The organism is Microcoleus sp. BROC3 (assembly GCF_036702515.1).
Classification (GTDB): domain Bacteria; phylum Cyanobacteriota; class Cyanobacteriia; order Cyanobacteriales; family Microcoleaceae; genus Microcoleus.
In genome coordinates, this window is sequence record NZ_JAUBTQ010000052.1 from 1 (window position 1) to 50,874 (window position 50,874).

Genomic DNA, 50,874 nt, shown 5'->3' on the forward strand with positions numbered 1-50,874 from the left:
GGATTTTAAAATCCCAAAAGCCTTTCGACCCCAATTATTTGACTGCTACCCCTTGACAGGTCAAGACAGTATCTACGAGACATTGCTAAATTGTGGAACATTCGCAGACAACCATTCGGCGCGCAACTTTTCAATAGCTAATTCTTTAAATTTAGCTTCTACTTCAATCCAAGGAGCCTGATAATAGCAATTAGGCATTTCTGTAATTAAATCGCTGTGGCGCGGATCGGCAAAAAAATCTTTTCCATTCGATATGTGTACTAATTGCAATTCAGGAACAGACCAAGTTGTGCGGGCTGCTGCGAGCATTTCGGCAACGCTGGGATCGTCGTAAGTTTCTAAATGTTCGTGAATGACGTGGTGGTGGGCGTCAAAAACCATTGGTACGCCGGTATCGAGACAAACTTCTAAAATTTCCGAGGAACTGTAAGCGTATTCGTCATTTTCAAAGGTTAAGCGCGATCGAATGGATTCTGGCAAGTCGCGGATGACTGATTTGAGCTGCGAAGTGCGATCGCTCTTGCCGCCGTGAATGTTCATCAGTGCCTGGGGCGATCGGGGCTGTCCCAATATATCTAAAATTAAAGCATGAGTGGCGAGAATTTTAATGCTGTTTTCAACCACAGAAAGCTTGTCGGAACTGAGGACGACAAATTGATCCGGGTGGAGTACCAAGCGGATGCCCAAAGAAAGAGCGCGATCGCCCGTATTCCGCAATTCCTCAGTCATTGAGTGCAGCACTGCTTCCCCCAAATCTGTATCTGCAAAAGGGAACAGTGCAGAAGTCATGCGGTAGAGCTTAATCTGATTAGCTGCACAGAAGTCGATCGCTTTGTCAAGTCGTTTTAAGTTGTCTGTATAAAGCTCGCGCAATACTGTTTCTTGTTCAGCTTCCGAAAGCTGTAAAAGTCGCTTCCGGGTGACAGTGCGAAAGCGCACTGCATCGGATGTTGTAATGCAGACTAACCCGAATTCCGGCAATTTGTCCTTTTGAAATAGTTGGTTAATCTCGCTCATTTATCAATAATTCCTAAGTTAAATTTTAGGTTAAATAGTTTTGTAGTAAGGACTTTAGTCCTTTGTTCTGAAGCTGTGAGGTACTACTGAACCTGCCCAAATAGTCCACCAGAGATTGAACTCGCTGGCGGACTCTGGGGACAGGTGCAAGATGTAATTAGTACAAACCTAATTTTTATCAAACCTCTAATCAACCGCGCCGCAGATAGCATATCGATGACAATTTAATCGATATAACTATTGCTGTTCTTCGCCAGACTCAGCCTCTTCGTCGGGCCGGGCGGTGGCTACAGGATTTTCCATTGCTTCATTATGGAACGGATAACCGGATGTTTCTTGATTTAGCGGGTCAGCGGGTTGGTCGGCAGGGGATGTAATTTGACCGTTAGTGTTGGTATTGGGTTTTGTGGAAGAGCCTTTATGGCTGGCGTGACCGCTACTCATCTTTTTTTCCTCAATTAGGTTTATGGAACAATTTCTAGCTTAGACTTAGCTGCTGCGGGCGATCGCCTATCTTAAGTCAGAGATCTGCTATACAAGTCTTGCAGCAGGTTTGACCAATTCCCTCTAACTAATGCCGATTCGCGGCTGAACCATAGGCAGGTACAGGACAGCGATTTTGGTCAAATATCGGCTCAGCATTAACGTCAATCCAGGTATATTGTGCTCATTTTTTGACTTTAACAGATTCTATGTTAATACCGAGGTTGCTTAGAATTTGGCGAGCATCTTTCTCTGTGATTTCTTGATGCTTTCCCTTGGCTACAAAGCAAGTTTTGGGCATATCAGCGGCTTTTTGGGCTTTGGCTCCCTGCGGCCTCTGAATTTTTGCGATACTTTTCCCTTTGGAAATGTTTGTAATTAACTCTTGCTTTTTTTGTGGATGCTCAAGCACATTTTCGATCGCAGCGTACTTATTCTCAAAGAAGTCTTTAAAGGCATCTTTCTTCTCCTCTGGTTCAGGAAGCGATTGCCCCTGAACCAGCATATTTATATTTTCCTTAGCCGTCAGGATATCGCCTATTGGCCCCGTAGCCTCGTGATTTCCGACAGCTATAGCAGGTAAATCTGGTATTGCTTCCGCCTGAATAATAAATTTTCCTCTCACTGCTGCCATCGCCAGAGTTTTTCCAAATGATTCGGCTACCGCATCGTGTAAGGAAGCCAAACGCTCTTCATCTGCTTCTTCCAATTCTGCAATTAGTGTTAGCAGTTTGGAGAAAGGATGATTGCCGTCAGCCAAGAGTTGGGTGTCGGGATGCAAGTCAGACTCCTGCGATTCGGAGATAGCGCGTTGAAGTTCGCGGGCTTTTTCCTGACATTCCAACAATGACTGAAAATTGCTCTCTACTCGATGGGCGATCGCTAAAATTCGTTCCAGAACCCTCAAAGCAGAGTCGCGGACAAGAGCGATCGCACTTTTTTGCTTCTCTGCCAAATCAACACGCTCAAGTACAGACTTGAGATCTGCTAAAGAACCCATTTCCTCAACTTTCAGCGTTGTCGATACTGCCAAATATTCAGCCAGTTCTAGCACCTTGTCGCGAAGCTGAATAAATTTTTCCCGGGACTCGTCAAGTTCTTGAATCAGCTTTTGAGATATAGGTATACCAGGGTAAAGCAACTTTCCACTCGCCTCTGACAGCCGTGCTTCCAGTTGGGAAAAAACATCTTCTAGTGCGGTGAGTTGTTTCAGTAAGTCTGCTGAATTGTGTTCCATCGGTTTAATCACTCCATTCAAGTTATTTTCTCTCAGTTCGGCAATGTGGAAATTATGCTCATTCAAATTTGCATAATTCAGATTTTTTTCACTTCCCTCGGCCCTCGACAGATAAGTCTCAGCCAATATTGTTTGTTGTATATTTGATTCTTCTATGAAATTGTTAGAAGGAATTAATGGTTCGGGCATATTAGCTATCTCAACTATTTTCTCACCTACAGGCTCTTGTAAGAAAGTGTCGCAATGGCTGCGAGACAAGTTTTCTGAAATGTTGAACAGTCTGGGCTGCATCGGTTGGGCGATCAATCTTTTTGTGTGAGTTTGGTCAATTGCTGTCGGCCGAATATAATCTTCTAGCAATGTGCTGCGACGCTGCGATCGCAACTTTTTCAAAGCCTCACCCTCAATTTGCCGAATCCGTTCGCGGGTAACATCAAATATATTGCCGATTTCCTGTAGACTTTTCTCACAGCCGTCATCCAAGCCGAATCGCATCCGCATAACCTCACGTTCGCGCGAACTGAGGGTGTTTAAAACTCTTTCTATGTCTCGCAGCCTGTTAATGTTGAAAATGTAATCTTCTGGTGTTTCCCCATCGAATTCAATCAACTCTCCCAATGTACAATCTTCGTCCTCACCCATTGGAGTATCTAAGGAAATGATCGGTTTATCCGATTGAATAACCAAGGGCAACTTTTTAGTAATTTTGCCCCACAAGTGAACAGGTAGTCGGATGGTACGGGAATGGTTGTAAATCGCCCGCGTAATTTCCTGACGAATCCACCAATATGCGTAGGTGGAAAACCTGTAGCCCTTCGTGCAATCAAACTTTTCTACAGCCCTGATTAAACCGAGATTTCCCTCCTGAATCAAGTCTAAGAAATCCAGCCCTCTATTTTGATATTTTTTAGCAATTGAGACTACCAGCCGCAAGTTAGACTCTACCATTTTGTCTTTCGCTTTTCGGCTGCCCTCTAATTCTAACTCAGCAATTTTTCGAGCTAATTCAATCTCTTCGTCAGCTTTGAGCATGGGAATTCGACCGATTTCTTGCAGGTAAACCCGAAGCGAATCGGACGGTATACGGTCTTCTTTAAATTTTATGCTGTCAGGAATGGTTTTATGCCAAGCTTCATGAAATTCGTCAAAGTTGCTAAAGCCGTGATTTTTATGCAACTGTGCTAAGAAAATCTCGAAGAGCATTTTTAAATGAGAGTTGGTCGGACTGGCGAATGGGATATCTTTAAGATGTTTGACTTTTCCTAATACATCTTCAGATTCATTGCGTTTGTGTTGGCGGCGGTTGATCAGGGATAAAGTCAGAGTTTCTCCATGCTGAAAAAGAACGATCGCGGGCATCCGTAAAATTTTATTAATCTCGCGGATAATGCCGTCAAGTTGTTCTATAGTTTACGCGCTCCTCCGCAGTGCGATCGCGAAAAACAAGTACGAAGTAAAAAAGGCACTCTCACCACTGCTAGTATCAAATTCGACAAACTGGTCATTATCGGCAATTTCTGTCCCCGTAAACTGGAAGAGAAAATCAACCGACAGCCATTCCTCTAAGAGAGCTTTTTGGGAATTTAGCTTGTGATCTATGTCAAAACTCGCAATAAAGTTATCCGAAGTATTGGGAGAAAATTGACTCGTTCTGTCACTTCGGTAGCCAAGAGTAAAGAATAAATTACGGGCATTATCCGCTAGTTTTCCCTTGGCAAAACTACTTAAAGCTTCATTAATAGATGCTTTGGCTTGTTGTTCGCTGACGCTCATTTAATCACCAGCCAGGTAATCAGTTCAAAATCCGTTGTTGATTTAACCTGATGTGCTTGTTCAACCAACACAGCACGGCGGCTAGACAGCAAATTTCCGATGAGCCGCTTGTTGTAAATACCTGCAATTGAATCAACCGCCCGCTTAAGCAAATCGTTATACAAACTCATATCAAATCCGTTATTAGTTTGTCTATCGAACAAGTTGCACAACTGTTCATAGGGAACAGTACGCCCCGCACACAGCAACTGGTATATTTCAAGTATTTGTTTGGGTTGAGCAAAAGTTAATCGCACTTCCTTATTTTCTCGGACGTAAACTAAAAAGTATGGTTGCAGCGGGTTGACGGTTTTATTATCAAGACAATCGCCTTTTTGTTTGAGGCAAAAAATGACGCCGGGAGCAATTATTGGGTACTCCGAGTTAGTTGGAACTACTGCATAGAGTCCTAAAGGGGCATCTTGGAGTAGTTTGCGGTTGCTCTCAATGTATTTGGCTAGTTCCATTCGGAAATCATCGAGAGTGAATTCCGTTAGGGCTACACTCTCCGTGAAATCTTCGAGATCCAGCACCTCATCTTTCAATCGCAGCAACTGCTTGTCGCGGTATTTCAAATCACTCTCAATCAGTTCTTGAATTTCCTTTGCCTCCAGCAGGTTATCTTCAAATGTACCAGCCATGTCCGCTAAAGCCATCCGTGCTTCTACTCGATTTTTCAGATTGATGTATTGATCCAAATCCTCTGTCGGCCAAAAATTGATTAATTGTACCGTGTGGTTGGGGCTGCCAATGCGATCGCACCTACCGAACCGCTGGATAATTCGGACTGGGTTCCAGTGTATGTCGTAGTTAATCAGATAATCACAATCTTGTAAATTTTGGCCTTCGGAAATACAATCTGTGGCAATTAATAAATCAATCTCGCCGTCTTGCTGCATAGATGGAATTTGAGCGCGTTTCTTGGCGAAAGGCGAAAAGTTTGTCAGGACGTGATTGAAGTCGTTTTTGCCAAAAGTAGTCTTATTGGCCGCCGATCCGCCAGTCACCAAAGCTAAGTTAATTTTCAATTCTACTGTTGCCCATTCCCGCAATCCTTCGTAGAGATAGACTGCCGTATCTGCAAAGGCAGTAAAGACTAAAACCTTGCGATTTGGTTTGCCATGCTTGTTAGTTGTAGGATGCTTAACTTTCTCCGCGATCAGTTCTTTTAACTCAGCCAGCTTGGCATCGCGTTCAACAGAAATGCTTTGGGCAGAATTGTAAATTTTTTTAAGCTGTTCCTTGTCGTTTTTCAGGTCTTTTAACCAGGTTTCGACATCGAGGTGCGCCATTTGAAATATCAACTTCTGACCTACTTGCATGGCATCTTGCAACTCTTCATCGTCCCAGTCTTCAATCATCCAATCGCTGAAAGTTACTGTCTGGTTAGCGTGAGATTGCTGCAACTGCTTAAAATTTTTAATTTTTTTCTCTAGCTCTTCAATTTTGGTAATTGTGCGCTCCATTGTCAGCGCAAACGAATGGATGGAACTTTCTAAGCGTTTAAGGAAATTGACTTTCATCATGCCGATCAAACAGCGTTCGCGATCGCTCTGTTTGAAATTTCGCACTCCTTTATTTTCATACACAGAACGGTATGGCGACAGGACATATTTTGAAGGGTTGAACAGGGAGAGTTGATACTTAGAAATTTCGCTGTTAAGCTGTTCGTAGGACATGAACTCACCCTCTCGGTCAATCTCAGGAAATACCGAGATGGGTTTGAGCCGTTCTGGAAAGCCGCCTAATTGGGCGATCGCATCTTTATAGTATTTTTGAATGTGCTTGCGCGATCGTGCGATCGTCAATTCGTCAAGCAGTTTGAAAAAAGCAGAACTAAGTTCTTCCAGCAATTCGCTAGTTTTGCGATCGCGACTTTTCTTTGCCCACTTGGTAAATTTCCCCTGAGCATCAGCTAGTGTATCGCGCAGACTGGCAATTCCCAGCGATTCGCTAAAGGCAGCGTCCCCACCTTCTGTGATAAAATAAAGTTGATTCCGCAAATCCTTTAAATCATTGTTAACCGGAGTTGCTGATAAGAGTAGCACCTGAGTCTTGACACCGCTCTTGATAATATCATCCATCAACCTTTCGTAACGACTCTTTCTAATTAGATTGCCAAATTCGTCCCGTTTACTCTTGATGTTGTTGCGGAAATTGTGGGATTCGTCAATAACTACCAAGTCATAGTTACCCCAATTAATGGTTTCTAAATTAATGTCTCCAGACCAACCGGAATCGCGACTCAAGTCGGTGTGAGATAGGACTGTATAGCTAAAGCGGTCTTTAACCAAAGGATTGATATCGCTATTGTTCTGTGCTAGATATACAGTCCAATTCTCGCGGAGTTTTTTGGGACACAGAACCAAAACTTTTTCATTGCGAAGTTCAAAATATTTAATAACCGCTAGAGCTTCAAATGTTTTACCTAAACCAACGCTGTCAGCAATAATACACCCGTTATATCGTCGGATTTTATTGATGGCTGCCTTAACTCCGTCTTTTTGAAATTCAAATAGAGCTTTCCAGATTTCTGTATCAAATAGGTGTAGCTGTTCGCTGAGAATATCGCTTTTTTCTAGGTCATCTAGAAAAGTCTCGAAGATATGAAACAGAGTTTTGTAGTAGATAAACTCAGGAGTATTATTCTGGTAAAGTTGCTCTAGGTACAGCAGCACATCTTGTTTGACATCTTCGATGAGTTCGGCATCATTCCAGAGTTCATCAAACCAGGCTTTAAGGTCGCGGGTATCGCGTTTACTATCTACTTCTAGATTGAGTTCAATATTGTTATATTTTGTACCTAATCCCAGTCCCCGCACGGTAAAATTAGAACTGCCCATAATAGCATTTTCAGTTCCCTTATGAGCAATGTGATACATTTTGCCGTGCAGTAAATTAGATTGCTTTACCGACCGTATCTGTACTTTTTTTTCAATCCATTCTGCACATTCTTTTGCAACCCGCTTTTGCTCCAACCGATTTTGTAGCTGCAAGCCCTCATCCTCTATTTGGAAAGCCTTTTTATCCGTTTTACTGGGGTCAAGGGACTTGATGAAGCGCGGTTCGCCAAAGAGAAATTTCAAGCTTTTAATACTTAGAAGTTGTTCCTTTAAAGCATCAAAAGCATAAATTGTAAAGTAAGCAGAAACAATTGACAAGGTTGAGTTTTCCTCAACCTTGGCTTTCAAAAAATCGCCCACAGTGCCGCGGTGGCGGTTGTCTCTAATTGCCGACTTTGGGAGAGAAGAATCATGCTGTGACATAGCCTACCTTTATGCGGTTGTTGCACTTGTTGGCTATATTCTACATCCTCCACCATTCTCAAGAAGAGGCTTCCCGGCCCGTTCTACAACACATAGCGATATTGTACAATTAACTCCGCAAACGGCCGGATCGCATAATGCTAATAACTAACCACAAACCCAAAAAACTCGCCGCCCCAAACAAACCAGTGCTCAGAAAAGATAGCTGAGGAGTTTGTGCGTTAGAAGAAATAATTGCCGCCCCCACAATCAGCGAACCCACGACAATACTAAAAGAAAGTCGGTTCGCAGAATCCCCTAGAGTGCGGCGTAGCGGATCGAGTTCTTTTAGTGTCAAGTTCCACTTCAAAGTTTCCGAAGTAACCCGGTCTAAAAGCACTTCCACCTGTCGCGGAGATTGCAAAGATAAGCTTTTCAGATCCAGGGCAGTTCTCAACAGAGCTTGGATTGGATCATCTCCTAATAACTGACGCCGAAACATATCGGTCATCAGCGGTTTGACCTGCTCTACAATATTAAATCGGGGATTAAAAGAGCGCGCCAGTCCTTCCAAATTAGCTAGAGTTTTTGCATACAAACCGAGATTGCTGGGCAGTCGAATTTTATTTTTGCGGGTGATTTCCAGCACCTCATAAAAAATTTCCGACAAGTTCATTTGCGACAAGCTCACATTGTAATACTTACGCAGCATTCGAGCTAAATCGTTCTCTAGATTAACTAAACTTGTCGGCTGAGCAAATTCTGCCATTTCCAAAGTTAATTGAGCGCAGCGCTGAGCATCTAAATCGACAATTGCCAGCAACATTTCTGTCAAATTTTGCTGAGTTCGCGGGTCTAATCTGCCGACCATGCCGCAGTCTAGCAGGGCTATCCGGCCATCTTTGAGATAAAATAAATTGCCGGGATGCGGGTCTGCGTGAAAGAATCCGTCGATGTACAACTGCTGGAAGAAAACGCGGCAAAGCAGCGTTGTAATTTCTTCGCGTTCGGCATTTATATCTCCTTGGTGGCGAATTCCTTGCAAATCGCCTAACAAAATCGGGACTCCGTTCAGCCACTCCATTACTAAGAGTTTTTTTGTGGTCAACTCCCAGTTAATTTCTGGTAAGACAACTTGTGTGGGGTCAAACCATTTACTTTTAGATAAATTGCGGCGCAGTTCGTCTGTGTAGCTGGCTTCTTGAATGAAGTCTAGTTCTGCACGCAGGGCGATCGCAAATTCTTCTGCTAAGGCGACAATATCGTATTGTTGACCGAAGTCTGTGAGCATGACAAGTTCTGCTAAACCTCGGAGCACGGCGATGTCTTGTTCGATGACAATCTCAATACCGGGGCGCTGAACTTTGAGGGCGACTTCGCGGCCGTCTTTTAAAGTAGCTTTGTGGGTTTGGGCGATCGAACCTGCGGCGATGGCTTCGGTGTTAAATTTGGCGAAGGTATTTTCGAGAGATTGTGTGAGTTCCTGGCGGACGATTGCTTCTACTTGCGACCACGGTACAGGCGGCACTTCCGCTTGTAGCGTGGAGAGGATTTCGATGTAGGTGGCCGGTAAAAGGTCGGGACGGGTACTCAGCAATTGTCCCAATTTGACAAATACTGGGCCTAATTCGACGAGGATGTTGCGGAGAACTGCTGGAGTTGGGAGACTGGGTGCGTCGGTTTTGCGGCCGGTTAGGAGGCTTTTCATGTAGTCCCAACCGTTGCGGAAGACGACCTCTAGAATTTCTCCTTTGCGAGAAGTGTTTTGAACTAGGCTGAACAAGGGGCCTCCGGGTCGATCGGGTTTAAGGGCTATATAACTACTAGGATAGCGCTGTTGACCGGGCTGACCAGTGTCTTGGGGAATAACTTGGGCGAAAGGGTGCGATTCCCTACGGGATAGCTTCGCTTCACGAATTTTGGGGTGTGGGGGCGGTTTTTGGCTTTGGCGTTACTCCTCATCGTAATATACACAGGAATTACGCACGCACACTACATATACTGTGCCGAAAAAGAGCGATCGCGTTTTCTCTCCGACAAGCGCGATCGTCCGTACAATAAAAAATTTACAGAATCAAAAAATTCCCCGATTTCCTCTTAAACAACTGCTCAACTTATCACTGGATATTTAACTTCATTTTTGAGGTATTCGGACAGTAATTAACTCTTTAAATGGTAGATATTTTTTCCCATTAAATGCGCTGTTTTTATGAAAATTTAGACTAAAATTACACAGGCGATGTGACTTGTTTGAATCCTGGCTTTACGACGACAAGGTTCAATACCTGGTAATTGTTTGAGTTTGCGAGGAGTGTTTTGGATTTTCCAACGTTGACTACAAACTTTTCTTACATCAGTTGTTTCACTTTGATTTAAGTCATCAGTTGCCATCTATTCCGGCAAAGTTGGTATAAGCAGTAACGCGGAAAAATTATCACTTTTTTATCACCCGGGAAATTATAAACTTTGAGGATTTTCCCTGATTTCAGTTATGATTTTGTCTACTGTAATTTTTCAATCCGTTTATATTTTTATGCTTTTTTTGTATCATCTACCAGCAGATTTTTTTTAATTATAATAATAAATTTTTCCCAAATTATCAATCATTGCCCTTAGTTTTTGGCTCGCCTACCAGCTATCCACGTCTGACTTTCTGGAGCGTCGCTGCCAATTTCCGATGAGATGTTCATCCGAATAGCAAACTTATTTAGCTTGTAGCTGCGCTGTCTTCGCTCTCTTTCCCCAAGACAGTGCAACCACAAACCTTAGTTAAATCGGTCAGCTATTGTCAATCCTGAGTACATAGGATCTGTGTTTGCCTTTAGCGATCGCTAATGCTGCCAACTAATCCTCTACCCAATTGAGTAACCCAAGAGAAGTAACCGCGCCAAAAAAGTGAGCCCCAATCAGATTGACGTTTGCCATTGTCACAAAAATATCTAGGGAACGAATCACATTTTCTGGCGCATAAGCTGCCATCGCTTGCGGTTGACTGAGAGTTTTTGCTAGGACTACAGCAACTGTTTCTTCAGAAGCGACAAACGCAATTAATACCCCCACCAAACTCGAAATTAATCCAATCCGTAAGGTGTGAGTAATATGTTCTTTGCTGGGATATACCTGGGAATTTTCGGCGTGCAAAAGTCTACCTAAAAGCCTATAGCGAAAATCCCAAAAAATCCTAAAGCACAGCAATAAAAGGCCGAGTATCGCTAAAAACACCCCGAAACCAATACCTGCATTATTATTGGTTTGTTCGCTCATGTTGCGACCCAACATAGCAAATACTAAAACAATGCCGGAAACAGCACCTAAGAATAACTGTATCCAGAAGCTAACTCGACTGAACAAGCGAAAAGTTGCGACGAATTCGGTATTCGTCAGCGGTTGCGACAAGGATTCTGGTTGATTCATTATATACACCTTATTGCTGAATGGATCGTCAAAACAAACGAGGCAAGAAAGAGATTCTGCTTGTCTTCCTGGCGCAAGCGGCCACCTTGTGGTTAGCTATTAGACTTCTCCTGAAAACTCAGTTCAGCACAGGCAGGATGCCTGATGTTTTGGAACTGATTTGGGGAATTTCCGGTAAATAAAAGGTTGAACTCAACACAGCCACTGCCGTTGTGGTTGATTCCATTTTCCTAATATCCTCCAGGTTCTGAACCATCAACTTCTTGCGACAATGGCAATTGAGAATCTTAAAAATAGACTTAGGTAAAAGGTATATTGTCCTTGTTCAACATTTCACAATCTTGCTTCTATCTCTATTTAATCTAACTAGCCAAACTTTGCCATCTGTCTAATGCCATAAAAAAATATCCACCTGATGGAAGATGGTTGAGGAAAAACTTATGATATTGCTTTGAGTTAAGTGCGATCGCTCGGACGATTGGCGATAGATGCTTGATTCCCAACTGCCGCACGGGGGCGCATCCATTCTTACAAAGTCTTGAAGGGAATTTTCTCACAGCTATCATTATGAAAAAGCAGGTATCTTTGCTTCCCGCTTACACCTTAGCTCTATTGACAGCATTCGGATTTTTATTTGGTTTTTTGGGAGTATTTTTAGCGCTGCCAATTCTAATTGTTATTCAACTTGGGTTAAAGAAGTTTTAATTAAAGATATACTAGACCGCTGGCATACTGCTGCATCAGCGAAGCTATTTTAGCCTAGTCCATAAAGCTATATTTGTCAAGCCCAAAAAAGGGGAAACTTATCAATCAATCAACCGTTGACACTCCCGCTCAAGACAGATTTTAAAATTTTCTAAACAAGCTAATCTTTAAGTTAATAAATAATAACATAAATTATTGTTTAACAACTCAGTTAACTGGAAAAGAATGCACTATTGCCTGTGGCAGCAGTCGTTAACAACTAAATTCTCAAAAAGTATGAAACCGCGCAACTCACCCACCGACAGCATTGAACAGTCAATTCGACGGACAGCTTCTCATCCCTGGTTTGAGCGACTGGCAAGATTGGGATATGCTTCCAAAGGCATAGTTTACTTTATTGTCGGTTTTCTGGCAGCACAAGCAGTCTTTAGTACGGGCGGCAGAACAACCGATACTAGCGGTGCATTATCAGCAATTGTTAACCAACCGTTCGGTAAATTTCTGCTATTTCTTGTAACGATTGGCATTATTGGTTATTTCCTTTGGCGTATGGTTCAGACAATTCTCGACCCAGAACACCAAGGACAAAAAATGGATGCCAAGCGAATTGCCCAACGCATTGGCTACGCCTTCAGTGCTTTAGCTTACGCAGGTTTGGCTTTAACGGCTGTAAAACTGATAATGGGTTCGGGCGGTGGCAAAAAGGATACAACCGAAGATTTGACAGCCCAACTTTTAGCGCAACCATTTGGACAATGGCTGGTAGGATTGGCGGGATCAATTGTTATTGGTGTAGGTTTTTCTTATTTCTACCAAGCATATAAAGCAAAATTTCGCCGCCATTTCAAGCTAGATGAAATGAGCCAAAACGAGCTAACTTGGGCGACACGGTTGGGTCGATTTGGCATTGCTGCCCGCGGGATTGTTTTCGTTATAATCGGTATTTTCTTTATTCAAGCAGCAAGGCTATCAGATGCCAGTCAAGCGAAGGGATTGGGCGATGTGTTGGCAATTCTGGGACAACAGCCTTTTAGTCCAGTGATTTTGGGTATAGTACCTTTGGGTTTAATTGCCTATGGCATCTACTCGGTAATTGAAGCTCGCTATCGGAAAATTTTGCGCTCATAAGCTGGCCCGTTATACAGAGAGTTATGAATTTTGAGTACAACAATTTTTTTGAATTACAGGACTTCCTCCGGCACACTACATATAGTGTGCCAAAAAAGGGTGATGGGGTTGGGCCCTCGCCCGCGATCGCGTTTTTTCTGCGACAAGCACGCGTTTCAGGTAGTCCCAACCGTTGCGGAAGACGACCTCTAGAATTTCTCCTTTGCCAGAAGTGTTTTGAACTAGCCTAAACAAGGGGCCTCCGGGTCGATCGGGTTTAAGGGCAATATAACTACTAGGATAGGGCTGTTAACCAAGCTGACCAGTATCTTGAGGAATAACTTGGGGGAAACGGTGCGATTCCCTACGGGATAGCTTCGCTTCACGAATTTTGGGATGTTGGCTTTGGCATTACTCCTCATAGTCATATACATTTTAAGCAGACATAATATTTTTATAATTAAAATTTTTACGTCAATAATTTTAATTATATAAATAAAGTAAATATTCAGATTTAGGAAAGAATCAAAAAGATTAGTGCAGTTGATGTAACATTTACAATTCCTGACTGGACTAATCAAGGTTTAGAAAGTGGGAAGTATGTACGAGTTGGCGGTGTGATTCGGGATGCACAGAAGCAGCCGCCTGAAATAGTTGCTATGTTGCGTGAAGTAAACTCTAATCTTTCTCAAGTATCAACCCTACTACCTCTGTGTGGTTCAGTTGCCAGTATCCTCACTTTAGCTGTCTCATGTATAGGATTTATTGTCGTACTAAAGCGGTTATAAGAAATTTAACAACGCTTGAAGGGAATTGAGCATAAAATAGACCTGAGTTTGTATGCTGATTTCCGTGCGGCTCTCAAATCTGCACAAAATGCCTTTACAATCAAAAATTATGATAACCGCAGAGCGTTTGCAATCCAGTCCAGGCTGTTTTGGGGTTTAACAAAGGTCAAGAGATTTACAAAGATTGCACTCTTACAGCATTTGATAATCTGATACAGGTTGCTGATGAATATCTTTCTTCTTTGTTTTTAGCTTATGTAGCTGAAATCCTTTGCCACTTAAACTTAGAAGAAATCGAAGTAGCCCAGGATTGTCTACAGAACTGAAGGCAAAAAAAATTTTGCATCCCCTAGTGATAAAATATTTTGAAAAGATGTTGCCCTATGTCTATTCCGCAGAGTCGAATAAGTTTATTGAGACACAGCCTAAAGTATTTTTACCAGAAAAGGACTGGCGATTAAATAAAATCCCAATCAAATGGGAACAATTGCGATCTCCCATTTAGGCAGGATGGAGGAGCGAGGCCAGAAGCGGAGGTACTGTTCTAGTTCCTGAGATGGAACCTTAATCCCCTTTTCATAGGTCGTTTCTAGCAAATGTACAATTGGTTTGAGTCCCTTCCACGTCATATTTGCAGCCGAGTTGACCGCTTGCGACTTCCCGTTAAGTTTTGGGCTGCATCAAGGAATGCCGCGAATGATTGCATCACTGAGCATCTTCTGGCTTTTTTCTGAGCTTTAGAGGATAGGCAATGCAACCATTGGCGATTGCCTATCCTCTATTAGGCCTGGGACTTTATTTTTTCCCAAGTCCTTAACTATTAACCGTTCCTAAAGAAGCATTAATCAATCAGTTGCGGCGTAGGAACTTGTGCATTAATCTGGGCCTGAGAAAACGAGGGCAGGGCCCAAGTTGTCTCACCCGCTTTAAAAACTTTAGCAGGGGCAACATTCAATTGAATACCACCCGTTGCGGCACTCGTTGTAGCAACTAGCTGCGTACCATCTACAACCTTAATAGCAACCGGTTCAGCCAAAGAAAGTGGCTGAGTCGCCGGGCCTAAAGTAGCTTGAGCCCCTGCTGGCAAGTAAATACCATCGCAATCCCAATCATCATCTGTAATCTCACCGGCTGCCAGGAAATAAAGTTGCGTCGGCGATTTTTTCGGCTTATTCGCATAAACTGCCAGCGTTTGTCCGGTTTCATTACGACACTGAGCCCGCTTTTTAGCAGTTTCGATCACGTACTTCTGCATTTGCAATTCTGCCAATCGCTGTTGGTACTGTTCAGGCGTATAACCCGCAGTCGAAGGATCGCTCTGAGCTGACAAAAGTTGATTCAATTCCTGTGTGACTTCCGCATAGTCAGCCCCTTTTGTGAAATCCTTGCCGGCCCAAGAAGGCTGAGCTACAGCTAAGTTTACGAAAAGCACTAAAGCCACTAGAATTACTTTGAAAAACTTGCTCATTTTTGTTGTCCTTTGTGTAATAAATCAGAGTTTGTTCTTAGAAAACCCCTCCACTTTGCTGAAATTATAAATTATTTTCCAACTTCAGCAAAGTGGAGGAAACTTGAACCCTAGCTTGCCTAAAATTTTTCGACTTTAGGTGCAGTCTCTAACGATTGATAACTGTCTTTAAGCAATATCAGCAGCCACAAGCAACTGATAGCTAAAGTAACTACCGTTAAACTGCGATTCTCTAGAGTATGGCTATCGAGCAGGATCAGCGTACCCAGACCCATTAGAACGAAGGGAACAAGGGAATTGCCGTAGCGGACAAGTAGGGTCGCGATCGCGCTCGTGCGAGTTAGTTGATAGGCCGCATAACACCAGACACCCACTAGCAAGAAAAAGACGCTCAGAATCACTAGCAGGCTATCCCAAGTGCAGTTGGCAAACAACGGGACATAAATCCCCACATTATCACCTCCATTAGCAAATGTCACCGCAGCTACGCTATAAGTTTGTGGCGATAAAAGACTAGCAAAAATAGGGAATTGAGGTGAATCTGTAGCTGTATTTTCATCATCTGCCTCTGTATCTCGATTTAGCAGGCGGCTGACTCCAATGGCAATTGGTACTAACCCCAACATCCCTACCCAAGGGCGCGGCACCATCATACAGCCAAAGAAGCTAGGAAGACTAAGCAGCACCAGTGCTGCGAACCCAAGATATTGTCCTGTAACAATGTGTTGCCGTCGAAAAACAGCATTGACTTGGGAGAAAAACAGCAGCAAGATGACAATATCATCTAAATTTGTGGCGGTGAAAGCTGTTATACCTGTTGAAATAGCGGTAATGGATGGGTTCATATCTAACTGCCTAAATTGTGATGCTAGTATGGCTGGAATAGTGCCGGAGATTAATTGATGTTGAGCTTTGTTTGGTTAAAAATGTTACTGAACAGATTGGCTAGACTGACGATCTCATTCACTGATTAGTAACGTCGATTGTCACAGCTTGAAATAGGTTAACGCCGATACCGAATGTGTTGATGGCTTTTGAGTGGGAAGTAAAATTGGTATCACTTCTGCATATTTAGATGAGTCAAATTTTGAGTTAAATACTTGGGGAAGTAGTATGGAAAACTCTGGCTTCTGCTTCCGATCGGAAGCAGACGGCTTAGCTGCTTCATTACCTTCGGTAATTGCCTTAACGGGGGCTGGCATCACCATCACTTTGATGGGACTGACAGATGGCTGTTGCTGATTGAGCTTTTCCATTAAGTCAGGAATGTGGTCGCTTAATCGATCGATCTTTTCGTGCAGTAGTACCACATCGTGAGCGGCTTTGAGATTAACTTGGTGATTGTAGAGATTTTGTTCGCGTTCGGCATCCGACTGGCGGTTTTGACTCATTAATACAATCGGTGCAGTGTAAGCAGAGGCAAAGGAGAATACTAAGTTGAGCAGGATGAAGGGCTGCTGATCCCAGTGAGGAAGGCCCGGTGTCAGGTTCGCGCCCACCCACCCGGCGAGGACTACTGTCTGTCCAATCAAAAATGGCCACGAACCCACTTTCGCTGCTAGGGTATCTGCTAAATGCTGTCCGCGAGTTAAGGCTTTTTGCTCTGGTTTTTGAGGGGTAAGCTGTAAAGGCATTTGATGGCTGGCGGTTTTCATTTTTGCGTTAACGCTTTTGGATTGAGTGGATTTCATGGCAAACCTCACGGGTGAATGTCTAGTTGAAGCTGACTGGTTAATGTTCGCTGGCGTTTTTCTTTGATGGCTTTACTTTACTCAAGCTCCACTCATAAGAGCAAATGTTCTTTTTTATGAAATCAATCACTTCAATTTATAGACTTGTTGGGAAATAGGAGAGAATAGGAAGAACGAGACAGGGTGAGGGGAATGCTCCACATCGAACGTACACGCTCACCTTGACCGATTCCTACGGGCGATGACCGGATTAAACCAGAAAGCCTTTGATGCCCTCTTGCAGCGCCTTGAGCGCGGTGTATGAGCAAAGCCTTGTTCCAGCAACCCCGTCAGCGTGCGAGGGGAGGTGGGCGTAAAGCGCGTTTACGCGGTTGGGGACTTGGGAAAAAATAAAGTCCCAGGCAGAATAGAGGAGAGGCAATGCCACCATTGGCGATTGCCTCTCCTCTTTAGATAGATCGCAAAAAAGCCAGAAGATGCTTACTGATGCAATGATTCGCGAGATTCCTCGATGCAGCCCAAAACTTAACGGGAAGTCGCAAACGAGACTTCTATGAAAAGGGGATTAAGGTCCATCTCAGGAACTAGAACAGTACCTCCGCTTCTGGCCTCGCTCCTCCATCCTGCCTAAATGGGAGATCGCAATTGTTCCCACTTGATTGGGATTTTATTTAATCGCAAGTCTCAAGCAATACTATTCACTGTAGCTAACAGGAACATTACTGGGATACTCAATAGTAGTTTGTTAAAAGAAATCCCCGTAATTGATAGAGATTTTTTTATAATAAGACAGCCCTTTGCAGGAAGCCCCTCATTTGAGGAAGTGGAAGTATGTGTACCGACGATTATGCCTGGGGATTAGCATTAGTTTTAAGGTTAGTTGGACTAATAGCAGCCGTAGGATATGGAGCCTATTTAATAGCAGGATTGATAGGATATAATTTGCTAAATAGTGGAAGTGCGAACAACAAAAGTAGAATAGTAAAGTATAACACAGATTAAGAAACGAATGTCTGGATAAAGAGTGATTAATCCTTTGTATTCGCCTGCCCAATCTGTGTACTACTTACATCACAACAAATCTTTCAATTTCTCATCTTCTCCCAACACCTTAATTACCTGTTTAATCTCCTGCGTCCTGTCCTTTTTCACAATCAAAGTCACATTGCCATCTCTGACAACTACCACATCTTCTAAACCAATAGTGACAATCACCTCATTCTCATCGGCTGCATAAAAAATGCCGCCTTTGGTGTCAATTCCGACGTGTTTTGCTAACTCCACATTCGGTTTGTCTCCTTGCAGCAAACGGCCGATCGCATTCCAATCTCCCAAATCGTCCCAGCTAAAGCCTACGGGCAGAACACAAGCCTTTTGCGTCTTCTCCATCAGCGCGTAATCGATGCTAATTTTGGGTAATTCCGAGTAAGCCTGCGCGCCTTTTGCTTCTAAAGCTGCCATCATTTCCGGTACATAACTTCGCAATTCTGTCAAGACTGTTCCGACTCGAAAGACAAAAATTCCGCCGTTCCAACTAAACTTGCCGCTGGCTACAAATTGTTCAGCAGTTGTGCGATCGGGCTTTTCCGTAAACCTTGCCACCCGATAGGCCGGAAAACCCCCAAAACTGCCGATTTCCTCGCCTTGTTCGATGTAGCCGTAACCGGTGGAAGCATAACTCGGTTTTACTCCCAAAGTGGCGATCGCATCCTGATTTTTCGCCAACTCGGCCGCCGCCTCCAAAGTCTTGACAAACTCCTCCGGTTCTCCAATCCAGTGATCCGCCGGGAAAAACCCGACAACCGCATCCTCACCGTAACGCTTCGCAGTTTCTATAGCCGTCCAGGCCACCGCCGGCGCAGTATCGCGGCCCTCCGGTTCCGCCAGCAAATTCTCAGGAGGCAGCAGCGGCAACTGTTCGCGGACTCCCGCCGCCAACATTTCCGACGTTACCACCCACAAATCGTCCCAACCGTTACCTAATGTTAATAGTCGATCGGCAGTTGCTTGCAGCAAACTCTTGCCGCTACCGTCGAGACTCAAAAACTGCTTGGGCCGCTGCTTGCGACTCAGTGGCCAGAAACGTTCGCCTTTACCGCCGGCCAGAATCACAGGAATTAAGGTTCTACTCATTGTTTAAAGTTTAAACTGTTTACATCTATTTTGCCTTTAATCCGTAGGACACGGCATTGCCGTGCCCTTACCCGTAGCTTAATTTTTAATTCTACCTTCTATCTTCTGCTGTCACTTTGTCAATCCAATTAGTGTCACGATAAATGTAGGGTGCGCATTGCGCACCTTACCCAATCTAAGACAAAAAACTCTGTTAAGGCATCCTTGAAAATTGCTATAGCGACTAGCAATTAGCCATTACCTATTACTTCGATAATTCCACGTTAAGTTCGTTCACGACGCGGCGTTTGAGGGGGATTGATTTTTCTCTAGGCAGCAAGTCAAATACTTTCCGAAAGGCATCGTCTACCTGTTCAAACGGTATTTGTCCTTTTTCGTTAAAAACTACTTTTCCCGATTGGTCGAGGATAACAGTTTGAGGTACGAAACCTTCGTAATAATGGCTCGGTTCGGTGAGCTTTGGTGACGGTTGCGGAGGCAAAGAGTCAATGGTTACGGGCATAAAATCGGCTTCGCGGCCGTAAAATTCCTGGAGTTGGGAGACGACGATCGCGTATTGTTTGGAGTCGCTGCTGTCATCAGTGTAAAACACTAACAATACGGGTTTATTGCGTTTGAAAGAATCTGCCAGCTTGACTTTAGGAGGAACTAGGGAACCGTTACCGGCGTAGAGGGCATAGATAGTGCCGTCATAGCGATCGTCGGTAAGAGTTGCTAAAGCTGGCGCAGTGCCGCTTACCAGTATGAAGCTAAGTGCGATCGCCACTGTTAAAAGACTGGCTGACAAAATTCGCCTCAGCAAGCGGATGCCAGAAGCAGCAGTAACAAGTGAATTTTTGTTCTCAGGAAATATCATAGGTTGTTGGCAGTTGCTGTAAGGAAAGCGAAATCAGATGCAAAAACTTTCCTAAGTTTATCAGCAAAATGTATGCAAAGGTTGGTGAGTAGGTTAAAGTAGTTTCGGCTCGACTATCGTAAATTGCGGATAGTGGCGATCGACAAGACAATTCTACTGACCGAAGAACACCATTTGCAATCGGCTTTTCAGGGGCGCAGTCGGAGTTCCCACCCCACAATAAAATTTATTTGTGGGATGGGCTTCTAGCTTCCCACAAGGGTGCAAAATCTTAAATCCAATTGATAACTAGAAACTGACAACTGGGAATTCACAACTAATGATATCTTTGCTTGACGCACTCCTGGCTCAAACGCCCGCTGCTGATGTTTCCGGGCCCACTCAAATCAATCTGTTGCAGGCGATTGTTTTAGGAATTGTACAAGGATTAACAGAGTTTTTGCCCATCAGCAGCACCGCTCATTTGAAGGTAGTGCCGATCGCCCTGGGATGGGGCGATCCGGGGGTTGCTTATACTGCTGTAATTCAGTTAGGCAGTATTGTGGCAGTGCTTTGGTATTTCTGGAAAGACTTGACAACTATCACTTTGGGTGCTGTAGATGCCGTGGTGCGCCGCGACTACAAATCGCAAGATTTTCAAATAGCGCTGGGAATTGTTTTGGGAACAATACCTATAGTCTTTTTTGGGCTGCTAATCAAGGCATTGGTTCCAGATTTCGATCGCTCGCCGCTCAGGAGTTTGGCCAGCATCGCCATTGCTTCGATCGTCATGTCGCTGCTGTTAGCAATAGCAGAAAAAACTGGCAAGCGCAATCGCACTTATGAAAAGTTAACTGTCTCAGACGGCATTTTTATGGGATTAGCTCAAGCAATAGCCTTGATTCCGGGCTGTTCGCGATCGGGTTCTACCCTAACAGCAGGATTGTTTATGGGATTGGAAAGATCCGCCGCCGCGCGGTTTTCTTTTTTATTGGGAATCCCGGCAATTACTATCGCTGGATTAGTGGAATTGAAGGGTGCTTTAGGAGAAGAAATCGGCGATGCTGGAGTTGCAGCTTTGATAGTTGGAACGATTTCGGCATTTGTGTTTTCTTATTTGTCGATCGCGTGGCTGATGAAGTTCCTGCAAACTCAAAATACGTGGGTGTTTGTGTGGTACAGGCTGGCTTTTGGCGTGGCAATTTTAACGGCGATCGCAGGGGGGGCAGTGCGAAATATATAAAATAGAAATCCGATAGCAGTAGGAGCGGCTTATGTCGCTCTGAACTCGGTCTAATTAATAACTCGAACGCCAAATTACCATCTATTTTTTTGTAAATCTAAAAAGATACAACCTCAAACTCAACGAATTTTTTGAGAGTTAAAAATCAATTTAGATAGGAAAAATGAGATAAAATGTGCGTGCTTTTAAGGAGAAATGCGAACTATTTTTCTTCCCATTTTTTATTAAATTTTATTTTAGGAGTTTTCTGGGATTTACATAACTCATTCACCCGACCTATAGAAAGTAATGAAAATCAGATAAACAATTAAATTATCTGATTGTGATAAACTTTAATTATGACTCAGACTTCTTAAAAAAGAGGTTTGGGTTATAATTATTCTATTTTTTAGCGCTTAGTAGTGCGATCGACCTTTGGGGAGTTTTTGCAGTTTATTGCAGTTTCCTCAGATTGTTAATGGCTTTTTCATAGTTATCTTTATCACCTTGCTGCTGAAATAAGTCTGCTGCTTTCTGAAAGTCTTGCATCGCCCCGGGCTTGTCTCCCCCTTTATCGCGGGCAATTCCCCGGCTCAAGTAGGCAAGGGCTAAGTTAGGATTGATTCGCAAAGCTGCGGTGTAATCGGCTACAGCACTTTGCGTGTCTCCTAAACGAAAGCGGCTAACGCCCCGGTTTAAGTAGGCATCGGCCAAGTTAGGATTAATTTGCAAAGCTCGATCGTAATCAGCAAGTGCACCCTGGCTGTCTCCTAAATCATCGCGAGCATTTCCCCGATTCGTGTACGCTTCGGCAGAGTTAGGATTGATTCGCAAAGCTTCGTTAAAATCGGCTACAGCACCCTGATTGTCTTCTGATAAATAACGGATAATCCCCCGGTGGTAGTAAGCAAGAGCATCGTTAGGATTAATTCGTAAAACTTCGTTGAAATCGAGGAGCGCACCTTGCTTGTCTCCTAACTCAGAGCGTGCAAGTCCACGGTTGCCGTAGGCTTGGAATAAGTTAGGATTAATTCGTAAAGCTTCGTTAAAATCGGCTATAGCACCCTTGTTGTCTCCTGAAACAGAACGGATACTCCCCCGGTGGTAGTAAGCAAAAGCATCGTTAGGATTAATTCGTAAAACTTCGTTGAAATCGAGAATTGCACCCTGGTTGTCTCCTAACTCAGAGCGAGCAATTCCTCGGTTGGCATAGGCTTGGAATAAGTTAGGATTAATTCGTAAAGCTTCGTTGAAATCCGCTACAGCACCCTGGTTGTCTCCTAATTTAGAGCGCAGTATTCCCCGGTTGTTGTATGCAGAGGCATAGTTAGGATTAATTCGCAAAGCTTCGGTGTAATCGGCTACAGCACCCTGGTTGTCTCCCAAACGATAGCGGGTAACTCCCCGGTTGTAGTAGGCTGAGGAATCGTTGGGATTAATTCGTAAAGCTGCGTTGTAATCGGCGAGTGCACCTTGGCTGTCTCCTGAGTCATCGCGGGCATTCCCCCGGCTGGTGTAGGCTTCTACATAGTTAGGATTAATTCGCAAAGCTTCGTTGAAATCGGCTACAGCACCCTTATTGTCTCCTAAAGTATAGCGGGCATTTCCCCGGCTGTTGTAGGCTTCGGCATAATTAGGATTGAGGGCAAGTGCTTGAGTGTAAGCGGCTATAGCGCCTTGATAATCTCCTTTTTCATACTTTTCCTCACCCTGAATAAATAAATCTTCAGCTTTGGGCGCAGCCGCCGCAGACGCACTGGGAATCTTTACCCCTACATCCACTTGAGCTGATGCTAATAATCTCAAACTGGTATTAATCGGAATCCCCTGATTGAAAACTTGTTCTCCGTTCAGAATCCCAGTGCTAATATATTTGAGAGTACCGTTGCACAAAAAGCTATGATTTCCCGCACGGCTGGGTTGACAAAAAAGCGCTGTTGTGCTGGCAGAAACAACTAACCCTGTCAGGAGTCCCGTCAAAATTTTTAGTTTCATAAATACATATTTTTGATACATCCTCTCACAGCCAAGCTAAATTCACAACCCAGAACCGATCCAGATTGTAAAGGCGATCGACTTTAGCAAACTATGTCAATACCAAAAAAAGGAACAAGAAAAATAATTGTTGATCGGGAGCCTTTCATCTGGCTCATCCGAAGACAAGCTACTTATACACAAGCATACTACGATTGCGGAAATCTTCATGTTGCTGTCGAACACTCTGAAAAACGGGGTTCGGTGTTAGTTATCCTCACCGATCGACCTCATCCTCAAGGTTTGACTCCAACTAACAAAGTGAAACCAGTAACACCCTCTGATACAGCACAATGGATACGCCAAGCGGTGCAACTCGGATGGCAGCCTCGGCGATCCGGAATCACTTTTAATGTGCAGATTGCAGGAGGACGTGCAGAAAAAATATATTAGAGCGGGGAGTGTCGATCGGGTATGCTGAAGACAGAAAATTAACACCACACTCAAACTCAAAATGCTAGTCGTTCCCAGCAGTTAATATTGATGTAGCACAAAAATATATATCCTACACCAACCACCACGATTCGGCTTTCGCCGACGCTAAGCGATGTCTACCGAAACATTAGTTAACTGGCTCGAAAAGAGTACCGAATTAGGCATATTATCCCGCGAGATTTTACAAGCGATCGCGGGTGAAATGGAGATGACAACTTTTCCCCCTGGATTTCGAGTGGTAATAGAAGATACCCCCGTCACTAATCTCTATATCCTAGAACGAGGACAAGCCGATCGCTACCGCAGCAAACAACCGGGATTAATGTGGGCGAGTAGTTTGTTGCCGGGGGCGATCGTCAATTTATCGGCCCTTCAACGATCGCAACCTGCGGATAGTCGAATTATTGCTCGGACAGAGTGTCAATTTTGGGTAATTAGTGCCGATCGCTGGTACAGTTTGCTAAAAAGATATCCACGCATTACCGAAGCCTACGCTGAACGCTTGGCAGCGAAATTAGAACAGTTAGAAGCAGAAATCGCCTACGAACGCGAGCGTCAAAATGCCCTCCGCAGCTATCTAGTACCTAGGGCAAGACGGGGAGTCATTGGCAATAGTCGTTATGCAGTGAAATTGCGCCAACAAATTCGCACGGCATCGAGTGACAGCCGATCGGTATTAATCTCTGGCGAACCGGGTTTAGAAAAGGATAATTTAGCTGCTTTAATTCATTTCGGTTCCCATCGCCGCAACGAGCCAATTATTCAGATTAAAAGTGCTTTACTTCAGAGCAATGGAGCGGAATTATTCGGGCGGTTGGGCGGCAAACCGGGGTTATTGGAATGGTTGGGAGAAGGGACGTTAATTTTAAATGACGTGCAAGAATTACCCGCTCAATTATGCCCCCAAATTCAGCAATTATTAACCGAGGGAACCTATACGCCAGTTGTCAAGGAAGGACAAATACCGCGGCCACCGCGTTCTACTAATGCCCGGATAATTTTAATCTCAGAAATTGTGCAGCCCAAGCTAGATAAGCTGACACAACACAAGATTAAAGTCCCATCCTTGCGGGTGCGAAAAGCAGATTTAGAGGCACAAGTCAACTATTATCTCAATATCATTGGTCGCAAAAAGAAATTAGTCAAGCCCCAAGTCACACGGGAAGCAATTCGCCGCTTACAAGCCTACGATTTTCCAGGTAATTTGCAGGAATTGCAGGGAATGGTCGATCGCGCTTTAGTTCAAGCACAGGGGAGTCGGGTATTAACGGAAGAAGTGTTTTGGGCCCAGGCGAAGAAACAAAAGTTTCGGCTGAATTTATTAAATATTTATCCAAAATTTCGGCAATTTTTACGGAGCGATTGGTATCCCGATCGCGTGAATTATTGGTTTACCACCTGGGTGTTTGCATTGGTGGTAATTATCCTGTTTGTTGCTCCCCAAGATCGACAACATAATTTTGCCCTAAATATCTTTTGGGCGTGGTGGTGGCCGTTAATTTTATTATTATTCCCCATCATCGGACGATTGTGGTGCGCTTTTTGCCCCTTTATGATTTATGGGGAAATCGTCCAAAAACTATCGCTGAAAATTTTCCCTCGAACGCTCAATCAATGGCCCCGCAAACAAGCAGAAAAATGGGGCGGTTGGTTTCTATTTGGACTATTTACCCTGATATTTCTGTGGGAAGAGTTGTGGAATTTAGAAAATACCGCCTATTTATCCAGTTGTTTGTTGTTGCTCATCACCGCCGGAGCGGTAATTTTTTCCCTAATCTTCGAGCGACGATTTTGGTGTCGTTATTTATGCCCGATCGGAGGCATGAATGGATTATTTGCTAAACTCTCAATTATCGAACTGCGCGCCCAACAAGGAACCTGCGCGGCGGAATGCAGCACGTACCAATGTTATAAAGGCGGTCCCGCCTTGGGGGAAGGATTAACTACTAATGGGTGTCCGATTTATTCCCATCCCGCCCAATTAACTGATAATAAAGATTGCGTATTGTGCATGACTTGCTTAAAAGCCTGTCCCCATCGATCGGTTGAATTAAATCTGCGCCCTCCAGGAATCGAATTATGGACGACCCATGTTCCCCACAGTTATGAAGTCGCCCTGTTATTTTTATTACTAAGCGGTATCTATCTCCATCGCTTGCCGGAGATAAATGATTTATTAGGGCTAGGCATCAATTTAGACCAATTTATCCCTCATTTAGGACTCTCGCTCGCGGTGTTAATTATCCCGCCAATGATTCCCCTAGTAGCTTACGCCGTCATGCAGGCAATTTATCGATTGGGACAAGCAGAAAGCATCCCATTTACAAGCTATAAACCGCTATCATTTGTCTCCCTCGCCTACGGTTATTTACCGCTTGTCTGGGGCGGTAGTTTGGCTCACTATTGGCGATTGGGTTTGCAGGAAGGCGGGCGAGTGATTCCTGTAACTTTTGCCACTTTCGGACAAATTAGAGACGATTTACCGAGTTTTATCGGCGATCCAGCGGTGATTAGCTTCTTGCAAGGTTTAACTTTGATTGTATCATTATTAATCACAATATTTGTGACTCAAAAAATTGCCAACCGCTCGATTAAATCTTTGATTCCACAGCATTTAGCGAGTTTGTGCCTGATGGTGAGTTTGTGGTATGCGATCGTAGGAACCTGAGAGTGAGTAGGCGCGCTCTATTACTTTGAGTTTTAATTTTTTACTCGCTCTGATCAATTTAAGAGCAGGCTTCTTGCTGACAGGTACAGCAAAACACCATTACAAAGATGCCAGAGGAAATGAGTCCCTGTTGAAAAGAAAGGGCAAATTGCCCGATCGATAGTACGGAATGCAAGGGCTAATAGGAAGACACCTGTTGCTGCTAATAGAATGAATGGTTCGCGCTTTTGCTGTCGATAGTGATACAGTCCTAGTCCGAGCAAAACCAAAAATGCAGGAGCATACGAAAGAGAACCATTGAGAAGATTTATAAATTGCTTGCTAAAATCGCTAAAAAAAAAGAATGCTGCAAGTAATACTCCTGCATATCCTGAATTCATCCTAACTACCCGACGACTGTAAAGCCAGATAAAACAAAGCTGAAAGAGCAGAATAGGAATCACATCTAGTAAATTTGCCCATCGCGTTGCAAATGTATGAAACAGGAAACTTCCGATACCAATACTGGTGGCTAAAGCAATCAGTATCCAAATACCAAGGAATATTTTGTGGTGTCGCTGAGCTAATTGCCAAATAGCCCATGCTGCAATAATGAAAGACACATTGGAAATAGCATTCAGTGGCTCCCTCCATAAACCAGGAATGAGTCGCTCACAGTAAAGGTCGATATAATCATTCATCGCTCTACCATTGATTTTTTCAAGGTAACTTATAATTGTGTCGCAGATGCGGTACAATACACTATCTAATCTAGAATACCGCAAGTCGCTGATGTATGTAAGCCCCTTCTTACTCCCCTTCAGCATTTTAAACTCAACTAAACCTGTATAATTGAGACAGGTGCATGGGAGATAGTATGAAAATTTATTTACACATTAAAATTCACAAAAATTTTGTCAAAAACACTTAATCAAAGCCAAAAATAAATCAATAAATTATGAGCGAATCCTCAATCAAACCTGCCATAATTACAAAAGTTATCCCCGACAGCATCTGCGCGGAAATGGGATTTGAACCCGGAGACTCAATCGTCGCCGTCAACGGCCAAAAACCCCGCGACTTAATCGACTATCAATTCCTGTGCGCCGAGGAATTTCTAGAACTAGAAGTTTTAGATGCCAAAGGCAAAAGTCACAAGTTAGAAATAGAAAAAGATTATGACGAAGACTTGGGAGTGGAATTTGAAACTGCTCTCTTCGATGGACTAATTCAGTGCAACAACCGCTGCCCTTTTTGCTTTATCGACCAGCAGCCTCCGGGAAAGCGCGAAACTTTGTATCTCAAAGATGATGACTACCGCCTCAGCTTTCTTTACGGTAGCTATCTCACTCTCACCAATCTGAGTCAAAAAGAGTGGGACAGAATCGAACAAATGCGGCTTTCTCCTCTTTATGTTTCGGTGCACGCTACGGAACCCGAAGTGCGAATTAGGCTGTTAAAAAATCTCCGGGCTGGCAAGATTCTCGAACAAATCAAATGGTTTCAAGAACGCCGCTTGCAAATTCACGCTCAAGTAGTTGTTTGTCCCGGTATTAATGATGGCGAACATTTAGAACGCACTTTGTTAGATTTGGCAAAATTCCATACCGGAAATATCCCGGCTGTAGCATCGGTGGCTGTCGTGCCAGTAGGTTTAACTCGCTTTCGCCCTCCAGAAGATGAACTAATCGCAGTAACAGCGGAAAAAGCGCGAGAAGTAATCGAACAAGTGCAGAAAATTCAAGTGCTTTTGAGTCAAGGAAAAGGCGGCACAAAAGCTAAAAAGCAGAATTCAAAATCGCGGTGCCTTTGGCTGGCTGACGAGTGGTTTTTAATAGCGGGTTTAGATTTGCCGTCGGCTGAAGATTACGAAGATTATCCGCAAATTGGTAACGGTGTAGGTTCTATCCGCCAGTTTATCCAGCAGTTTGAAACGGCTTTTGAGAAGCTGCAACCGATGCAAGTCGAGCCAGAGCGCAAGTTAGTTTGGGTGGTGGGGAATGCTGTAGAAAAAGCTTTTGAGCCGATCGTACAACAACTAAACCAAATTCCCGGCTTGTCCGTCAACATGGCAGCACTGTGCAGCCGCTACTGGGGACAAACTATCACTGTCACGGGTTTGCTCACCGGGCAAGATTTGCTCGAAGCTTTGCAGGGGAGAGACTTGGGAAACGGCATCCTGCTGCCGTCGGTGATGCTAAAACAGGGGGAACCGCGTTTTCTCGACGACATGACCCTCGAACAGCTCGCCAGCTTGCTGAAAACCCGGATTTTGCCGGTTAGCGGAGTAGAGGAACTAATCTCGGCGGCGATCGGTCTGGCAAGTGCTGAAGTTAAATTCTAAATTTTGAATCGAACATTCAAAAGTTAAGATGAGTATGGTAATTGTGACTTGTAACCGTCGAGTTCAGGCTACAGACTAGAAACTTGAGACCTCAATCTTGCTCTAAAATTGTCTCTAGGATTGCAGAGTAATTAAAAAATTATGCGTGTTTTTCGTCAAATCATCGTAGTCGGAGTGGGCGCTGCAATTACTTTCAGCAACGCCGCACAGAGTGCTTCAGCACAGCCTCCGGCTCCATCTCAGGACAGTTCCGCCCTTAGCAATCAGCTCGAATTAGGGCAGAATATTCGATCGACCTCGAACACAGCGCCAGAATCAGCATCAGATCCCGCACAGTCGATCGCCCTTAACTCCCCAACCTCCGAGTCTCAGCAGCCAGGGGAAGCAAATATCGCATCAACTCGAACCCAGCCCGAGCAAGCATCAAAGCCTCAACAGGCTGCTCCGGCTGCCCCATCAACTCTGTCTCAGGGCGGTTCAACGCCTCTAAGAGGTTTGGCACCGGCAGGCGCTCAGCAACCTGCCCCGAGCGGCCCCAACAATGTTCCAGTGCCGAGTTTGCCAACACCACCTCCCCGGGGCACTCCGAACGAAAGTTTCCCCCCTCTTCCTCCGAGGGGCATTTTAGACACCAAGCCTCCGACTTCTCTGGAACCCAACCCGAATCCGCTGCAGTTTCCGACAAAACCCGAGGATGTCACGATCGAGCAAACAGAGTCAATTACCTTGCAGCAGGCGATCGACCTCGCCCGCCGCAACAGCCAAGTTTTGCAAATCGCCGGACAGCAAGTGGAACAAAGCAGAGCAGCTTTGCGCGAACAACAAGCTGCTCTCTATCCCGACCTCAATTTTCAAATGGACGCCAGCCGTTCTGTGACTGCCGGCGGAGAACTCGGAGTCCGGGCTCGGCAGCGCGAGTTTAACTCTGAGGCTAACCAAAGGGGGGTGCCCGCCCCCCAAGCCGGACAAAATTTAGGCAGCAACAGTCTCAACAGCGCTTTGCAGTTGAGCTACGACGTAGATTTGTTCGGCAGGCGGCGCGCTAACATCCGCGCGGCAGAGGAACAGTTGCGCCTTCGGGAACTGGATGTGGAACGCCAAGCCGAGCAACTCCGCTTCGACACTGCTGAGGCTTACTACAACTTGCAAAACTCCGACGGACAAGTTGCCATCCGCCAAGCTTCGGTGAGAAATGCCCAGCAAAGTTTGCGGGATGCCGAAGCTTTGGAACGGGCCGGGGTGGGAACCCGGTTTGCGGTGTTGCAGGCTCAGGCAAATTTGGCTAACGAAGTGCAGCAACTGTCAGTGGCCCGTCGCGATCAGCGAGTTGCCCAGCGGCGTCTGGCTGAGATTTTGAATATCAGCCAGTCGGCGAACTTGACGGCGGCTGACCCGGTAGAGCAAGCCGGCTCTTGGAGGCTGTCTTTGGAAGAGAGTATCGTGCAGGCTTTTAAGAATCGCCCCGAGTTGGAACAGCAGTTGGTGCAGAGGGATATCAGCAAGCAGCAGAGGCGATCGATTCAGGCGGGGCGTTTGCCTCAACTGAGTGTTGGGGGTAGTTACAACGTGCAGGGACAAGACCCTGACGACCCCGCTCCGTTTATTGCTCGTGGGTGGGCCGACGGGTATTCGATCCGGGCGAGTCTGACTTGGAGTATCTTCGACGGGGGCGCGGCGAACGCCCGGGTGAAACAGCGGGATGCGGATATTGCGATCGCTGAAAGTCGATTTGACCAACTCCGCAACCAAGTGCGCCGGGAAGTCGAACAAGCTTATTTTGGCTTGGAGTCGAGTTTTGAGAATATCGAAACTTCTGAGGCGGGGGTTTTGCAGTCGAGGGAAGCTCTGCGTTTGGCCAGACTGCGCTTTCAAGCTGGCGTGGGTACTCAGACGGATGTGATTCAGGCGGAAACTGATTTGACTAGGGCTGAGAGAAACCGATTGTCGGCAATTGTCACCTACAACCTGGGACTTTCGTCTCTCCAGCGGGCTGTGAGCAATCTTCCCACGAATAACCTCTCGGATGCTCCTTGAGATTCGCTTGGGACGATTCCCTACAAGATAGCTACGCTTCGCGACCTTTCAGCGCCAGCGGCATTGGGCATTGGGTATCGCGCAACTCAAATACGACTAAGACTCAGAAACCGGGTTTCTGGGCCAAATATTGGTTTGGCGACCAGAAATCTAGGAATTTACCGGGTTTCTGACCGAAAGTAATTAGGTCCGGGGCCCCCGGATTCATCCGTGGAGGGAGAAAAAAAGCTCCGAATCATCTTGTGCTCGCCCCCGGATTCATCCGTGGGGTCGAATCTAAAATCTAAAATCTAAAATCTAAAATCTAAAATTGATTGACCCCGCGCGCCCAGTGTCCTGTCAACATCACCAATTCAAAAATCAGGAAGGCCATTTTTGCATTTTGAGTTGCCCCGCGACCAATATCCACTTTCTGGGCCCTAAATATTCTTAATAACCGAAACATTAGTTAATATTTTTTAATAAAGACTCGCGTTTACCGCCCTAGGGAATCAGCAATGGCTAATATCAAGTTTGTGAAGGAAAATCAGGAAGTCATCGCAGCAGACGGAGCCAATTTGAGGCTCAAAGCTCTAGAAAACCGCATCGATTTGTACACGTTTTCGGGAAAGATGATGAATTGCGGGGGCTACGGTCAATGCGGCACCTGCATTGTGGAAATTGTCGAGGGAAGTGAAAATCTGTCGCCCCGCACAGACTTTGAGAACCGCAAGCTCAAAAAAAAGCCGGAAAACTATCGGTTGGCTTGTCAGGCTTTGGTCAACGGCCCGGTGAGCGTGAAGACTAAGCCGTGACTCTCAGAAGGCAGAAGGCTAGAGATGCTAGAGATGCAGAAGGAAAGAAAAATTCAGAATGCAATAATTTTGTTTTTTTTTCCTATTTCACTGTATAATTAACAGCTTTGCCGATCTAGGAAAAGAAAGTTGGTTTCTAGGACAAATAAAAGGTTGGGCTGCGAAGCACTCACGCAAAAACGGGGTTTCGTCGCCCATCTGCAAGTCCTCCTTCTGTCTTCGAGTTTGCCTTTTGCCTTTGAGTGATATCCTAGTTGTGTGTTTTCCTATTTTCCGATAGAGGCGGGCGTCTTCATGGAAGTTAACGAATTAGGGTTTGTGGCAACCATTCTGTTTGTATTGGTTCCCAGCGTTTTTCTAATCATTCTGTACATTCAAACGGCTAGCCGTCAAGGCAGACAAGATTAGCAATTGCTGCTGTTTCTGTCTGGCGCAAGCTGGTTGCAAAAAAAAGCGCCAACAGCTTTTTGCTGAGGCGCTTTTTTTGTTAACTGGTGAATCTTGGCTGCTAACTGTTAGCAATTAAAGTTTAACCGACTGTGCGGGCTAGCAAGACGGGACAGTTGGCGTAGACTCGCACGTAGTCTGATAGGGAATTTCCCAGGAGTCGATCGAGATCCACAAAGTTTTTGGCAACGTTGGGCCGCCGATCCGGGGAACCGATTACCAACAAGTCGGCATTCAAGTCGTCTGCAATCCGACAAATTTCTTCCCCTGGCTTGCCTGTGGCACTGACGCAGCGGTAGCTAATTCCCATTTGTTTGGCGAGTGCTACTGCAGGGGCTAATACTGGGTCTTTTTCAGCATTTGCTGTTAAATCTTCGGTGGCTTTTCCAGTCAAATCTTTGGTGACGTGTACTAGAATTATCTGTCCCCCGCTGACTTCTTTGACAAAAGATAGGGCTAGTTCTAAGGATTGTTTGGCGGATTCCGATTTATCGACTGCCACCATGACGCGCTTGATTCTTTTGACGTAGATGTCGTCTTTTACTAACAGCATCGGTCGGGATGTTAGCTGGAACACGTACTGGCTGACTGAGTTTTCCAAAATCGATTGCAGCCGTCCGAGTCCCCGCGAACCCATAATTACTAAGTCGGATTGTTCTTCTTCTGCAACTTGGCAAACTGTGGTTTTCGGGTCTCCCTGTTTGAGCCGGGGGTTGACTTTGCTGGGATCTATTTTCAAAGACTGGACTGCTTGTGCTAAAATCTTGCCTCCTTCTTTCAACTTCTCGGCCATGCCGTCGGAGGTTACTTGGGGCGGCACGACGTGCAAGACTGTGACAGAGGTTTGTTGCAAGGAAGGGATGTCCATCAACATATTAAACATCTCTTCGCACAAGCCGCGACCGGCTACGGCTACTAAAATTTTTTCGATCATGGTTTTGGCGGTAAAAACAGTTGAGTTTTCTTGTGCGGCGCTCTAACTAGAACGTTGGTACTCTAGCTGGTTAATGTCAAGCATAAGCCTGAAGTTTGCTTTATGATTTGTAGAAATGTAGCGTTTTGGAACAATTTGTAACGTGTTAGAGAACGATCGAACTCAACCAGAACTCGCACCGGCTGGTGCTATTCAAAATCGCCGCGGGATCGACTCTGAGGGCTGGTTTGAATATTTGGTGCGAGTGTACCCTCACCATACTGACTACAGCGGTGTGGTTTGGCACGGGACTTATCTGGCTTGGATGGAGGAAGCTAGGGTGGAAAGTTTGCGCTCTCTCGGCATCGAGTATGCAGACTGGGTGGCGCAGGGTTTGGAATTGCCCGTGGTGGAACTTTCGCTGCGCTACCACCGCTCTGTACAAATGGGTCAATCTGTGGCAGTCAGAACGCGGATCGGTGCTAGCGAGGGTGTGCGGCTGCTTTGGGATTACGAAATTCGATCGGCTGATACTCAGGAGTTATATGTGACGGCACAGGTAACTTTGGTTGGTGTCGATCGCGACAAAGGTAAGATTATGCGTCAATTACCCCCAACAGTGCAGGCAGCTTTGGCAAAGTTGGCGATCAACCCTTAGACTTATCTATTAGATCTCCGCAATAACTTTTGTGGAGCAGGCATCCTGGCTGCCTTTGACTGTATTTTTTGGAGATATCTATTCGGGGTCATGGCTCAAGTTTGTATAAGGTATTGTGCCCTAGCCGATGCCAGCCCCTTTTTCAAGATGTTGTTAGTACCTAAATTGCTCGTAGATTATGATTAAAATTCTTGATTCTACCTTGAGAGAGGGAGAACAAACCCCTGGAGTTTATTTCGACCCTGAAACAAAGTTAAAGATTGCGGAGTTTTTAGACCACATAGGAGTTGATATTATTGAAGCTGGCAATCCTGCTGTAGATAGCGAAATAGCTTTAGCCGTTACCCGCATTGCCAATGCTGGACTAAAAGCAAAAATAGGCGCTCATTCGCTGTGCCGAATAGATGATGTTAAAAAAGCCCTGGATTGTAATGTCAGCTTTTTAGGCGTGTTTTTTAGTGTATCCTCTCAACGATTGCAATGCGACTATAATATCTGTTTAGATGAAGCCCTAGATAAAATTGTGGAAGTAATAACTTATGCTAGAGAGCAGAATGATAATTTATTGATTCGCTATACGCCGGAAGATACAGTTCGCTCTCCTATGAAAAATGTGGTTGAGGCGGCTAGTGCAGCAGTGAAGGCTGGAGCTAATATAATCAGCATAGCTGATACCACTGGATATACAACCCCATTTCAAGAAAAACGTAGTATTTATTATTTTGTCAAAATCCTGAAGGAGGAACTAGCAAAACGAGAATTATATCCACAAATAGAAGTTCATTGCCACAACGACCGAGGTTTAGCTTTAGCAAATGCCTTGGATGCTTACAGAGCGGGAACAGATATTATTGATGTCAGCGTGATGGGATTAGGGGAAAGAGCTGGTATAGTCGATTTGGCTGAGTTACTAATAAACTTATCCGACCTTATGGAGGAGAAAAACTTTTGGAAACTAGGATATTTGAAAGATTTGTATAATTTGGTAAGCGAGTATTCTCATGTACCTATTTCTCCTCATCACCCTGCCGTGGGGAAAAATGCTTTTACCCATTATGCAGGTGTTCACGTTAGGGCAATGGCCAAAGATGAGTGCCTGTATCAAAGTTTAAATCCAGAATTTTTTGGAATTAAAAGTAGTATAGCATTAGGGATGCAATCGGGATTGAGTGCGGTAGAATTAGCTCTAAAGCAGATTGGCCGAGAGGAACTGGCTGAAAACAAATATTTAGTAGCTAAGATTCTTAAAGAAATTAAAGAAATTGCAAAAAGAGGAACCCCAATCGATATCGAGAAAGAATTTATAGAAATTATTGATAATTGCTAATTTACAGTAGCACCTATCAAGTAAAAAATGCTATATTTTGGATGATTTCAGAATAATAGCCACCTCTCCCTAGATAGTAATCATGTCAATAACCCCAGCAGAAAACTCTAACGAATTCAGGCCTGAAGACAAGAAAACATCTGAAAAATGGTGGACTACAGTTGGTATTGGTATTGGTGTATTCATTTTTGCTTTGGATGTGTATATAGTTAACTTGGCTTTGCCAGTTATGGTTGAATCTCTCCATACGAGTTTTGCCACGAGTCAATGGATAGTTTTAAGTTACTTGCTGGCTATCGCCATATTTGTAATATTGGTATCAAAATTAGGTGATATCTGGAACAAGAAGCTATTGTACATTATTGGCTTAACAATCTTTACGATCAGTTCACTATTGTGTGGGATTGCGCCAAATGTCTGGTTTTTAATAGCGTTTCGAGGATTGCAAGGAGTAGGTGCTGCGTTTTTATCTGGCTTGGGAACTGCGATGATTGTGGAGGCATTTCCAGCGGCAGAGCGGGGACTGGGACTAGGTATTAGAGCGGGAATTTACGGAATGGGGATTACCTTGGGGCCCATGGTAGGAGGACTGCTGATGAGTGTGGGAGGCTGGCCTTTAATTTTCTGGGTGAATGTTCCGATTGGGATTGTTGCCATTTTGATTGTGGCTTGTTTTGTACCGAATTCTGCGATTAGTGGAAACCCCGAAAACTTTGATATCATCGGTACGCTGATATTGACCATCGTCTTAACTTCTTTTATTCTTGGCATTACCCTATTAGAGAAGGGTAATTCTCATATTGCCATAAATATGCTGGGTTTTTCTGTCGTCAGCTTGATTGGCTTTTTATGGTTAGAATCCCGAATAGCAGCACCAATGATCGACTTTAAAATATTTCGATCCCTAGAGTTTAGCCTGGGCTTAGCGCTACGTTTTATTGCAAATTTCGCCATGGCAGGTGTCATCTTCATCCTTCCTTTTTTCTTCACCTTCCTTGAACACTATTCAACTCAAAAATCTGGTTTTTTAATGGTAGTACCGTCACTTCTGATTGTGACGACTGCGCCTATTTCGGGTATTCTTTCCGACCGTTTTGGCACGCAGCTAATTACTGTAATCGGTCTAGTATTTATGGCAATTGGATGTTTTTTAATCAGCAGATTTGATACTGAATTAACTGTCATCAAGTATATTTTGGGGATTATTCCCTATGGGGTAGGAGTGGCGATGTTCAACTCTCCTAACAATAGCTCTATTATGGGAGCCGCACCAAAAGAGCGATTAGGTATTGCTTCAGGATTGTTGTCATTTTCGCGGATATTAGGGCAGATGCTGGGAGTACCAATAGTAGGTGCTTTGTTCTTCTTTACCACAAGTTTTAACGCTAATTTTGCACCTAATATCGATATTAGCAATGCGCCTGTACAAGCATTACTTTTTGCTACACATACTACTTTTTTGGTGCTTGGGGTTTTATTAATGGTTTCGACAATGTTTGCAACTTTGTTTTGGTGGATAGAGAATAAAAAAGCGGCTCTCCTATAAAAATCATTGGCTGTTGATTTTAATGATGATTTTTAATGCTTAATTCAGTCCGGATTGCTCACTTCCCTGGGATTCCAGTGCTTTCTTTTTCATCATTTGAAAAATGTTGTAAAATCCGTTAGCGCGGGAAGGTCTCAAACTCACATTCAATCCCGTGTCTTGAATAAAATCTGGGGTAATGGTGACTATTTCAGCAGGCGTTAATCCGCTCAAATCTTCCACCACCAAGCCAACTAATCCTTTGACTAAGTAGGTCGGTGCGAAAAAACCGAACTATGTTAAAATAAGTAAAGACAGGGAAGACCTCTACCAAGGTAATTAAATATATGGGCGCTAGATTATCGATGTCATGAAGTCCAAAAATTATGGTCGAAGTGAGAAAAAGAAAAGTTTTCAGTTTTGTGGATTTTTGCGTATTGCCTTAAATGGCTGCAAATAGAAGTTTGCTACACTATTAAACGGTTTTGCTTCATCGCCAGGTAAACCTAAATCTAGCTTTTCATAGCTTTGCGGCACGTACAATGTAGCAAACATCCAGTCCCAAACTGCGAATATCTTACCGTAGTTTGCGTCATAATACTTGGAATCGTTAGCATGATGAATATAGTGTTGAGCTGGACTAATAAAAACATGGCTGAGCCAGGAAGGAAATGCTAGCCAGATATGAGAATGGCGGAAGTTACCAGTGATATAAAAGGCGAACAGCAGAAAGGGTATGCCATTGAGATATAGAACCTGCATCTGGCTGCCAAACAGATATGTCCACAATCCTATCGCTATACCGGAACTGATAGAGACCGCCATTGTTTGGACAACATAATCGACAGGATGATGGCGGTATAAAGTAAATGGAGTAAGCACTTCAGCCGTGTGATGGATTTTATGGAATTCCCAGAGCAAAGGAATTTTATGCCTTAGGTAATGATTGTAGAAATAGCCAAAGTCAATAGCCAGTATTAGAAAAATACTAAAAGCAACATCATGCCAAAGCTGCGTCTCGGTTACTGGGAAAAGGGTAGTTACGCCAGTTAGCTCGGTTAGAGAGCCGCTGACTACACCAGCAATAGCGGTTGCAGATATGACTGTGGCGATTGGTACTACGATCAAGCTTTTTATCAATATAATGGGTAAGTAGTTCTGATAATCCAGGATTGCGGAATGATGAAGATAAATGTCTTTGGGAAAGCAGTATTGTAGGAAGCTCTTCTTCTCTTCTGTCTTGGCAAAGTGCAGTAGGTAGAGCAGTAGTGCTATTGATAATGAGGAAAGCAGATACAGCCAGTAAATCTGAGAATCCGGCACAACTAGCTGTTTTAGTGGGTATAAACAACTCTTTAATATTGACTTCATTATTTCCATAGTAGCCTCCATGTGAAGATAGATATGGGGAATATGCTGGCATTATCCAAATTTTGTGTACCCCAAAGGAGTACGCCATCTGGTGCAAGCTCAAACCGAAGCTGAATGTAGTGTACCACATATACATAGAATCTGCTGTATCGCTTTCGGGAAATGCTGGGAGTCTCTTGGCATACCACAGCAGTTGTTAGTAGCGCTGTTTCGGATCGGAATGTCGCTGAAAGCGCTGGACGATTTTAGCTAGGGCTGCGAGTAGCGTCGATCGATAAATTTGCTGCCTTTGGGCGACGATTTAGCTGTGGGTTTGGGGGTTTCGCTGGTGCGATCGCGCTTGTTGATTGGGGGGGTTGCTACTTTGCTAGCTGCGAGTGCTGTCAGCATCGGCGGATTGATTGGTTTTGTGGGATTGGTTGTGCCTCACGGGGTGCGTTTGTTGCTTGGTAATGAATATCGGTTTGTGTTGCCAATGAGTGCGATCGGCGGTGCTTGGGTGTTGACTATTGCTGATTTTTTGGCTTGTTTGGGTGCCGTAGAATTGCCTGTAGGTACGGTTACGGCTTTGTTGGGTTCTCCGCTGTTTGTCTGGCTGCTTTATCGGCGTTCTAGTCAGTAGGAAAGAATGAAGAAGGAAGAAGGAAAATGAAAAAAATCAAATGTTAGGCTTTTTTTATTTCTTATTTTTCCCCTATTTTGAATTCCCTATTTTCATTTTTCAAGTCTCTATTTTTAAATCTCAATGCTTAAGGCTCAATTCCCAATTACCAAAATAGAATGTGTTTAGAAATTAAAAATTTAACTGGGGGTTACTTGGATTATTTGCTGATTCAGCATATTGAGATTATTCCTCATATTGTGGATTTGCTGCATTAATCGGACTTGTAGGGTGCGCTAGGCGCACCTTACCTGTAAACAAAATGTATTTGTAAAGAAATATAAATTCTTGAGCCAAGTGAACAGAGGCTTGCAAGTTGTGATAGCTTTGAGTAAGATAGCGATTTGTTGATGTCGATTTTTTTGGCAAGCATCAAGATTACTCAATCTATATCAATTAGATACAACAAATGGAAGCATTATTTTTATTAATAGGATTTGGATCGGGGGCATTAATCTGCTGGCTAATTTTGAATAAGCGAAATTCCCGCAATTTGGTGCGGATGCAGGGTTCGGAGGAAGCTATATCTAATTTGGCGGCGCAGTTGGATGCCAGAAATTCGGAATTGCGGCAAAAGGTGCAGAATGAAAATCAGCTAAATTCTGAAGTGTCCGAGTTGCAAAGTCGGTTGGAAACTGTGACTAGCGAGCAAGATTTTTTAAATAATCGAGTGTCGGAAATGGAAGAATTTTTGGGAGGAATTGCCCAGGAGCGATCGCAAATTGATTCTCTGATTGCTGAGTTGCAGCTTCAGTTAGAAAATGCTCAACAAGCTGAGTCGCAGTTAGCAGAAGTGGCAGAACTTAAATCTCAGTTAGAAGTTGCGGAGCAGGAGCGATCGCAACTTAACGCTCAATTACTGGAAATGCAAGCAGAGTTAGAGACGGTGGATGCAGAACGTTCTCAATTTCACGCTCTGCTGTCGGAATTTGAGAGTCAGTTGCAAACTGCTATTCAAACCAGATTGCAGCTACAAAACCAGTTGTTGGAAATTCAAATTAAGTTCGATCGCTCAATTGAAGAGCGGGAGCAACTTCAGTCTCAACTGTCGGGCTTGCAAGCTCAACTGGAATTAGTGGAAGAAGAGCGATCGCAACTGCAATCCCAGTTAGAAACAGCTAACAGAGAGCGATCGTATCTTTACTCTCAAATCTCGGAATTTCAAAGTCAAATCGATACAGCTAATCAGGCTCAAAATCAACTGCAATCTCAAGTAGAGGAATTAGAAAATCATTTAGAAACCGTCTATCAAGAACGTTGGCAGCTAAATTCGCAGCTATCAGAATTGCAAACCAACTCCCCAGCGGGCGAGCCAGAATCTCCAGAACCTGAAGTAGAGCCTAATTGAGTAGAAATCAAAGGACAGAATTCCTCAGTACACACTTTAGAATAGTTAAGCAATCGGACATAATATTTACTCCTAAATTCCTAACAATCGCGCTGGATTTTCCTGCATCATTAAATCAATTTCAGGTTGAGAAATACCTTCCTCTCTCAATTTTTTCACAAATAATTTGTAACCCTCTGCAGGTAAAGGATCGGGTTTCCTTCCTAAATCCGTGCTGAGAACAAAATGCTCGGCTCCAATTAGTTTAATCGCTGCTGCCATCTTACTAATAGAAACTTGATGCCAGTTTTTGTGACCCTCATCAGCGGCATTTTCTCCCATCAAATCGTTCACAAATGCGAGTTCTAAGAAAGCTCCGGCTGCGGCGGCTGTTTGCATATTTTCTAGGGATAAACCGGGTACATCCGCCATTGCGTGGGTAATCAGGATATTTTTAATGTGGAGCAGGTTGGCTTCACCGACAACTGCCATCACCTCTTCTGAGGAAATATGACCGGTTTCCAATACCAAATTCTCTTTGGCTACAATCTTCAACACCGCTGCTGTTTCCGGTAAAACCTTGCCATTTTCCGCAACTTTAATCCCCCTTCCCGACTTGTGAAAAACCTGCAAGTGATGCTCAGAATCAACCGTTGGCAGCCACACTACTTTACCGTATTTGCCACCGATGCGGTGCATTGCGTCTACAGCGTCGGGATTAATTCCGCCGACAGCATGATTGAGAACAACTCCCCCGAAAACTTCGATTTCTGGTACTATTTTATTCACCAAAACTGCCCGTGCTGCTGTGCTGGCATAATGATTTTTTAATACAACAGCTTTCATCTTCGCCCTAGCAGCTAATTTCGCTACTTCAAAATCGTCTAATCTGCGGGGAATCACATCAGGAGAAGAATGAATGTGAAAGTCGATCGCACCTTCAATCGTACTCTGTGGCAAATTGACCATCGGCGGATCTTCGACAGCATAAACTGGCAGACAAAACCAATAGCAAACAATCCAAACTAACGTTAAAAAAACAGCTTGCATTCATCCCCTCTTCCCTTCTCCCCTCTGCGTTCTCTGCGCCCTCTGCGGTTCATCCCCTCTCAATTCTCTCAAATAAAAGATTGAATCGCATTTGCTAAAGCTTCTGCATTCTCTTCGTGCATACCCAAAGAACCGGGAATAACTCGCGATTCAACACCCGGTAATTCCGTTAATGCTTCCATTTCAGCCTTTGATTTTGGCGGCGCATTTTCAGCAATTACAACCATCACAGGCACTGCTAACTGTTGAAATTTATCTGTAAATTCCGATCGCACTTTTGCCGGATCTAAACCACCAGTCACAAAGGCAGCGGAACCGTATCGAGCACCTGGTTTTTGCGTCACTTGCCATTTGCTTTGAATGAAATCCGGCGTGACTTTAGCTGCATCCGCGTAGACGTGACGGCGGTACATGAGACTCAGGAAAGAGGGCGCAGTGTTTAGTTTGTATAGGAATTGACCGATTAAGGGCGATCGTACTAATTCTCTCACGATTCCATGCCACCCGCTTTGCTGTTTGCTCATCGTCGGCAAAGGCCCCCGCCAAGTCGGCGCAGCTAACACAATCTTTGACCAAACATTCGGCTTTGAGTGCGCTAATTGCATAGCATAACCCGCAGCGTGACCTGCCGCAACTACAGCAACCGGACTATTAAAAATTGAATCAACAAAATCCTTGAGAAATTGATGGTATAATTGCGGTTGATAGTCGGTTCGCGGGCGATCCGATTCGCCAAAACCCGGCCAATCTAAGCTCACCACTTGAAATTTAGGAGCTAACAATTCTGCTAAAGGACGCATTTCTTCTCGCGTCGAAACCGTACTGAAAGCAGGCAGCAGCAAGACCGGATTTCCCTGTCCTCTGGTTTCGTAAATAACTTTGATTTGTGTTGCTTGCCAATTCCACAGATATTCTTGAACTGCGGCGGGATAGTTGCCAGAACCTGATTTTGTTAAATTTGTAGTTTGAGTCATGACTGTTTATTATTTTAATTTGCTTCGGCTTGCTTGCTCAATTCACAAGCAAGTGCCTTATTTTTCATCATTTGAAAGATGTTGTAAAATCCGTTAGCGCGGGAAGGTGTCAAACTCACATTCAATCCCGTGTCTTGAATAAAATCTGGGGTAATGGTGACAATTTCAGCAGGCGTTAATCCGCTCAAACCTTCCACCAGCAAGCCAACTAATCCTTTGACTAACTGAGCGTCAGAATCGCCTTGATACAAAACTTTTCCGTCTGCTAAATTTGCAGTAATATAAACTTGCGACACGCAGCCAGAAACTTTGTTTTCCGGCAGTTTGTCGCTTTCGGGAAATGCTGGGAGTCGCTTGGCATACCACAGCAGTTGTTCGTAGCGCTGTTTCGGATCGGAGTGTCGCTGAAAGCGCTGGACGATTTTAGCTAGGGCTGCGGGTAGCGCGGTGTTTGCGGACATGATTCACTCGTAGCGGTTTACTTCGTTAATATTATACATTTAATTTTGCCGACGGGTGCGATCGCCTTCTCATCTGCTCCCACTGAAGCCGTCTTCAGGTGAATCGGTTATTGTTATTGTAGTTAACGAGTTCGAGCATTCAAAACAGAGGAAATATGGTATTTAGTGCTGTTAATCAAGATTGTGGTGTAATGTAGTGAATCTGCAAAAAATCTGGCTAAAATATCGAGTTGTTCAGGCAGTTGCATTCTTAGGATTGGGTTTGCTATTAACCATCGCCCTTTCGCTTTCTTTTGGTGCGGTGCCGATGAGTGCCGATCAATTGTGGCAAGCATTTCTGCACCGAGGTGATGCTGTCAATCAAACTATTTTCTGGGAATTGCGTTTGCCCCGAGTGGCAGCAGCGCTGACGGTTGGTGCGGGTTTAGGAATGTCGGGGGCTTTGCTGCAAGGTTTGCTCCGCAACGGTTTAGCCGATCCTTTTGTATTAGGAATTTCGGCGGGTGCGGGGTTGGTTGCGATTACCATGCTGACTTTAGGAATATTTCAAACTTGGGTGCCTTTGGCGGCTTGGATAGGTGCTATTTTAACTTCGATGCTGGTCTACTTTTTGGGCAAAACTAAAACGGGGATTTCTGTGGAACGTTTGGTTTTAGCGGGTGTGGCTGTGAGTTCTCTGTTTGGGGCAATACAAACTACACTGCTGCTGTTAGCTGAAGACAGCCGCTTGCAAGCTGCTTTGAATTGGTTGATCGGCAGTTTGAACGGTCGCGGTTGGTCGGATTTGCAGGTGGCTGCACCTTATATTTTGGCTGCTTTGCTGTTAGGATGTTTTTTGGGTCGATCGATAAATTTGCTGGCTTTGGGCGACGATTTAGCTGTTGGTTTGGGGGTTTCGCTGGTGCGATCGCGCTTGTTGATTGGGGGTGTTGCTACTTTGCTAGCTGCGAGTGCTGTCAGCATCGGCGGATTGATTGGTTTTGTGGGATTGGTTGTGCCTCACGGGGTGCGTTTGTTGGTTGGTAATGATTATCGGTTTGTATTGCCGCTGAGTGCGATCGGCGGTGCTTGGGTGCTGACTTTTGCTGATTTTTTGGCTCGTTTGGGTGCCGTAGAATTGCCTGTGGGTACGGTTACGGCTTTGTTGGGTTCTCCGCTGTTTGTCTGGCTGCTTTATCGGCGTTCTAGTTATTAGTCAGTTGTCAGTTGGCAGTTGTCAGTTGTCATTAAATTTTCCAATTACCAATTACTAAATATAATGTCTTTAGAAATTCAAAATTTAACTGGTGGTTACGGCGAAGTTGCGATCGCCCACAACATCACTTTATCTTTACAACCTGGTGAGTGGTTGAGTCTCATCGGTGCCAACGGTTCTGGTAAGTCTACTTTCTTAAAGTTAGTTAGCCGCATCCTAACTCCGCAGCAAGGAAGTGTGTTGCTTGATGGCAAAGCAATTCATACTCAACCTGCTGCTGTTGTCGCTCAAAAATTAGCGATTTTGCCGCAGCAGCAAACAGTACCGGAAGGTTTGACGGTAAGGCAATTAGTTAGTTTGGGGCGTTCTCCTCATCAGGGTTGGTGGCAGTGGGAATTGAGCAAGGAAGATGCGGAAAAGGTGGAGGTTGCGATCGGTCAAACTGGGATTGAAGAATTTCGCGATCGCCCCGTCGAACAACTCTCAGGAGGCGAACGCCAGCGCGCTTTCCTCGCCTTAGCTTTGGCTCAAAATCCGCAAGTTTTGCTGTTAGATGAACCTACTACTTATTTAGATATTTCCTATCAGTTGCAATTGTTGGAACTGCTTAAAAAACTAAATATAAAACACAACTTGACGATTATTACAGTGCTGCATGAAATTAATTTAGCTGCTAGGTACAGTTCGCGGATTGCTATGTTAAATAAAGGGGATCTATTTTGTGTGGGAACTCCCGCACAAGTTTTAACTCCTGATAATTTAGCTCGGATTTTTGGCGTAGAAGCTATCATTTTAGAAACTTTTGTAGGCTTGCAAATTTGTGCTATCGCTCCTACTATTCACACTTAATATATTTATACTCAATGTAAATTTTGCGAGCGCACTAAGTTCTCAATTGATTCATAATTATTTCTATTAACTGATTGCCGCAATCCGCTGTTATATCTGAGTGCCACAGGCTTTAAACTATTGCCTAGTCTTGATTCCCAAGGGTGGAATAAAACTTAAGAGATACTTAAAAACTTCGCATTCAGGCAAGAAAGGCGGTTTTTTATACAAAATCTACCGTAAACTATTGATATTTAAATCATTAAGCGCTAAAGTGCGATCGAACTTCCCGTCAATTCTGTCTCAACCGCACCTAAACTCGCTGTAACTCCAGCCTAAACTATGTACAAAACTTTGTTTTCTCGTACCGCTATCCTGCTGCTGAGTTTAGCATTTGCCGCTTGCTCCGCCGCCACTCCACCCCAACTTCAGCAATCAACTCCTGCTGTTTCGCAAGCAAATCAGCCACAAACAACTAACAGCGAATCTGTACAAAAAATTGTAGCTTTAACACCTTTAACCGCCGATATTATCCATCAACTCGACAAAACCAAACTTGTAGGAATTCCCGGCAGCAAATTAGTCAGCAGCAACCCCAAATTTACAGGAATTACCGCAGTCACTGGCGAACGCACCCCTCCCAATTTGGAAAAAATCATCGCACTGAAACCGAATTTGGTGGTAGGTGCGTCGGGATTTCACGACCAAACAATGCAAAAATTGCAGCAGCTTGGAATTAAAACCTTACTCACTCAAGTGGATAGCTGGAAATCCCTAGAAGAGTTAACAACAACTTTAGCTAAATCCCTCAATACGAATCCCGAACCCCTGTTAAAACGCTACCAAACATTTTTAGCAGACATCCCGAATCAAAGTCCCGCCACTTTAGTTTTGGTAAGCAGACAACCGATTTTATCGCCGAATCAAAGCAGTTGGGCTGGAGATTTGCTGGGTAAGTTTAACGTGAAAAATGTCGCAGCCCAATTGCAAGGAGATAGCCCCGTGCGAGGCTACGTAACGCTTTCAGCGGAAAAGGTTTTAGAGGCTAATCCCGAAGTAATCATTGTAGTCGATCGGGGAGAAGGAATTTTAGACCAATTTAAATCTGATTCATTTTGGAATCAACTAACAGCCACAAAAAATAATCGAGTTTACGTTTTTGACTATTACGGATTGGTCAACCCAGGAAGTATCGAAAAAATTGAGCAAGCAACTGCTCAACTTAAACAAGTTCTAGCTAAAAAGTAGAACCCCGATTTTGAGAGATACAAAATCTCTAGAAACCCTGGAACAAATTGACTACAATTTCTCTCCGATATCTTGCACCATTGTCAGCAACAGGCAAGATACCTGTTCCACAAAAGATAAATTTTCTTGGGGAACAGGCATCCTGCCTGTTCATAAAAGGTTAATTGACAATCGATACGATATCTTGCACCATTGTCAGCAACAGGCAAGATGCCTGTTCCACAAAAGATAAATTTTCTTGTGGAACAGGCATCCTGCCTGTTCATAAAAGGTTAATTGAGAATGGTGCAACATATGAGATCGATCTGCTTCACACCGGTAAAAGCGGCACACCCCGCAACAGGCGCAGCGAATTGATACAAAGCGGGCAGTCGCAGCCAAACATCGCCACGGCGGCATCGCTTTCTTCTTCCGTAAAATCGAGCATCGCCGTCTGTTCGTCAGCAGGGCGCTGCCAACTAATTCTCGGTTTAGAATTAGCAGCAGCGGTTTTGCCGGGGAGGCGCACGCAAGTCAGGCGCTGAGTGTGGGGCGAGGGCACGCATTGGGGCGAATCAGCCGATTGGCTTGGTGTTTTCCCAATTTGAGCGGGATTTGCGATCGCGCTCAAAGACATCACAGATCCAAACAGCGTCGGACTTACAAGTAAAGTGAGGAGCAATTTATTCATTTGTCGTCCTTAAGAACTTTAACGTATACAGTAGCCGATTATCTGTTGCAATTCAACAAGGTTTTGGTCCGACATCAGTACGATTTGCCGTTATTAAGGCTTAAAAGCCGCATATTTCCCACCCAAACCTTGAACAATTATCCGCTTATTGGCAACCAGCATTTTCTGATAAGTATCACCTTTGCTTCCCAGTTTAAGATTTGTTGCAATTTGAGGAAATATAGATCGCCAGTGATAGCAAATTCATCCAATGCGGGTAAACTGATTTCAGCAAGGATAACTCGAAGCAGCGGACAAGTTTACCTCAAAAACCAGGTGGGGAGTGATGAGTACAGTTTTAGTTGTGGAAGATTCCCGCAGCCAGCGGGAGTGCATTTCACATCAGTTGAGGTGCAGCGGATTGAATGTAATTCAAGCATCTGACGGTGTGGAAGCGCTGGCTAAAATTGAGAAAAATTGCCCCGATTTAGTATTATTAGATGTCATAATGCCCCGTCTAGACGGCTACGGCGTTTGCCGTTTAATTAAAGCTAATCCCGAAACTCGGAACATACCGGTGGTATTTTTAACAGGGAAGGGACAGCAGTTAGCTTTATTTTCGAGGGCGATCGATCGAGCCGAGGCTTATGTTAGCAAACCTTGGCAGCCGAGGGAACTTTTGGCAACGATCAAAAAAGTTTTGCTCAATGCCAATATTAAGTTCGATCGAGCTTCAGCCGACGCTTGGACGGAATACGGAATTTTAAACTTAAGTACAGTCGAACTGTATCAAAGCCATGCCGATGCTTGGACAAAATATAGCGCTCAAATTATTAAATTGTACGATTCCAGCTTAGCCGCTTTCGAGCAAGCTTTGGCAATTGAACCGAGTCACTCGAATGCAAACAAGTATCGCAACCGAGTCCAGACAATTCGGGCAATTTTAATGAAAAAATTAGAGCAAACTAAACCTTGCAAAGTGTGCGATTATTATTACGGCAAGGATGGCATCAATTGTGCGGTGCATCCGGCTGGTCGCCCTCAAGAACTGTGTCGCGATTGGGAATTTAATTAAACTAAAATGAAAACAAATAACCGCGCTAACTTGGAAAAGTTGCTGCAAGAAAGAAACGAACATCCCGAAAGAAGGGCTGAAATTGATGAAAAAATTAATGCAAGTTTTCGCAAAAATTACGCTATTTTAGTAATGGATATGTCTGGATTTTCGCGCACGACAGTCCGCTACGGAATCATTCATTTTTTGGCAATGATTCACCGGATGCACGGCATTGTAAAACCGATAATTTCAGAATACGGTGGCACTGTAGTTAAGGAGGAAGCAGACAATATTTTTGCAGTTTTTGCTGATGTAAAATCGGCGGTGGAAGCTGCGATCGACTCTGTGAAACACACGGCGGCTGTCAACACGACACTGCCGCCGGAAATGGATATTCACCTCTGCATTGGTATCGGCTGTGGCGATGTTTTGATGCTGGAAGGAGAGGATATGTACGGTTCCGAATTTAATCTGGCATCCAAGCTGGGAGAGGATTTGGCGGAACGGGGAGAGATTTTGCTCACCTCAGCAGCCTTTGAAAATTTGGAAGGTGACAAACAAGATTGGGAAAGAGTGGATTTTTCGATTTCGGGTTTGGAGTTGGTGGCATACAAGCGGGTACTGTCTGCTTAATTTATATATATCGGCGATTAAAATCGCATTTACACAAACTCTCGTCCGCCTGTGCAGACTAAAAAATAAGTGGGATTTGGTATTAAATGATTGACGATCGCCAAAAGTGGCAACGTATGAATTTAGCTGCCATTCAACAGCGGCTGGCTTGGCTGCAGCAACAGCCAGACAAAGTTATTTTTTGCAAAGAGTCTGGTGTTCACTATGTTGCAGTCACAAAAGAGCGATCGCACATTAAACTATCTTTAGTAGAAAAAGTTAATTTGCATACAGATTTACTGCAATCTGTTTTCGACCTCAACAATCCTTTACATCTAGTGTCTGAATATACTCAGGCGATGATGTTGGGTTTAGTGTGGCAAAACCAACCTCAAAGAATCTACATTGCTGGATTTGGCGGCGGCAGAATTCCGTTAGTTTTGCACCACTATTTGCCGGAAACTGTTATAGAATGTGCGGATGTCGATCCGATCGCGATCGAAGCAGCTACACAGTGTTTTGGGGTGCAGTTGGACGATCGGCTGACGGTAGTAATTCAAGACGGCAGAGAGTATCTAGAACAGCAAAAACCAGATAATCAGTACGATATCATCATGACCGACGTATTTTTTGGCAACGGCTACTTTCCGCACAGGCTGGCCACCAAGGAATTTTATCAACTCTGCGAAAAACGCTTGTCAAGGGAGGGAGTTGTGCTAGTAAATCTGCTGCAAAGAGATGAGTTTTATGCGGAAAAAATCAAGACTTTTCAAAGCGTGTTTTCTCAGGTGTGCGTGTGTCCGTGGAAAAATATTAACAGCGTTTTGATTGGTAGTAACAGCGCTATTTTAGAGAAGAATGAGATTGTTGCTAGGGCAAAATATTTGCAAGATGGCTATCAATTTTCATTTCCCTTAACAGAAAGAGCGCGGGAAGTAAAATTAGGTACAGAATTGGCGGAAGCTGTAGCTAATTTAGACAAAGCTCAAATTTTGTATGACGATGCGCCGCCTGTTGGTTATTTTGAATCGTGGTTGCTTTGATTTATAGGACTTACGGGGTGCTCAGAAACCGGGTTTTTTTACGAAAATACACAAGACATCTCCAAAATAGTAACATTATGTGCTAAAAGAACATAAGAGACATTTTTTACACAGAAACATGAGCGACATCCTGAATCATATTGAAGAGAATTATAAAGAAACACAGCGATTAATTGGTCTGGCCTATGAAGAGTTACAACAATTGCTCCAAAATGCCGAACGATTACATCATGAAAAACAAGCTTTAGTAGAAGCCAAGAAAGTGATAATTATTGCTGGTGGAGTCGGTCGAAAACCCAAACTATCTCTTCCCAAACAAATAATTTTAACCTTGGTCTATCTGAGGCATATGACAACATTTCAACTTCTGGGCATCCAGTTTGGAGTAAGTGAGTCTACAGCTAATGATACATTTAACTATTGGTTGCCGCGCCTGCTTTGATTGCTACCATCTAGCTTGCTGGAACAAGTAAAAAAAAACGCTGCTGACCATGCAATAGTTAAGGAAATACTCACAGAATATGAATTAATAGTAGATACCTACGAACAAGTCAGAGAAAGACCTGGAACTCGTGATTAACAAGAAAAATACTTTTCAGGCAAGAAGAGTAATCATACATTTAAAAGTCAAATAATTATCATGCCAGATGGTAGAGATATAGTTGATGTTGTGGCAGGGGAACCAGGGTAAGCTCATCTAATTTGGTATAAATTGTACTTGACAAAAATACGACTATAGAGGCTGGGGGATTTAGGTATTAGCGATTCTATAATGTCTTAAAAGCTAAGTCGCCCTGCGGTGGGTAAAACTCAATGAATCAAGGATTCGCGCCAGTTTTCGCAACGCCTAAATCAAAGCAACCACAAAACCCGCCCCAACCTATTTCCATGCAAGAGTTACAAGGGAGCTTGTCAAGTTATTTTGACGACGTACCCGACCCAAGAGTGAACCGAACCAAACGCCACCTACTTAAAGACATTCTCGTCATTGCCATATTATCTACAATAGCTGGAGGTGATGGATGGGAAGACATGGAAAATTATGGAATCAGTAAGCAGCAATGGTTGCAAAAATTTTTAGACTTACCCAATGGCATCCCGAGCGATGATACCTGACGACGAGTTTTTGAAAAGCTAGACCCGAAAGTTTTAGAACAAAAGTTGACTGAATGGGTTAAACAATTAATTGGGCCAGTTTGCCAACAAGTTATCCCGATTGATGGCCAAAGCCTCCCAGGTTCTTATGACCGAAAAAACGGCGTAAATAATTTACATTTAGTGACAGCGTGGGCGAGTGAAAATCGGTTGGTACTCGGACAAGTTAAAGTTCAAAACCATTAATCATGAAATCACAGCTATACCAGCCCTCTTGGAATTAATCACGTCACCGGAGCGATGATTACGATGGATTCTATGGGTGCTCAAACTGAAATTGTTCGGCTCATTCGTCTAAAAAAAGCCGATTATGTCGTTACCCTCAAAAAGAATCATCCAACTCTTTACAAACAAGTCAAGACCTGGTTTGAAACAGCTCGATCAAACCAATTTGGTGGAATTGAAGTTAGTGAAGATTCCCGAACGGAAAAAGCACATTGGAGTTTAGACTAAGCACAAATTGACAAGGGCGTTAGCTGAGTAGAAATGGTGGTAAATTTAGAGAGAGTAGAAAGGTTAACTAATCGATTTTGACGAGTTTTGGAACCGACCATTACCCTTTTTGACCACAGGATAGCGGCATTTTGGAGTGCGAGGTTTTCCTGTTTGCCATCCGTCTGAATTTCCTCGCCGCGAAAGGAGCAACAGCCGGACTTCCAATCCTGATTAAAAGTGGAAGCATTGATTGTACAACCCTTCCAGGCGTCAATTCAAGCAGAGACTTTTGCCGCCTGCAAACGGATTTCTCTGACTACATCTTTAGCTAACCATAATTGCCAGGTGAGCAAAGGCATCAAATCACTCCATCGTTCACCCTGTTCTGGTGTGCTGAGCTTCGGCACAGTCCAATGTAAGGGGCTTGCAATTAAATATAACCCCAGTTATGCTAGAAGGGTAGGAAACAAAAAATCTGACATGAGCGGTTGTG

General features: G+C 44.1%; 43 protein-coding genes and 2 pseudogenes. 24 read left to right on the forward strand and 21 right to left on the reverse strand.

The features are described 5' to 3' along the window. Positions 1-72: 72 nt before the first annotated feature. The 7 genes and pseudogenes from uvsE to QUB30_RS26190 all read right to left on the reverse strand — a co-directional run bounded on the left by uvsE (position 73) and on the right by QUB30_RS26190 (position 11,208). Positions 73-1,017, reverse strand: coding sequence for a UV DNA damage repair endonuclease UvsE (gene uvsE / locus QUB30_RS26160; RefSeq protein WP_333339572.1), 945 nt, complete (start codon positions 1,015-1,017; stop codon positions 73-75). A 237-nt stretch (positions 1,018-1,254) separates the two neighbouring features. Further along, a complete protein-coding gene (locus QUB30_RS26165) occupies positions 1,255-1,461 on the reverse strand; it encodes a hypothetical protein (protein ID WP_190661448.1) in 207 nt (68 codons plus the stop codon). 1,615 nt (positions 1,462-3,076) lie between these two features. Next, positions 3,077-3,832 (reverse strand): annotated as a pseudogene (locus QUB30_RS26170) (sigma-70 family RNA polymerase sigma factor); the annotation flags it as partial. 315 nt (positions 3,833-4,147) lie between these two features. Further along, positions 4,148-4,510: a hypothetical protein gene (locus QUB30_RS26175; protein ID WP_333339574.1), complete on the reverse strand. Its 363-nt coding sequence runs from the start codon at positions 4,508-4,510 to the stop codon at positions 4,148-4,150. Further along, the gene (locus QUB30_RS26180) at positions 4,507-7,815 is read right to left on the reverse strand and encodes a helicase-related protein (RefSeq protein WP_333339577.1); all 3,309 of its coding nucleotides are present in this window, start codon (positions 7,813-7,815) and stop codon (positions 4,507-4,509) included. Before QUB30_RS26180 ends, QUB30_RS26175 begins: the two co-directional genes overlap by 4 nt. 109 nt (positions 7,816-7,924) lie before the next feature. After that, positions 7,925-9,577: an AarF/ABC1/UbiB kinase family protein gene (locus QUB30_RS26185; protein ID WP_333339580.1), complete on the reverse strand. Its 1,653-nt coding sequence runs from the start codon at positions 9,575-9,577 to the stop codon at positions 7,925-7,927. Positions 9,578-10,638: 1,061 nt separating this feature from the next. Then, complete coding sequence (locus QUB30_RS26190; RefSeq protein WP_333339582.1) at positions 10,639-11,208, reverse strand: DUF3611 family protein; 570 nt, start codon at positions 11,206-11,208, stop codon at positions 10,639-10,641. Between the two features lie 567 nt (positions 11,209-11,775). Between QUB30_RS26190 and QUB30_RS26195 the strand changes: the two genes are divergently transcribed. Then, positions 11,776-11,913: a hypothetical protein gene (locus QUB30_RS26195; RefSeq protein ID WP_333339584.1), complete on the forward strand. Its 138-nt coding sequence runs from the start codon at positions 11,776-11,778 to the stop codon at positions 11,911-11,913. Between the two features lie 276 nt (positions 11,914-12,189). Next, complete coding sequence (locus QUB30_RS26200) at positions 12,190-13,041, forward strand: DUF1206 domain-containing protein (protein ID WP_333339587.1); 852 nt, start codon at positions 12,190-12,192, stop codon at positions 13,039-13,041. 1,608 nt (positions 13,042-14,649) lie between these two features. On the opposite strand, the gene QUB30_RS26205 is transcribed toward QUB30_RS26200, so the two are convergent. The 5 genes from QUB30_RS26205 to QUB30_RS26225 all read right to left on the reverse strand — a co-directional run bounded on the left by QUB30_RS26205 (position 14,650) and on the right by QUB30_RS26225 (position 19,956). Beyond that, positions 14,650-15,276 carry a hypothetical protein gene (locus QUB30_RS26205; protein ID WP_333241185.1) on the reverse strand — a complete coding sequence of 209 codons (627 nt, stop codon included), beginning with the start codon at positions 15,274-15,276 and terminating at the stop codon, positions 14,650-14,652. A 119-nt stretch (positions 15,277-15,395) separates the two neighbouring features. Beyond that, complete coding sequence (locus QUB30_RS26210) at positions 15,396-16,121, reverse strand: cadmium resistance transporter (RefSeq protein ID WP_333339591.1); 726 nt, start codon at positions 16,119-16,121, stop codon at positions 15,396-15,398. A 141-nt stretch (positions 16,122-16,262) separates the two neighbouring features. Next, positions 16,263-16,967 (reverse strand): DUF1003 domain-containing protein, encoded by a 705-nt coding sequence (locus QUB30_RS26215; protein ID WP_333339594.1) that lies wholly within the window; start codon positions 16,965-16,967, stop codon positions 16,263-16,265. Between the two features lie 1,071 nt (positions 16,968-18,038). Beyond that, positions 18,039-19,100 (reverse strand): mannose-1-phosphate guanylyltransferase, encoded by a 1,062-nt coding sequence (locus tag QUB30_RS26220; RefSeq protein ID WP_333339597.1) that lies wholly within the window; start codon positions 19,098-19,100, stop codon positions 18,039-18,041. A 244-nt stretch (positions 19,101-19,344) separates the two neighbouring features. Beyond that, positions 19,345-19,956: a thylakoid membrane photosystem I accumulation factor gene (locus QUB30_RS26225; RefSeq protein ID WP_333339601.1), complete on the reverse strand. Its 612-nt coding sequence runs from the start codon at positions 19,954-19,956 to the stop codon at positions 19,345-19,347. Positions 19,957-20,275: 319 nt separating this feature from the next. Between QUB30_RS26225 and QUB30_RS26230 the strand changes: the two genes are divergently transcribed. After that, positions 20,276-21,178: an undecaprenyl-diphosphate phosphatase gene (locus QUB30_RS26230; protein ID WP_333339604.1), complete on the forward strand. Its 903-nt coding sequence runs from the start codon at positions 20,276-20,278 to the stop codon at positions 21,176-21,178. Positions 21,179-21,610: 432 nt separating this feature from the next. Here QUB30_RS26230 and QUB30_RS26235 read toward each other — a convergent pair whose 3' ends face one another. Beyond that, positions 21,611-23,152, reverse strand: a complete 1,542-nt coding sequence (locus QUB30_RS26235; protein WP_333339607.1) for a tetratricopeptide repeat protein — start codon at positions 23,150-23,152, stop codon at positions 21,611-21,613. Between the two features lie 93 nt (positions 23,153-23,245). Here QUB30_RS26235 and QUB30_RS26240 point away from each other — a divergent pair, with 93 nt between their 5' ends. Continuing rightward, entirely contained in the window at positions 23,246-23,584 is a 339-nt protein-coding gene (locus QUB30_RS26240; protein ID WP_333339610.1) for a hypothetical protein, read from the forward strand. 154 nt (positions 23,585-23,738) lie between these two features. Next, the gene (locus tag QUB30_RS26245) at positions 23,739-26,294 is read left to right on the forward strand and encodes a sigma 54-interacting transcriptional regulator (protein ID WP_333339614.1); all 2,556 of its coding nucleotides are present in this window, start codon (positions 23,739-23,741) and stop codon (positions 26,292-26,294) included. 53 nt (positions 26,295-26,347) lie between these two features. On the opposite strand, the gene QUB30_RS26250 is transcribed toward QUB30_RS26245, so the two are convergent. After that, the gene (locus QUB30_RS26250; protein ID WP_333339617.1) at positions 26,348-26,974 is read right to left on the reverse strand and encodes a ceramidase domain-containing protein; all 627 of its coding nucleotides are present in this window, start codon (positions 26,972-26,974) and stop codon (positions 26,348-26,350) included. A 257-nt stretch (positions 26,975-27,231) separates the two neighbouring features. Between QUB30_RS26250 and QUB30_RS26255 the strand changes: the two genes are divergently transcribed. The 4 genes from QUB30_RS26255 (at position 27,232) to psbM (ending at position 31,853) form a co-directional block, all read left to right on the forward strand. Beyond that, positions 27,232-28,617 (forward strand): TIGR03279 family radical SAM protein, encoded by a 1,386-nt coding sequence (locus tag QUB30_RS26255; protein WP_333339619.1) that lies wholly within the window; start codon positions 27,232-27,234, stop codon positions 28,615-28,617. A 141-nt stretch (positions 28,618-28,758) separates the two neighbouring features. Beyond that, complete coding sequence (locus QUB30_RS26260) at positions 28,759-30,651, forward strand: TolC family protein (protein ID WP_333339622.1); 1,893 nt, start codon at positions 28,759-28,761, stop codon at positions 30,649-30,651. 497 nt (positions 30,652-31,148) lie between these two features. Then, complete coding sequence (locus QUB30_RS26265; RefSeq protein WP_333339625.1) at positions 31,149-31,445, forward strand: 2Fe-2S iron-sulfur cluster-binding protein; 297 nt, start codon at positions 31,149-31,151, stop codon at positions 31,443-31,445. A 294-nt stretch (positions 31,446-31,739) separates the two neighbouring features. After that, positions 31,740-31,853, forward strand: coding sequence for a photosystem II reaction center protein PsbM (psbM, locus tag QUB30_RS26270; protein ID WP_333234547.1), 114 nt, complete (start codon positions 31,740-31,742; stop codon positions 31,851-31,853). 121 nt (positions 31,854-31,974) lie between these two features. Here the strand turns inward: psbM and QUB30_RS26275 are convergent, their stop codons facing one another. Further along, positions 31,975-32,826, reverse strand: a complete 852-nt coding sequence (locus tag QUB30_RS26275; RefSeq protein ID WP_333339629.1) for a universal stress protein — start codon at positions 32,824-32,826, stop codon at positions 31,975-31,977. 142 nt (positions 32,827-32,968) lie between these two features. On the opposite strand from QUB30_RS26275, the gene QUB30_RS26280 reads away from it, so the two are divergent. The 3 genes from QUB30_RS26280 (at position 32,969) to QUB30_RS26290 (ending at position 36,336) form a co-directional block, all read left to right on the forward strand. After that, the gene (locus QUB30_RS26280) at positions 32,969-33,463 is read left to right on the forward strand and encodes a thioesterase family protein (protein ID WP_333339632.1); all 495 of its coding nucleotides are present in this window, start codon (positions 32,969-32,971) and stop codon (positions 33,461-33,463) included. A gap of 178 nt (positions 33,464-33,641) precedes the next feature. Further along, complete coding sequence (locus QUB30_RS26285) at positions 33,642-34,790, forward strand: homocitrate synthase/isopropylmalate synthase family protein (RefSeq protein ID WP_333339635.1); 1,149 nt, start codon at positions 33,642-33,644, stop codon at positions 34,788-34,790. An 82-nt stretch (positions 34,791-34,872) separates the two neighbouring features. After that, positions 34,873-36,336 carry an MFS transporter gene (locus tag QUB30_RS26290; protein ID WP_333339637.1) on the forward strand — a complete coding sequence of 488 codons (1,464 nt, stop codon included), beginning with the start codon at positions 34,873-34,875 and terminating at the stop codon, positions 36,334-36,336. 39 nt (positions 36,337-36,375) lie between these two features. On the opposite strand, the pseudogene QUB30_RS26295 reads toward QUB30_RS26290, so the two are convergent. Both QUB30_RS26295 and QUB30_RS26300 read right to left on the reverse strand, forming a co-directional pair. Beyond that, positions 36,376-36,573, reverse strand: a pseudogene (locus tag QUB30_RS26295) (SufE family protein); the annotation flags it as partial. A 156-nt stretch (positions 36,574-36,729) separates the two neighbouring features. Then, positions 36,730-37,695, reverse strand: coding sequence for a sterol desaturase family protein (locus QUB30_RS26300; RefSeq protein ID WP_332948993.1), 966 nt, complete (start codon positions 37,693-37,695; stop codon positions 36,730-36,732). A 271-nt stretch (positions 37,696-37,966) separates the two neighbouring features. Here QUB30_RS26300 and QUB30_RS26305 point away from each other — a divergent pair, with 271 nt between their 5' ends. Continuing rightward, positions 37,967-38,308: an iron chelate uptake ABC transporter family permease subunit gene (locus QUB30_RS26305; RefSeq protein WP_333339641.1), complete on the forward strand. Its 342-nt coding sequence runs from the start codon at positions 37,967-37,969 to the stop codon at positions 38,306-38,308. Between the two features lie 448 nt (positions 38,309-38,756). Next, on the forward strand, positions 38,757-39,695 hold the full coding sequence (locus QUB30_RS26310; RefSeq protein ID WP_333339643.1) for a hypothetical protein: 939 nt from the start codon (positions 38,757-38,759) through the stop codon (positions 39,693-39,695). 72 nt (positions 39,696-39,767) lie between these two features. Here the strand turns inward: QUB30_RS26310 and QUB30_RS26315 are convergent, their stop codons facing one another. The 3 genes from QUB30_RS26315 to QUB30_RS26325 all read right to left on the reverse strand — a co-directional run bounded on the left by QUB30_RS26315 (position 39,768) and on the right by QUB30_RS26325 (position 42,159). After that, positions 39,768-40,724 (reverse strand): DUF6282 family protein, encoded by a 957-nt coding sequence (locus QUB30_RS26315; protein WP_333339645.1) that lies wholly within the window; start codon positions 40,722-40,724, stop codon positions 39,768-39,770. Between the two features lie 68 nt (positions 40,725-40,792). Then, positions 40,793-41,698 (reverse strand): alpha/beta hydrolase, encoded by a 906-nt coding sequence (locus tag QUB30_RS26320; RefSeq protein WP_333339648.1) that lies wholly within the window; start codon positions 41,696-41,698, stop codon positions 40,793-40,795. A 14-nt stretch (positions 41,699-41,712) separates the two neighbouring features. Then, complete coding sequence (locus QUB30_RS26325; RefSeq protein WP_172189131.1) at positions 41,713-42,159, reverse strand: SufE family protein; 447 nt, start codon at positions 42,157-42,159, stop codon at positions 41,713-41,715. A gap of 196 nt (positions 42,160-42,355) precedes the next feature. On the opposite strand from QUB30_RS26325, the gene QUB30_RS26330 reads away from it, so the two are divergent. From QUB30_RS26330 to QUB30_RS26340, 3 genes are all read left to right on the forward strand, one after another. After that, positions 42,356-43,354: an iron ABC transporter permease gene (locus tag QUB30_RS26330; RefSeq protein ID WP_333339651.1), complete on the forward strand. Its 999-nt coding sequence runs from the start codon at positions 42,356-42,358 to the stop codon at positions 43,352-43,354. Positions 43,355-43,417: 63 nt separating this feature from the next. Continuing rightward, positions 43,418-44,203, forward strand: a complete 786-nt coding sequence (locus tag QUB30_RS26335) for an ABC transporter ATP-binding protein (RefSeq protein ID WP_333339654.1) — start codon at positions 43,418-43,420, stop codon at positions 44,201-44,203. A gap of 321 nt (positions 44,204-44,524) precedes the next feature. Then, positions 44,525-45,430, forward strand: coding sequence for an ABC transporter substrate-binding protein (locus QUB30_RS26340; protein ID WP_333339657.1), 906 nt, complete (start codon positions 44,525-44,527; stop codon positions 45,428-45,430). Positions 45,431-45,740: 310 nt separating this feature from the next. Here QUB30_RS26340 and QUB30_RS26345 read toward each other — a convergent pair whose 3' ends face one another. Beyond that, on the reverse strand, positions 45,741-46,100 hold the full coding sequence (locus QUB30_RS26345) for a hypothetical protein (protein ID WP_333339659.1): 360 nt from the start codon (positions 46,098-46,100) through the stop codon (positions 45,741-45,743). A gap of 325 nt (positions 46,101-46,425) precedes the next feature. Here QUB30_RS26345 and QUB30_RS26350 point away from each other — a divergent pair, with 325 nt between their 5' ends. From QUB30_RS26350 to QUB30_RS26380, 7 genes are all read left to right on the forward strand, one after another. After that, positions 46,426-47,154: a response regulator gene (locus QUB30_RS26350; protein ID WP_333339662.1), complete on the forward strand. Its 729-nt coding sequence runs from the start codon at positions 46,426-46,428 to the stop codon at positions 47,152-47,154. Between the two features lie 6 nt (positions 47,155-47,160). Then, positions 47,161-47,769 carry an adenylate/guanylate cyclase domain-containing protein gene (locus QUB30_RS26355; protein WP_333339665.1) on the forward strand — a complete coding sequence of 203 codons (609 nt, stop codon included), beginning with the start codon at positions 47,161-47,163 and terminating at the stop codon, positions 47,767-47,769. Positions 47,770-47,855: 86 nt separating this feature from the next. Next, the gene (locus tag QUB30_RS26360; protein ID WP_333339669.1) at positions 47,856-48,791 is read left to right on the forward strand and encodes a fused MFS/spermidine synthase; all 936 of its coding nucleotides are present in this window, start codon (positions 47,856-47,858) and stop codon (positions 48,789-48,791) included. Positions 48,792-48,909: 118 nt separating this feature from the next. Then, positions 48,910-49,233 carry a transposase family protein gene (locus tag QUB30_RS26365; RefSeq protein WP_333339670.1) on the forward strand — a complete coding sequence of 108 codons (324 nt, stop codon included), beginning with the start codon at positions 48,910-48,912 and terminating at the stop codon, positions 49,231-49,233. A gap of 371 nt (positions 49,234-49,604) precedes the next feature. Beyond that, positions 49,605-49,907, forward strand: a complete 303-nt coding sequence (locus QUB30_RS26370; protein WP_333339672.1) for a transposase family protein — start codon at positions 49,605-49,607, stop codon at positions 49,905-49,907. Positions 49,908-50,204: 297 nt separating this feature from the next. Next, entirely contained in the window at positions 50,205-50,399 is a 195-nt protein-coding gene (locus QUB30_RS26375; protein ID WP_333339675.1) for a hypothetical protein, read from the forward strand. A 219-nt stretch (positions 50,400-50,618) separates the two neighbouring features. Continuing rightward, positions 50,619-50,874, forward strand: a 256-nt coding sequence (locus tag QUB30_RS26380) for a hypothetical protein (RefSeq protein ID WP_333339678.1), incomplete at its 3' end; no start/stop codon positions are given.

Coding starts and splice junctions, on each gene's coding strand:
- QUB30_RS26205 (WP_333241185.1), bottom strand. CDS start 15,276: ATGAGCAAGTTTTTCAAAGTAATTCTAGTGGCTTTAGTGCTTTTCGTA.
- QUB30_RS26310 (WP_333339643.1), top strand. CDS start 38,757: ATGGAAGCATTATTTTTATTAATAGGATTTGGATCGGGGGCATTAATC.
- QUB30_RS26240 (WP_333339610.1), top strand. CDS start 23,246: ATGTCAATACCAAAAAAAGGAACAAGAAAAATAATTGTTGATCGGGAG.
- QUB30_RS26245 (WP_333339614.1), top strand. CDS start 23,739: ATGTCTACCGAAACATTAGTTAACTGGCTCGAAAAGAGTACCGAATTA.
- QUB30_RS26345 (WP_333339659.1), bottom strand. CDS start 46,100: ATGAATAAATTGCTCCTCACTTTACTTGTAAGTCCGACGCTGTTTGGA.
- QUB30_RS26190 (WP_333339582.1), bottom strand. CDS start 11,208: ATGAATCAACCAGAATCCTTGTCGCAACCGCTGACGAATACCGAATTC.
- QUB30_RS26370 (WP_333339672.1), top strand. CDS start 49,605: ATGAATCAAGGATTCGCGCCAGTTTTCGCAACGCCTAAATCAAAGCAA.
- QUB30_RS26215 (WP_333339594.1), bottom strand. CDS start 16,967: ATGAAATCCACTCAATCCAAAAGCGTTAACGCAAAAATGAAAACCGCC.
- QUB30_RS26210 (WP_333339591.1), bottom strand. CDS start 16,121: ATGAACCCATCCATTACCGCTATTTCAACAGGTATAACAGCTTTCACC.
- QUB30_RS26225 (WP_333339601.1), bottom strand. CDS start 19,956: ATGATATTTCCTGAGAACAAAAATTCACTTGTTACTGCTGCTTCTGGC.
- QUB30_RS26325 (WP_172189131.1), bottom strand. CDS start 42,159: ATGTCCGCAAACACCGCGCTACCCGCAGCCCTAGCTAAAATCGTCCAG.
- QUB30_RS26165 (WP_190661448.1), bottom strand. CDS start 1,461: ATGAGTAGCGGTCACGCCAGCCATAAAGGCTCTTCCACAAAACCCAAT.
- QUB30_RS26335 (WP_333339654.1), top strand. CDS start 43,418: ATGTCTTTAGAAATTCAAAATTTAACTGGTGGTTACGGCGAAGTTGCG.
- QUB30_RS26350 (WP_333339662.1), top strand. CDS start 46,426: ATGAGTACAGTTTTAGTTGTGGAAGATTCCCGCAGCCAGCGGGAGTGC.
- QUB30_RS26175 (WP_333339574.1), bottom strand. CDS start 4,510: ATGAGCGTCAGCGAACAACAAGCCAAAGCATCTATTAATGAAGCTTTA.
- QUB30_RS26285 (WP_333339635.1), top strand. CDS start 33,642: ATGATTAAAATTCTTGATTCTACCTTGAGAGAGGGAGAACAAACCCCT.
- psbM (WP_333234547.1), top strand. CDS start 31,740: ATGGAAGTTAACGAATTAGGGTTTGTGGCAACCATTCTGTTTGTATTG.
- QUB30_RS26220 (WP_333339597.1), bottom strand. CDS start 19,100: ATGAGTAGAACCTTAATTCCTGTGATTCTGGCCGGCGGTAAAGGCGAA.
- QUB30_RS26340 (WP_333339657.1), top strand. CDS start 44,525: ATGTACAAAACTTTGTTTTCTCGTACCGCTATCCTGCTGCTGAGTTTA.
- QUB30_RS26265 (WP_333339625.1), top strand. CDS start 31,149: ATGGCTAATATCAAGTTTGTGAAGGAAAATCAGGAAGTCATCGCAGCA.
- QUB30_RS26315 (WP_333339645.1), bottom strand. CDS start 40,724: ATGCAAGCTGTTTTTTTAACGTTAGTTTGGATTGTTTGCTATTGGTTT.
- QUB30_RS26290 (WP_333339637.1), top strand. CDS start 34,873: ATGTCAATAACCCCAGCAGAAAACTCTAACGAATTCAGGCCTGAAGAC.
- QUB30_RS26320 (WP_333339648.1), bottom strand. CDS start 41,698: ATGACTCAAACTACAAATTTAACAAAATCAGGTTCTGGCAACTATCCC.
- uvsE (WP_333339572.1), bottom strand. CDS start 1,017: ATGAGCGAGATTAACCAACTATTTCAAAAGGACAAATTGCCGGAATTC.
- QUB30_RS26180 (WP_333339577.1), bottom strand. CDS start 7,815: ATGTCACAGCATGATTCTTCTCTCCCAAAGTCGGCAATTAGAGACAAC.
- QUB30_RS26195 (WP_333339584.1), top strand. CDS start 11,776: ATGAAAAAGCAGGTATCTTTGCTTCCCGCTTACACCTTAGCTCTATTG.
- QUB30_RS26275 (WP_333339629.1), bottom strand. CDS start 32,826: ATGATCGAAAAAATTTTAGTAGCCGTAGCCGGTCGCGGCTTGTGCGAA.
- QUB30_RS26355 (WP_333339665.1), top strand. CDS start 47,161: ATGAAAACAAATAACCGCGCTAACTTGGAAAAGTTGCTGCAAGAAAGA.
- QUB30_RS26200 (WP_333339587.1), top strand. CDS start 12,190: ATGAAACCGCGCAACTCACCCACCGACAGCATTGAACAGTCAATTCGA.
- QUB30_RS26255 (WP_333339619.1), top strand. CDS start 27,232: ATGAGCGAATCCTCAATCAAACCTGCCATAATTACAAAAGTTATCCCC.
- QUB30_RS26375 (WP_333339675.1), top strand. CDS start 50,205: ATGGGTGCTCAAACTGAAATTGTTCGGCTCATTCGTCTAAAAAAAGCC.
- QUB30_RS26235 (WP_333339607.1), bottom strand. CDS start 23,152: ATGAAACTAAAAATTTTGACGGGACTCCTGACAGGGTTAGTTGTTTCT.
- QUB30_RS26360 (WP_333339669.1), top strand. CDS start 47,856: ATGATTGACGATCGCCAAAAGTGGCAACGTATGAATTTAGCTGCCATT.
- QUB30_RS26300 (WP_332948993.1), bottom strand. CDS start 37,695: ATGGAAATAATGAAGTCAATATTAAAGAGTTGTTTATACCCACTAAAA.
- QUB30_RS26365 (WP_333339670.1), top strand. CDS start 48,910: ATGAGCGACATCCTGAATCATATTGAAGAGAATTATAAAGAAACACAG.
- QUB30_RS26260 (WP_333339622.1), top strand. CDS start 28,759: ATGCGTGTTTTTCGTCAAATCATCGTAGTCGGAGTGGGCGCTGCAATT.
- QUB30_RS26250 (WP_333339617.1), bottom strand. CDS start 26,974: ATGAATGATTATATCGACCTTTACTGTGAGCGACTCATTCCTGGTTTA.
- QUB30_RS26230 (WP_333339604.1), top strand. CDS start 20,276: ATGATATCTTTGCTTGACGCACTCCTGGCTCAAACGCCCGCTGCTGAT.